Raw genomic sequence first — 57,671 nt, forward strand, 5'->3', positions numbered from 1 at the left:
AGCGGAAGATATAAGACACACCCAATGGGGTAAAGAACTATACAAAATGCGCGGCCAGACCATCGAGCGGGTATTTGCCGATGCGAAGGAAAAGCATGGCATGCGCTATACAAATCTACGAGGCTTGAGGAAAGTCGGACATTACCTCACGCTTCTTTTCGCATGCATGAATTTAAAAAAGCTGGCTTTATGGAAGAAAAGACGGGGAACGTTTCCGCCAACAGTCCCCGCTTTACATTCGTTTTTCTTAAAAATTTTCTTCGCCTTCAACAAAAAGCCGCTTTTAGGATGCATAACCTAAAAGCGGCTTTGTCTACAAGCTGGAAGGAGCCGGAAGGCTCCTTTGTTTTTTGATATATGAGTTAAAAAAAATATGGACAACGAAGGAAAAGTCAGATAAATATAGTATTATATAAATACAAAATGTTTTTTGAAATATCCCACTGGACCACTAAGTGGGCCAAAAAGACCGGGAAGGAGGAAGTTCGTATGAAAATGGTCAAGGCTAAACCGGAGCTGTGTACCGGGTGCGGGGCCTGTATGATCGCGTGTTCCAAAGCGCTCTACAAAGTAGAGGATCCGGCAAAGTCAGCGATTAGGGTAAAGGAAAAACCCGGCACCGGAGTCAAGTACGAGATCGCCGTATGCAATCACTGCGGGGAATGCATCCCAATCTGCAGCGTTGAGGCCGTTTACAGGGCAAAAAACGGCGCGGTGAGAATTGACCATGGGAAATGCGTGGGGTGCTATATGTGCGTGGGATTCTGTCCGCATAATGCAATTTTCGTTCACAGGGACATAAACGAAACCATCAAATGCATTGCTTGCGGTTCCTGCGTAAAAGCTTGCCCGACGGGCGCTATCTACATGGAGGAAATAAATTAAAAGGGGGTAAGGTGATGACAACCGGAAAAATCCTGGCAAAATATGAATACCAGCCCGCAAAAATCGAAAAAGGTTACGCCAACCAGACCCTGTATATCAATCTGTCCGATAGGACAATTAAGGCAAAACCGGTTACGGAACAGATGAAGCAAATTTTTACCGGAGGAAGGGGTTTCGGCCTGTGGTATCTCTGGAATGCGGTTTCGGGAGACACCAAGTGGAATGACCCTGAAAACGAGATAATAATCGCCGGCGGTCCCATATGCGGTATTACCCAGTATCCAGGGTCCGGTAAAGCAGCGGTGGTGACCCTTTCTCCTTTAACGGGATGCCCGATCGACAACAATGTAGGCGGCTACTTTGCGCCTTTGTTGAAATTTTCCGGGTGGGATGCACTGGAAATACAGGGTAAGGCGGATAAAGACGTGATAATTTTCATCGACGGCAATAAAGGGCTGGTCACGATAGAAGAGGCTGACGAAGGGCATGACGACACCCATCTGATAGCGGAAGAGCTTACTGAAAAGTACGCCGATTCCGAAGAGGACAAGAGGAACATCTCCGTTGTCTCCTCCGGTAGGGGTGCGGAAAACACCCTGATAGGGATACTCAACGTATCCTTCTACGATGTCAAGAGAAAAGCTGTAAGGGTGAAACAGGCTGGAAGAGGCGGTTCCGGCACCGTTTTCAGGGATAAGAAAATAAAAGCGATCATAGTCAAATACAAGGGGGTAACCGGCGACTCCAATAACCCCGCCGATAAGGAAAAAATAATCAATGCAGCGATCAGGCTGCACAGGGAGATATTCGAGCTGGATAAACTGCAGAATAGGATGAGGGAAGTCGGAACCGCTCACCTGGTAGGAATTATGAACGATTATGACCTGCTGCCCGTAATGAACTTCCAGTATGGTTCGCACCCGGATGCGGTAAAAATCACTTCCGAAGTATTTCGGGAGAAGTATTTTACGCAGAATGTGCCCGATAACTGCTGGCACGGCTGTTCGCTTTCGTGCGCAAAAGCGGTCGACAATTACGAGGTGAAAACTGGGCCGTACAAAGGACAGAAGGTATGCGTGGACGCGGCTGAATACGAGACTATAGCCGCTGTTGCTTCCAACTGCGGCATTTTCGATCCCGAATACGTTATTGAAGCCAACTTCTACTGCGATACCTACGGTCTTGACACTATATCCTTTGGAAACATCGTTGGGTTTGCTATGGAATGTTACGAGAGGGGAATAATAAATAAAGAGATTACCGGCGGGCTCGAACTCAAATTTGGCAATGCCGAAGCAGCGCTGGAGCTTCTGCACCAGATGGGCCGAGGGGAGGGTTTCGGAGAAATAGCCGGTCAGGGCGTAAAGCGCCTCAGGGAATACATCATTGAGAAAACCGGCGCCGATCCTGCGTTCCTGAGGGATATCAGTATGGAAGTAAAAGGCCTCGAAGTATCCATGTACGTGAGCAAGGAATCCCTCGCCCAGCAGGGAGGTTATGCCTTCGCCAATAAAGGGCCCCAGCACGACGAAGCCTGGCTGATATTCATGGACATGGTGAACAAACAGATACCAACCTTTGAGGATAAAGCGGAAGCTCTTCACTACTTCCCGGTTTTCCGCACCTGGTTCAGCCTGCAGGGTCTGTGTAAACTGCCGTGGAACGATATAATACCTGCAGATAACGCCATAACTAACGAGCCGCACAAGATTCCGGCCCACGTCCAGAATTACGTAGATATCTTTACCGGTGTAACAGGTAAAAACATAACGAGGGAAGAGCTTTTACTCCAGTCGGAAAGGGTATTTAATTTCCAGAGGATCTTCAACCTCAAGATGGGACGCGGCACCAGAGAATATGATAGGCCTCCGTTCCGGCTTATGGGCCCGGCAACAAAGGAAGAATACGAATCCAGGGCTGAGAGATACGACAAGCAGTTAAAGGAACTTGGATACGATATCGAGGGTAAGACCACGGAAGAAAAAATGACCATGTTAAGACAATACAGGGAGAGCCAGTTTGAAAAGCTCGTCGATGCCGTTTACAAGCGCCGCGGTTGGGATAAAAACGGTGTTCCAACCCTGGAGACCGTAAAAAAACTTGGTATCGATTTTCCCGATGTGGTAGAATTAATTAGCAGATATCGGGAGTAGAGAATAGTATTGATCCCAGGGGGGCAGAAACCGGTGATCAAGGTCAACAAGGAAGATATGGATTATGTGGACGGCATGACCATCCAGGATATCCTGAAAATAAGAAAATATTCTCATACTATGATTACGGTAATAGTAAACGGCCAGGTTGTGCCAAAGGACAGCTATCCCACATACAGGGTAAAAGATGGAGACGTAATAAACGTAATTCACATGATGAGCGGTGGATGCTGAAACAGACTGTCTCCTCTTATAATGATCCTATAGGGGGTAACGGCAGTGAAGGCCGATATATCCGGTTGGGCAAAGGATTATGTGAAAAAGCACGGAGGAGTAATGTTCATCGAAAAACGCCTCAATATTCACGGGTGATGAAACGCCTTTTACGCCCCATCAGGTTTGATGGGCAAGCCCGAGAATGAAGAAGATTTCGTGCTATATACCGTTGACGACGACATAAAGGTGTATATTGATAAAAAAATACTCGAAGCACTGGACTCCGGTGAAAGAGTATTAAAATTCGTGATTCCAGAGTACGGCTGGCATTATCTCACCCTTATAGAAGTGCCGTGATTAACTTCAGCCGACGGACGTCCGTCGGCTGAAGTTATTAAAATAGCAGTTTGCATCGAGGAGGTAACACCTTGAGGGAAGATATTATCAAACTGCGGCGGAAGATCTACCGGCTGGTCGCCGAACACGCCAGAACTCTTGACAACCTTCAGGATGTATATACTGCGGTCATTGAATCTATAGGCAATGAGATAAGTCGAAAAGAAGCGGAAGCGCGCGTGCGCGCGGCACTCGGCACTTTCGATAAGGGAGATATACCCGAAGTCGTGGATTTTCCCTTCATATCAATAGTAGAAAAGGCCTGCGCCGGTCACGGGGAAAACTGCGGATGCAGGATTTCCTGTGAGCCGAAGGCTATAAAGGTGAACGAAGAGGGAAGGCCGTCTATAGACCTCGACGAGTGCATATCGTGCGGGCTCTGTATCGTGGCCTGCCCTGAAGGCGCCATTACCGATAAAACCGAAATTGCCCAGACGATAAATATGATAAAAAAGAACCGGAGGGTGTATGCGGTTGTGGCACCGGCCTTTGCGGGCCAGTTCGGCCCAAGGGTCAGTGAGGAGCAGGTTAAGACCGCCCTGCTGATGCTGGGTTTTTACGACGTGATCGAGGTTGCTCTGGGCGCCGATATGATCACCGTGAAAGAGGCGGAGGAATTTATTAGGCGTATGGACAGAGGCGATCAATTTATGATAACTTCATGCTGCTGTCCTCCATTTGTTCGGCTGGCCAAGGGCTACAGGGGGAAAATTGAAGGCATGGTGTCCGATTCGGTTTCGCCTATGGTGGCTATAGCCAGGTTCATCAAAGCCGAAGACGAAGATGCAAAGGTGGTTTTTATCGGTCCCTGTATAGCCAAAAAGACCGAGGCCAAACTGCCCGAACTCAGGGATGCGGTTGACTGCGTTCTTACCTTTGAGGAACTGGCTGCCATGTTTGAAGGTTATAGAATCAACCTAGATGAGCTAGAGGTCAAGATGCCTGTGGCGGATGCGTCTCACGACGGCAGGATTTACGCTCATACGGGCGGTGTCACCACCGCCATCGTATCGAGCATAAAAAGAATCAGACCGGATATTGACGTAAAAGCCCGACAGGGCGACGGCATCAAAGAGTGCAAGCAGATCCTCGATGATATAGAAAGCGGCACCATTGGCGCCAACTTCGTCGAAGGTATGGCCTGTGTGGGAGGTTGCGTGGGCGGGCCTGGGGCATTAATCCCCCGCGAAGAGGGGGCGAAGGCTGTCGATGCGTTTGCGGCAAGGAGCGGTGTTAAGGAGGCCGTGGCGAACGACGCCGCCAGGATACTGTACAGCAAACATAAAGACAAAGTAAAATTGGAATCCCACCGCATGTAAAAAAATCACTGCGATGATTGACAGCCGGACGGGTAGAATGTATAATATATATTGTCAGTCGATGAATTTGAAAAACTGCAGGGATGGTGGAACTGGCAGACACGCTACTTTGAGGGGGTAGTGGAGATTTGCTCCGTGCGGGTTCAAATCCCGCTCCCTGCACCAGAAAGAATGCGGATTCCGCGCGAGGGATTCGCTTTATTTTTTTGGTGATTTTTATGAGCGTTAAAGAAAAAATTATCAATTATGCGAAGAGCGTAGGCGTTGATAAAGTGGGGTTTACAACCGCCGAGCCCTTTCTGGCTGAGAGGGAAATCCTGCTGGAAAGAAAAGAGCTGGGGCTTTTTTCACCCTTTGAAGAAAACGACGTCGAGCTCAGGTGTCACCCGAATAAACTTTTACCCGGTGCAAGGACCATCATATGTTTTGCCATGGGTTACCTGATAGAACAGTCCGCCTGTACGGTGAAAGTGAATGCGGAAGAACCGTCGGGTATAATATCGAGATATGCTTCGATAAAGGATTATCACCGGGTGATGGGAGAAAAATTGAGGTTGGTGGCGGATTATATTTTTTCGAATTGGGGGGGCAATTTCAGGATATTCGTTGATACGGGAAGCCTTATGGACAGGGCTGCCGCCGGAAGGGCCGGATTGGGCTGGATCGGCCAAAATACCTGCCTTTTTACCGAGGAATTCGGTTCATGGGTCTTCCTGGGAGAGATCATCACCGACCTGGAGGTAGAGCCGGATGAACCCTCCGTAAACCGGTGCAATAACTGTGGAAAGTGTGTAAAAGCCTGCCCGACGGGAGCACTGGAAGCCCCGTACCGCCTTAACCCGTTCCGCTGTCTTTCATACGTGACGCAGATGAGGGGTTCCATCCCTGAAGAATTTAGGCCCCTGCTTGGCGTCAGGGTATTCGGCTGCGATACCTGCCAGGAGGCGTGCCCGAAAAACAAAAGTGTGCGCATTCCCTTCCATGAAGAGTTTGTCCCCGATGTTCCCCTGGAAAGGCGCCTTATCAGGTTGATAAATATCGGCAGCCGTGAATTCGAGAAGATGTTCAAGCCTACCCCCATTGGTTGGCGGGGGAAGAATGTATTGAGAAGGAATGCCGTAGTGGCTCTATCCAATGCCGGTTCCGGGCATAAGAAATGCTTTGAAAAACTCCTGGAAGATCCTTCGCCTGTTATAAGGGAACATGCCCTATGGGCGTTGAAAAGATAAAAGGCAGTCTTTTGACTGCCTTTTATGCGCTATTGGGGTTTGTACCAGCCTTTCTGAACCATGAAATCGAAAATCATTTTGGCATTCTGCTGCTCCTCGTCCTGGATCTGGCGAAGGGCGTTTCTTACCGCCTCATTGGTGCACTCCATTATCGCGGTTTCGTATACTCCGGAAAGGTATTTTGTCGTCATGAGTATGTCGTTCATTATATCCTTGTCGGCGATAGTCGCGTTAACGGTCTGCTGCATATCACCAATACCTCCTCTCACTTTTAATGGGATGGGGGCTGTACTCCGGCCTGCTGCAGCAGGTTTGTTATTGTATCTATATGCTGTTGTTCTCTGTTGGCCAGGTTCCTCAGCATATTTGCTATTTGAGGATCCTGAACCTGACTGGCATAATAATTACACTTGGTGACGCTGACCCTCTCATGGCTTAGAGTATCCTCCAGGTATAGTTTTTCTTTTTGCGTTAACTGCAAGGAAATCACCTCCAACTTTATTTTTTCCTTCAGCTTTTTTTGTATTCCTGGTTACACAAATAACTTTGAAAAAAAGAGGAATATTAAATGTGATGTCTTCAAAAAAGTCCGGGTAAGTGTTATTAAGATGAGTGTTGTTAATTGAAGTTCAATGTATTAAAATTGACTTAGGGTGAGAATAGATGGAAATTAAATATAAATTATGGATAGAACACGAGGGCAAACAGGTTTTCGGCGACGGGATCTACAGGCTTTTACAGCTTGTTGAAAAACAAGGTTCCATCAATCAGGCTGCAGCGGCTCAGAAGATGTCCTATCGACAGGCATGGGGGAAGATCAAGGAGATAGAAAAAAGGCTGGGAGTTAAGCTGCTGGAAAGACATAAGGGCGGAGAAAACGGCGGAGGAGCCGTGCTGACCGAGACGGGCAGGACGATGATGAATCGATATGGAGAACTGGTGGAAAAAATAGAGAGCCTCCTGGCGTCACAGGATTCGTGGAAAAAAATTTAACCGAGGTGGTTTTTATATGGGAGAAATAAAGGAGGTATATCTAGATAACAGCGCTACTACAAAGGTTGCGAAAGAAGCAGTTGATGCAATGGTGCAGGCATTGACTATAGATTTCGGGAACCCATCGTCTCTTCACAGAAAAGGGATCGAAGCCGAGAGAATCGTTAGTAAAAGCCGCGAAGCCCTGGCCTCCTTTCTGGGGGTAAAGGCGCGGGAGATTTATTTTACATCCGGCGGTACCGAATCCAATAATCTGGCGGTAAAGGGCACTGCGTACGCCAGGAAGCGCTACGGAAAGCATCTGATAACTACGGCCATAGAGCACCCTTCCGTACTCGACGTTTTCAAGCGTCTGGAAGAAGAGGGTTTTTCCGTTACTTACCTGGGTGTGGACTATTCCGGGCATATAAACCTGGAGGAGCTGGAGCGGGCGCTTAAGCCCGATACTATTCTCGTAAGCATCATGTACGTCAACAATGAGGTGGGTTCCATTCAGCCTATTGAAGCTGCGGCGGAGATTATCGCAAAAAATAAAAATACGCTTTTCCATGTGGACGCCGTACAGGCTTTCGGCAAAATTCCGCTTATTCCCCACCTCAAGGGCATACATCTTATGTCCCTGAGCGCCCACAAGATATATGGCCCTAAGGGGGTCGGAGCGCTGTACGTCAGGGACAGAATCAAAATCATGCCGCTTTTTAACGGCGGCGGCCAGGAGGCAGGATTGCGTTCAGGTACGGAAAACGTACCCGGCATAGCGGGCTTTAGCGCAGCTTCGGAACTCGCCTTTAAAAATATGGCCGCCTGGCAGGCGAGGATGCGGGAACTAAAGGAAAGACTAAAAGACAGAATCCTGGCTGAAATACCGGACACAGTTGTGAACGGTCCTGACAACGGTGCACCTCACATCCTCAATATATCTTTTCTGGGCACCAGAGCGGAAGTACTGCTCCATGCCCTGGAGTCCCACGGCATATATGTGTCTACGGGTTCTGCATGCTCTTCTCATAAAAAGGGCAGGAGTCACGTACTGGCCGCTATGGGAAAGACGGCTGAAGAGATAGACAGTGCCCTTCGCTTCAGCTTTTCGCCCCTCCTTTCTCAGGAAGATATAGACTATACTGTTGAGGTACTAACGAAAGAAGTGACCGAATTAAGAAAATTTATTCGGAGGTAGACGATGGAAAATATTTACCTTTTGAGCTTCGGCGAAATCGGATTAAAGGGGGAAAACCGCCCTTTTTTCGAGCGTATCTTAATAAAAAGGATAAAACAGGCCCTGGCCGGTTTTGAAGGTGTGGACGTCAGGAAAACCCACGGGAGAATATACGTTAAAGCCGTAGGGTCTCAGGATGCAGTAGTAGAAAGGCTGAAAAAGGTTTTTGGCATCGTTGCCATAAGTCCTGCAAAAAGCTGTGACCTCGACATCGATTCTATAAAAGAAGCGGCCCTTTCGGCGATACGTGAAGTCGATTACAGGGGTAAGACCTTCAAGGTAGAAAGCCGGAGGGCCAACAAGTCTTTTCCGATAAAGTCCCCAGATATAAGCCGCCTTGTAGGAGCGCATATACTCAAGAACCTGCAAGGGTTGAGCGTAGATGTTCATAATCCTGACATAGAAGTAAATGTGGAGGTAAGGGAAAAAGGATTTGTATACTGCAGGAGAATTCCGGGACCCGGCGGCCTGCCGCTTGGTTGCAACGGAAAGGCTGTACTTTTGCTCTCCGGCGGGATCGACAGCCCGGTAGCGGGCTATATGGTAATGAAGCGGGGGGTCGAAATAGAGCCGGTTTATTTTCACAGCTTCCCGTTTACCAGCGACAGGGCCAAAGAAAAAGTGGTGGAACTCTGCCGGGTGCTTTCCGGGTATTCCGGCAAAATGCGCCTTCACGTGGTGAACTTTACCGGTGTACTTAAAGAACTGGGAGAAAAGGGCCCCAATGAACTCCTGACCGTCCTCATGAGGCGCATGATGGTCAGAATTTCCCAGCAAATAGCACAAAAGATCGGCGCTAAAGCCCTGGTAACAGGGGAAAGCATAGGGCAGGTGGCCAGTCAGACCATGGAAGCGCTGATGGCCACCAACGAAGTCGCGGAGCTCCCGGTATTCAGGCCGCTTATAGGATTTGACAAGGTGGAGATCATCGAGCTGGCAAAGAAGATAGGCACCTACGATATTTCAATAGAACCTTATGCCGATTGTTGCTCGATATTTGTGCCGGAACATCCGAAGACCAGGCCGAAACTTAGCGATGTCCACAGGGCGGAAGAGAAGTTTGACATAAACGAGTTCATCCGGTGTAGCCTGGAGAACATCGAAATCATAGAGATCACTCCTAGATCCGATTGAAGGCGGCGGGTGAGCTTTTCATTTACGAAAGGGGAGTTTCATGGAAATCAGAGGTGATACGAAGGTACTGGGCATCATAGGGTACCCTGTCGAGCATTCGCTCTCACCGGTAATCCACAATGCTGCTTTAAAGGAACTGAAGCTGAACTGCGTTTACGTAGCCTTTCCAGTAAATCCGGAAAAGTTAAAAGAGGCTATCGAGGGGATAAAGGCGTTGAATGTGGCCGGAGTGAACGTTACCATTCCTCATAAGGTAAAAGTCATGGATTACCTGGATGAAATATCGCAAGAAGCTGCTGCAATCGGGGCGGTAAATACCATCGTGAACGAAGGTGGCCGGCTGATTGGCTTTAATACCGACGCTTCCGGATTTAAAGATGCGCTTTACAGAATAGCCGGAGTGGATTTGAGCGGCAAGAGGGTTCTGGTGCTGGGAGCCGGAGGTGCCGCCAGGGCGGTGGTAGGGCAGTGCCTTTTATCCGGAGCTTCATCAATTATAGTCTCCAATAGGACGAAGGCCAGAGCCCAAGAGCTCGTGCTGCACTTTAAAAATGCCGGCATGGGCTCGAACATTTCCATCATAGAATGGGGAAAACAGTACTGGCGCCAGGTTGCAGCCCGGGTCGATATAATAGCAAATACGGCGGGTGCGGGACAAAAGGATGACCTTGGCCTGGAGCTGGAAATACCCTGGGATGACCTGGATAAGAATACCGTTTTCTTTGATGCTGTATACGGCCCCGGGTCGACGCGCCTTTTAAAGGAAGCCGAATCGAGGGGGTACCTCACTGTACCCGGAAAATTCATGCTGCTTTATCAGGGAGTCGAAGCGTTTAAGCTTTGGACGGGCCTGGAGGCGCCCCTTGAAGTAATGGAGGCCGCCCTGGATCGTTTTCTAAAGGGAGGATGATATGGGTAACAGCAAGCTCTATCAGGCGTTCGCAAAAATATTTATTTTTGCGTCCATTGGATATTTCCTGTCACGCAAGAAGATATTCGAAGAGAGGGATACCGAAGCTATAGCCAAACTCCTGCTTTATATTACATCCCCCGCACTGATCGTTTTCAATATGACCCAGTATTTTACCCGGGATGTACTGCTTCAGACTTTTGTAGTTCCCTTCTTTTCCATACTGATGGTAGTAGTTTCGATTGCCGGGGCACGGGTAGCCGGAAAATTCCTGAGGATCGATAATCCGGCGAAGCTGGATGTATTTTATCTGACAATCGCCTTTTGCAATACCGTCTACCTGGGCTATCCCGTTATAGATTCCCTTTACGGTGAGACTGCGGCCGGGTACGTATTTTTTTACGAGTTCGGTTCAGCAGTAATCCTGTGGTCTTTTGGGGTCTGGCTTGCATCCAGAGAAAATGATCTTTCCACCGGTACCGTTTCGCTTAAAGAAAACCTTAAAAATCTTTTAAATCCACCTCTCACGGCTCTGGCTTTTTCCATTTTGCTGATTGTGTTGGGTGTGAAGTTATCGGGGTTTTCCGGCGGTGTTATAAAAACCTTGGGTGACATCACTGTGCCTCTGTCGATGCTTTTCATAGGCATGTCGGTGGGCCGTGCAGGCATTTCGCAGGAAGTATTAAAACCCGAGTACATAGCCGCCTCTCTCATCCGGCTTATTATTTCTCCTCTAATAATAGGCGGTGTGGCGCATTTCGTCGACATCCCAGTTGCGATTAAGAAAGTAATCACGGTCGAGGCGGCAATGCCGTCCATGATGTTCACGGCCATTCTTGCCGCTCGATACGGAAAGCATCCCGATTTTGCCGCTAAGATAGTAGTGATCACTACCATTTTTTCGATGGTTACCCTTCCGGTGGTGGCGTACATACTTCAGCTGGTATATTGATTCTGGGAGGGCAAAAATGAAGGTATTGCTGGTAGGACTAAATTCCAAGTATATTCACACAAATCTAGCTGTCAGGAATCTGGCGGCGTACTGCCGGTCGGACGACATAAGAATTTTCGAGGCCACCATAAATGATAGCATGGATGATGTGCTGGAGGAAATAATCCTGCGCGCTCCTCAGATGGTGGCTTTTTCGTGTTATATATGGAATATCGACCATGTACATTTCCTGGCCGAAAATCTAAAGAAGGTAAGTCCGGAGATCACTGTGGTACTCGGAGGTCCGGAGGTTTCGCACGATGCCGGCGAAATTCTGAAAAGATGCAACTATGTGGATTACATAATTATCGGGGAAGGGGAGTACGCCTTTAAGGCGTTTCTTGATGCCTTTCGGGGCTACGGCCGTTTGTCGGAAATCCCAGGGATTGCGTACCGCCAGGACGGCAGGCCTTGCGTAAATCCGCCGGCGGCCTATGTGGACTTGAATGAGATACCATTCTCTTATGATGAACGGGAGGACCTGAGCCACAGGTTGGTGTATTACGAGACGTCAAGGGGTTGTCCCTTTAGGTGTGCCTTCTGTCTCTCATCTCTGGACACGACTGTAAGGACGGCGAGCCTTGAAAAGGTGGAGAGGGACCTTTCTTTTTTCGTGAGGAAGCGAGTTGACACAGTCAAACTGGTAGACCGTTCCTTCAACTGCGATACCGAAAGAGCCGTAGCAATTCTGGATATAATCAGGCGTTTGGGGGGGAATACCGTTTTCCACTGTGAAATAAATCCGGAGCTTGTAAACGACAGATTTTTAAAAGGCCTCGAAGGTATTGAAAACAAGCTCAGGTTTGAAGTGGGTATCCAGACCACCAACCCCGAAAGCCTTAAAGAGATATCCAGAAATCCAGATGTTAAAAGGGCGCTGAGGGGCATCGAACTTTTAAAGGCAGCCGGAGTGAAACTCCACGTTGACCTAATCGCCGGTCTTCCCTATGATGACTTCGAAAGTTTTAGCCGGTCCTTCGACGATGTTTACCAGCTTGAACCGGATGAAATCCAGTTGGGATTCTTAAAACTTTTAAAAGGCACCCGTTTAAGGGATAAGTCGGGGCAATACGGTATCGTATACCGCTCCAGGGCTCCATACGAAATACTATACAGCGACTGGATGAGTTACGAAGAGTTCGTTGTGTTGAAGGGTATAGCAAAACTGGTGGATAAATATTACAACACAGGCCGGTTTAAGCACTGCTTAGCTTACCTGAGAGGTACCTTCGAAAGGCCCTTAGAGTTATACCTTTCTTTGTACAGCTATTGGAGGCAAAACGAACTTTCGAGGAAGGAACTTTCACTGAAATCTCTGTACGATCACCTCTACCGTTATGCCGCTACTTTGAATCTTGATCCGGAACTTGTTAAAGATCTCATCAAGTTCGATTTTATGTACTCTGGCTGCAAGGGATCTCCTCCCGATTGCATAAATCGGGAAGAGGACAGGCGGCTCAAAGACAGGGTCAGGTCCCTGATGGGCAGCCAAGAATGGCTGAGGCAAAATTTATCCAGGGCCAAAGTATTAGCGGGCGGGGAACTATGGAAGAAGATTTCTTACGGGTATTTCAGCCACGACGTAACATCTGGTTTTCGCAAAAGGGAAACAGGTGTAATTTTCCTGTATGACGGCGACGGAACGCATTTTGCTAAATTCAACCTGTAAGGTTTCCTCACATGAGCCTGCTAAGCAGAAATGCGGCCAGGAATCCGGCAAGGAGACCGATGTTTTCGATCTTATCGCCTATTTTGTGAGCTTTCGGTATCATGTCGGTGCCGGTCAAGAAAAGTATTGAGCCGCCGGAAAAGGCCATTATCATTCCGAGCCAGGCTTCGCCTATATTGCGCAGCAGGTAGTACCCGGTTAAAGCAGCGAAGGGGTCCAGGAGGGCGATGAGGAATGCCAGAGTCATCGCAGACCTGGGTGAAAACTTGCCTTCTTTTATCAATTCGGTGGTGGAAGAAATCCCCTCAGGGATGTTGTGCAGGAAGATAGAAAGCGCGAGCACTATTCCGAGCCTTCCGGTATTGCTGGCAAAGCCGATGCCCATACTCAGGGCCTCGGGCAAATCATCCAGGGCGGTACCCAGTATCATCCCGATACCGGGAGCAACTTTCCTGATAAGCAGTTCTTCTATAGCGTAAAATACAAGGCCTCCCGCCAGGAAAGCAACTGATGTGAAGACTGGGCCCGAGTGCCGGTATGCTTCGTGCATCAGAGAATAGGACAGGACCGAAATAAGCACTCCAGAACCGAAGGTCAGTACGAAAGCAAAAATTTTATCCGGGATTTTTTTCGTGCCTAGGTAGCCGCCTATAATTACCGCCAAGCCTGAAAAGGAGCTGTATAAAAAAATCTTCAAAAAAATACCCATAAAAATCCACCCTATCCAGAAGGATTTAAAGGAAAAATGGTGAAATTAAATTATTAAAGCGAAGCGAAGCGTTTTTAAGTTACAAGTGTTATCTGGAAAGTTTGGGGGGTTTATATTGCCGTACTCTATATGTCCTTACTGTTCTAAGAGATCTTACTCCGCCGCAGATTTAAAAGTATGGATATGCCCCTATTGCGGTAAAGAGATAATAGAAGGGGAAAGGGCAGAGGAAAAAGAAAATGTAAAAGAAGAGCAAGGCGCGTAACCTTGCTCTTCTTATTATAACCTAAAGGTAGCGATCTAAACCGCTACCCTTTACCATACGGTAGGTCTTTTATAGTTCTTGTCCACTTTTAGTATATAAGACGCTAGGTTGAAAGCATGATCCCCAATGCGTTCCAGGTTGCTTATTATATCGAGGTATATTACTCCGGAACTAGGATTGCATTTTCCCTCGTTGAGTCTCTTTATATGGTTGTTTCTGAGTTTGCGGTCCATTTGGTCTATCCTGTCCTCGTTCTGAATTACCTTGGCTGCCAGACTCATATCGGATTCCACAAAGGCCTTCACTGCACTTGAAAAACTTTCTCTCACCTGCGACGCCATTTCCGACAGCTCTCTTAGTGCTTCGTTGCTGAAGGGGAGGCGGTGGTCTTCTTTGTATTCTGCTAGCTCCAGCAGGTTAATGTCGTGGTCTCCCACTCTTTCCATGTCGTTGATGGCGTTGATCATATCAGCTACCGCGCGGGATTCGTCGGACGCTAGAGGCTTCTGGGACAGCAGTGATAAGTATCTGGTGGTTTCTCGCGCGAGCTCGTTTATAACCACTTCTCTTTCTCGTAAGGTTTGTGCTTCTTTTTCATTATAGTTCATAAACAGTTTGATGGAATCCTTCAGGTTTTCCAAGGCCAGCTCGCCCATGCGCCCGATTTCCTTTTTAGCCTGGGACAGGGCTATCGCCGGTGTCTCCAGGAGTCTATCATCTATATACTTTGTGCCCCGCTCGACTACGTCGGGTTTACCGGGTATAAGGAAGGTCACCAACTTAACCAGCAGTAATGCAAAAGGTAATTGAATTATCGTATTTATTACATTGAAAAAAGTATGGGCATTGGCGATCTGCCTTACGGGATCGGATGATGTGTTGGCTATAAACACCTGGAAAAGCGGCAGCATTAACAAGAATATTATCGTGCCTATTACATTAAAGGTCAAATGCAGAAGAGCTGCTCTACGGGCGGTGATGTTGGTGCCTATGCTGGACAGCAGGGCGGTTACACATGTGCCGATGTTGTCCCCAAAAAGTATAGGCAGGGCAATTGAGATATCGACTATGCCCTGGCTGGCCAGGGCCTGGAGGATGCCTATCGTGGCGCTGCTGCTCTGGACTATGCCCGTTGTTAAAAATCCCGCTATAACGCCAAGTACAGGGGTTTTACCGAAGTTTGCCATAAAATTGATGAATTCGGGCATCTTAGCAAGAGGTTTCAACGCAACCTCCATAGTCTGCATACCGAAAAACAAAAGGCCGAATCCTAGAACCACCTGGCCGAGGAATTTCTGTTTTTTGCTCTTGGAGAAAAGGTGTAATGCCGTACCTACGCCTATTGCCGGGAGGGCGGCTTTAGTAAGCTTGAAAGCTATGAGCTGGGCGGTGACGGTGGTACCTATGTTGGCGCCCATTATGACACCAGTAGCCTGCATAAGGTCCATGAGTCCCGCGTTGACGAGGCCGACCACCATAACTGTAGTGGCGCTGCTGCTCTGGACGATAGTTGTAACCAGCGTCCCCGTGAGGACTCCTATTATCCTGTTTCTGGTAAATAGTTCCAGGATAACCCTAAGCCTATCCCCGGCGGCTCTCTCCAGCCCTTCTCCCATGAGTTTCATGCCGTAGATGAAAAGACCTAGGCCCCCGATTAAAGTTAATGAACTTTCTAAAGTCAAAAACATCCTCTCCCATTTTAATGTAATTCTCAAGGAATATTATAACACAACCTAGGCCATTTTTAAAACTTGTGGGCTAAAAGCAATATTCCGATAATTATAAAGCTGATTCCTGCGGCGGAGTGAATGAGGCTTTCGGGAAGGAACCTGGAGATATATCCACCCAGGCATACGCCTATGAAACTGCTCGCCATGAGAGCAAGCGATGCACCCATAAAGACGCTGGTTAAGGATTCATTGTGAGCTGCCATCAGAAGAGTCGTGAGCTGGGTCTTATCCCCCAGCTCGGCCAGAAATACCAATAAAAAAGTTGTAAAAAAGGTTTTTAAGTGGGGCAATATTACAACCCCCTCCCGTAAAGCTTTTTCTTTTTCTGAGGGAAAAGGCCTACAATTTTTATTCCGTTCCTGGCAAAATCCACAATGCTGCCTATTACAAATCCCATGCCCGCCCCCAGAAGAATGCTGTAAACGAAGGAATCACCCCCGTTCAAAGCCAGTTCCAGATTTAGTCCCAGAGCAGCCGGAATACCTATAATTCCCCGGACAGACCCCAAATAGTCGGTATAATAAGGAATCCAGGCTAAGAGGCTCCAGATAATTCCTATTACAACCCCTTTTCTCTGCCTCTTTGATATCATTTGCATCTCTCCCGCCAAATATTTTTTTAATAAATTTTATTCCTAAAAGACCTTGCATATTCGGCGAAAATATCATAAGCAACGGGATGCGGGAATAAAGATAAGATGAGATTGAATTTAGGTGGTGGTGCCATGTGAAGAGCTTAGATAAAAAATATTTTACAAGGCTTGTATGTTTGCTTACCGTCGTTGCGGTTATTCTGGCGTCTCAGGCGGCGGTATTTAAGAGGGCGATCAATGTTTTTGCCGGGCGGGATAGATTGGTGCCCATCTACAGGGTTCAAACCGATGAGAAGCGGATTGCCATATCCTTTGACGCTGCGTGGGGATCAGACAAGACTCCGAAATTACTGGAAATTTTAAAAAAATACGATATAAAGACGACTTTTTTTCTCGTCAAGATGTGGATGGACAAATACCCTGATATGACGAAACTGATAGCCCAGGAAGGCCATGAAATAGGTAATCATTCGGCCACCCACCCGCGAATGGGGAGCCTCTCCAGACAGGAGATAATCGAGGAGATTAAAACTACTCATGAAAAGATAAAAGAGCTTACCGGCCAGGAATGCAGGGTGTTTCGACCGCCCTTCGGAGATTACAGCAACACCCTGATTACAACCGCTAACGAACTGGGGTATTATGTTATTCAGTGGGATGTCGATTCCCTCGACTGGAAAGATCTGAGTGCAGGGGCCATTTACAGCAGGGTGGTCAACCAGGTAAAACCGGGGTCTATTATCTTATTCCATAACAATGGAAAGAATACCGCCGAAGCGCTGGAACCGATATTGAAGGAATTGAAAGGCAGAGGGTATGAAATAGTTCCCGTGTCCCAGCTCCTTATAAAAGGGGATTATTACGTGGACAGAAATACGGGAGAAATGCGGAAAAAGCAGTAAAAAGAGCTGTTGACGCAAAAATCGTAAAAATTTATAATAATGGTATGGATTGAGGGTCAAGTTTGCTTGGCCCTTTTTGCAGATAAGGAGGACGCGCATTGTCGAAAATAAAGATTCTCATAGTTGACGACGAAAAGAAAATTGTGGAGCTGGTAAGGCTCTATCTGGAAAAAGAAGGGTTTAAAGTAGACGAAGCCCATGATGGCCGGCAGGCCCTTGACATGATAACAAAGGGAGAATACAACCTGATTATTCTGGATCTTATGCTGCCCGTCATTGACGGGTGGACTGTATGCAAGGAAATCAGGAAAAAATCCGATATACCTATTATAATGCTGACGGCCAGAGGAGAAGAATTTGATAAAGTCCTGGGATTTGAGCTGGGTGCCGACGATTACGTCGTGAAACCCTTCAGCCCGAGGGAGCTAGTGGCCAGGGTAAGGGCTCTGATGAGGCGCTTCGGCCCCAAAGACCCGGAGCAGACGCTGGAATTTCCGGGGCTTGTTATAGGACCTGAGTCCCGGACGGTGAGAGTGGACGGCAAAGAGGTGGCTCTCACCCCGAAAGAATTTGATCTTTTATACTTTCTCGCGAAAAACAAGGAGAAGGTATTCACAAGGGAAAAGCTGCTGGAAGAGGTATGGGGATACGACTTTTTTGGAAGCTTGAGGACTGTGGACACGCACATTAAGCAGATCAGGGAAAAACTGGGGAGGAGCAGGGCTGCCTCGTATATCACTACGGTCTGGGGAGTAGGGTATAAATTCGAGGTGGTAAAGTGAATTATCGAAATAGTATAACGGGGAAACTGTGGTTTTATATGACGCTTTTGTCCATTATAACCCTTGTTTCCTCCGGGCTCATCCTATCCAGCTTTTTTGAAGATTTTTACATCGAACTAAAACAGAATGAGATGATAAACGAGGGCCAGCAGCTTGTGGCCCTTATTATTCGCGGCATTGAGCCGGCGGAGCTCATAGATATAAGCAAGTTCATAAACGCCCACGCGGTTGTGGTAGACCGTAGAGGACTCGTTATGGCGTGCTCCAAAATGTTCGATTACGGCTACAGGGTGCCGATGGACGGCGGAAGGTTGTCGAACGTGCTGAAAGGCGAGGTTGTGGTTCATAAAGGCTATTTGCCCCAGTTAGGCACTTCAATGCTCATGGTTGCCCTTCCGATTACCCGCGATGGAAGCGTTGTCGGAGGACTTATTCTCTTCTCCCCGATGGCATCCATCCAGGAGTCCATATGGCAGATAAGGCGGGGAATACTTTTTGTGGCCGCGGGAGCTGTGATGATATCCACCGCTTTGAGTTTCGGGCTCTCGGAAAATATCACCAGACCTCTGGTAAAAATGAAAAAAGTTGCGGAAGGTATGGCGAGAGGGGAATTCGGAGACAAAGTGGAACCTGAAACCGATGACGAAATCGGGACTCTCGCCAGGACCCTGAACTTTCTTTCTGATGCTTTAAAGAAAAATATAACCGCGCTTTCGCAGGAGAAAAATCAGCTGAGGAACGTTCTCCTGAGCATGACCGACGGAGTCATAACCTTTGATTCTTCGGGTCGGGTGCTCATGGCCAATCCGCAGGCGGAGGAATTGCTGGGGAATGGGCCTCAAGGCAGCGTTAATTTGGAGCTGACGGCGGCGCGGGTGCTCGGGGAACTGGTCCTTAGGGTGAAACAGAATAAAAAATCTTTGCAGGAGGAAGTAAGGGTTGAGGGAAGAATTTTGAACGTAAGGTTTGCACCGCTTCTAAACGATGGATCAGAAGTATGGGGTGTTGTTGCGGTGCTGCAGGATGTGACGCGGGAAAAAAAGTTGGAGTCCCTAAGAAGGGAATTCGTGGCCAATGTGTCCCACGAACTGAGGACCCCGCTGACTTATCTTCAGGGGTACACCGAAGCCCTTATCGACGGTATGGTGGAACAGCCGGAAGAAGAGAAAAAATACCTGAACATTATATTGGAAGAAACATTGAGACTTCGCCGCCTGGTGAATGAACTCCTGGACCTTTCCCTTATGGAAACCGGGCATTTGACCCTTAAAAAGGACAGCATTTCTCTAAACCAACTGATTGAGAGAGTGATAAAAAAAGTTAACCCCGTTGCCGAAAAAAAGCGAGTCTCCCTTGTTGCCGAATTAAAAGAACTGCCTTTAGTCTACGCCGACGAGGATAGGATAGAGCAGGTTTTAATAAATCTCATAGACAATGCTTTGAGGTACACGGAAGACGGCGGAGAGATAATAATCGAAGCTTCGGCAGGTACCGGAAGCGTGACGGTATGCGTAAAAGACCGGGGGCCTGGCATACCCGAAGACGAACTGCCGTTTATATGGGAGCGCTTCTATAAAGTGGACAAGGCCAGAACCAGGGATAACGGCGGTACCGGTATCGGTCTTGCCATAGTAAAGAGCATCATTGAGGCCCACGGCGGGAAGGTTTGGGCAAAAAATTTGGGAGACAGGGGGGCCGTATTCTGCTTTAACATACCATACGGGCAATAGATATTTGACGTCAAAAGCCCTTCCGGAATGACCGGAAGGGCTTTTGGTTACATTTCAGGGAGAACTTCTTCCAGCGGATGATAGGGCAGGTTGTGGGCTTCGGCCACAGCCTTGTAAGTGATCTTCCCGTTTACCACGTTTACGCCAAGGGCTAGGGCCTTGTTTTCCATAACCGCCTTTTTCCAGCCCTTGTTGGCGAGCTCAATGGTATAGGGTAGCGTTGCGTTGGTGAGGGCGAAGGTGGAAGTGCGCGGTACCGCACCGGGCATGTTTGAAACGGCATAGTGGATTACACCGTGCTTCACGAATACGGGATCGGCGTGGGTTGTGGGGTGATCGATGGTTTCAACGCAACCGCCCTGGTCTATGGCTACGTCAACTATGACACTGCCGGGTTCCATGGCTTTGACCATATCCTCGGTGACCAGACGGGGCGTCTTGGCACCGGGGATTAATACTGCGCCTATGACAAGGTCCGCCTTGCTAACGGCCTTCATCATGTTGAAGCGGTTGGAGTAGAGGGTCTCGATCCGGCCTTGGTAAATGTCGTCCAGGTAGCGCAGCCTGTTTACGTTTACGTCAAGGATGGTAACCCTTGCCCCCATGCCAACGGCTCTTTTAAGGGCGTTCATGCCGACGGTTCCGGCACCCACGATAACGATTGAGGCTGGAGGAACGCCGGGTACGCCGGAGAGGAGAACGCCTTTTCCGCCTCGAAATTTCTCAAGGAAAGCGGCGCCTTCCTGAATTGCGAGCCTTCCCGCAACTTCACTCATCGGTGTGAGCAGGGGCAGGCTGCCGTCTTCCTTCTGTACGGTTTCATAGGCTATTGCGACGACCTTGCTGTTTATGAGGGCTTTTGTAAGTTCGGGTTCGGGAGCCAGGTGGAGGTATGTAAAGATCACCTGTCCCTCTCTAAAGTACTTGTATTCACTGGGCAGGGGCTCCTTTACTTTCACTATCATTTCGCTGTTTTCCCAGACGCTTTCCGCCGAAGGCATTATTTCGGCCCCGGCGAGCTTGTAATCCTCGTCGTGGATTCCGCTGCCCTCTCCGGCACCTTTCTCGATTAACACCCGGTGGCCGGCCGCTACGAGGGCGTCGACGCCCGCAGGCGTCATGGCAACCCGGTTTTCCTGAGGCTTTATCTCCTTTGGCACGCCAATGATCATTTTTGACCCTCCCTGTCTTTTTTTGAATGTAGAATTATATCAATTAGAATACAATGCAAGATTCATACCATATCTTTCCGGGAGAACGGGCGGACCTCAGCAATCAAAGGGGTGGAAACATAAAGTTCCACTATGGAATTAGTCAGGGGTCAGACCATATTTTTTTATTTTTTTGATTACGGTAGTATGGGACACCCCCAGAATCTTTGCCGCTTTTCTCGCACTGCCTCCCTGGGATAGAGCTCTCAGCAGAGCCTCTTTTTCCGTTTCCCGGACCATTTCTTCTAAATGAAAATATTTTTCCCCGGGTGAAACCAAGATCGAGGGCGTATTTATGATGATATCTTTGGCTTTTATAATGTGGCCTTTGCAAAGGTTCATGGCCCTCTCCATAACGTTTTCCAGTTCCCTGATATTGCCCGGCCAGTGGTAGTTGAGAAGAAGTTCAAGGGCATCAGGAGAAATGCCCTGCACCGATTTGTTGAACTTCTGGTTGAATTTTTTTATAAAGTAATCTACAAGAACGGGTATATCTTCCTTATGCTCTCTCAAAGGAGGCAGGTAAATGGGTATGACATTAAGGCGGTAAAAAAGGTCCGCTCTAAAATCACCCCTGACTATCATCTCTTCGAGAGAACGATTGGTGGCCGCTATTATCCTAACGTCTACTCTAATCTCCTCCATTTCGCCGAGCCGGCGGACGCTTCCTTCCTGTAATACCCGCAGTAGCTTTGCCTGGATATGGGGTGGGAGTTCCGCTATTTCGTCGAGGAATATGGTGCCGTGATGGGCAAATTCAAAAAGGCCGGGTCGTCCTCCGCGCCTGGCTCCAGTAAATGTGCCGTCAGCGTAGCCGAACAGTTCACTTTCCAGCAGCGTATCAGGGATTGCGGCGCAGTTCACGGCGACAAAGGGGTAGTCCCTCCGGGGGCTCTCCATGTGAATCGCCCTCGCAAAAAGTTCCTTACCGGTGCCGCTTTCCCCCCTCAAAAGCACCGTGGAGTCTCCGGCTGCTACAGTCTTCGCCAGGTCAACTATTTCTTTTATTTTTTTACTTTGATATATAATGTCCTCAAAGGTAACCATGACGGGCCTCGTCAGGGAATGGGCGAGCCGCCTGATTTCCGACATCTTCATTATAGTTATTACGGCTCCTGCCGTCTTTCCCCTGTCGTCGAAAATCGGTTTTGAGTTGATCATAAAGCGAGAAGGCCCCTTGGACGTCCTGATGATGACTTCTTTCTGCTCGACGGGTTTGCCTTTTTCCATTAGTTCTAAAATATCCTCCGGCAAATCCAGTACATTGTAAAGAATCGCTCCTACCGGAGGTTTATCGAACCCGAGGATCTGCATAGCACGGACATTGCACGTGGAGATGATAAAGCTCCTGTTTATAGAAAGTATGCCTTCGCGGACGGAATTTATCACCGTTCTCAGCTGTTGCTCGGCAAGTTCATGGGGCATCCATTCCACGGGAGTTAACTCGTAGACATCTGGGATGCGCGAAATATCCCGGAGTATCGAATGGAGCTTATCATCAGGCATGGGTTCTACCTGAAGATAAATTTCGCCCCGTTTTACCGCCAGAGAAGATATGTTCGCCCCTTCTTTTGCCACGATTTCCGAAATATCCCTCACCATCCCCACCCGGTCGTTGAATCGTATCCTGTATCTTAATTTTTTCACAGCAAACCCTCCGGAGTAAGCATTTTATCATGTATTAATATTCTCTATTAAATTAAAAAAACCCTTTTAAAAATGGAAACTATGGAATAAAAAGTTTCCACTACTGTATAACGATTATATTAAATAGTTTATAATTTAGCCCTTTGCAGTATTTGGCAAGTAAATTGCTTTTGTTATATAATAGTGATAGAAAAATCGAAAAATATAAATACATTTCGAAAGGGGGGATATGGGGTTAAATTTTGACTATAATAAGAAATTTATAAAAATGACTGTTTAGGAGGAGTCATATGTCAGAAAAATTACCACAAATTATGGACAAATTATTAGAAATCAATGGTATCGTCAATGGTATAGTATGGGGTCCACCTATGCTTATTCTGATCGTTGGAACGGGCCTTATCCTTACCATAGGCCTGGGATTCATACAGCTTAGAAAATTCTCTTATGTAATGAAAAATACGTTGTTTAAAATGTTTGAAAAACAGCAGAGGGGAGAAGGAGAAGTAACCCCCTTTCAGGCTCTGGCAACGGCTCTAGCGGCGACGGTTGGAACCGGCAATATAGCGGGTGTTGCTACGGCCATTGCAACTGGCGGACCGGGAGCTGTTTTCTGGATGCTCGTCTCCGCTTTTGTGGGCATGGCAACCAAATTCGGTGAAGTCGTGCTGGCGGTTCATTTCAGGGAGAGAAAACCTGACGGAAGTTTTGCCGGTGGGCCTATGTATTATCTGGAGAAGGGGCTTAAAATCAAGGTGCTAGCGGTGCTTTTTGCACTGTTCGGTGCAATAGCTGCCTTCGGTATAGGCAATATGGTTCAGGCCAATTCGGTAGCTGCTTCCCTTGATGCGACTTTCGGGATCCCGAAGTTATATACCGGTATAGCTCTTGCAATAATGACCGCCCTTGTAATCCTCGGAGGTTTAAAGAGGCTGGCTATAGTTACTGAAAAACTGGTGCCCTTTATGGCCGCATTTTATATAGTTGGATCTGTCATAATACTTCTATTGAATATATCGCGACTGCCTTCCGCCATCGCAATGATTATAAGTCAAGCCTTCACAGGATCGGCTGCCATCGGCGGATTCGCCGGATCTACAGTTATGATGGCGATGAAATACGGTGTGGCCAGAGGTGTTTTTTCCAACGAAGCCGGTTTGGGCAGCGCACCCATAGCCCATGCTGCGGCCACCACCGACCATCCGGTCCGCCAGGGTTTGTGGGGGATTTTCGAGGTTTTTATGGATACTATCGTTATATGCTCGCTAACCTCCCTTACAATACTCACCACCGGCGTATGGACCCAGGTGGATGCGGCTGGCGAGCAGCTTACCGGTGCTGCGTTGACCACCGCTGCGTTTAACCAGGGGCTACCGGGACCGGGCGGCATTATAGTAGCCATAGGTATACTGCTTTTCGCGTTCTCAACCCTGCTCAGCTGGTCCTATTACGGGGAAAAGTCTGCCGAGTACCTCTTCGGCGTAGGCGTAAAGATTATTTACAGAATCATATTTATACCTTTTGTGGTAATAGGTGCAGTCGGTGGACTCGAGACACTGTGGGACCTGGCGGATACTTTAAACGGCCTTATGGCAGTACCGAACCTCATCGGCCTTATAGGTTTGAGAGGAATAATCTTTAAATTAACCAGGGAGTTTTTCGAGAAAGAGGGCGCGTAACTCGATCTTAACGTAGCATGAAGGATATTATTTTCCCGCCCAGAGATCTCTCTCAATAAGAGAGGGGACCAGGGCGGGTATTGTTTTTTTTGAATTATTTGAGTATAATGCTTCTATACATTATTTCATTATTTACATCGCGGGTGGTGCTGTTGAAAGTCACAGGATTTGTAGGTTTTTCCGACAGCGGCAAAACCACACTGATAACCTGGGTTGTGCGGGAATTAAAAAAGAGAGGAATAAAGGTTGGAGTTGTAAAACACACCCCTCATGGTTTTGATGTGGGGCAAAAGGATACAGGCAGATTTTTTGACGCCGGAGCCGATGCTGTGATCGCATCGTCGGGCAAAGAATTGCTGAAGATAGAGCGCTGCGATGGAGAGAAATCTCTTTTTGAGATTTTAGACGAACTCAAAGATATGGACGTAGTGCTGGTTGAAGGTTACAAGGGAGCTGGTATACCCCGGGTGGTCGTTTTTGGAAAGCGAATATCACGGGATGATATAGAATTGCTCAACCATAATAAAGTTCTGGCGCTGGTAATAGAGGATACCAGCATGCTGGTTTTTATAAAAAAACATTTTTACGGAGGCGTTGTAGAGGAAGACGAAAGGGGGAATATAAGAATCCGGTTGAAAGGCTGCGGGGAAATACCCGTTATCGGTTTTTATGATGACAGATTGCTGGAGATCCTGATGCGGGGAGGTTCGGGAGATAAGTGGGATTTGAGCTGTGATCCGCGTGACAAAATGCCGAAAATAAGTTATAATTAGCAAAAAGGAATTATTAACAGGTGAAAGCCGATGGAAGAAAGGAAAAATTCGAGCCCGGATTTATGCGATGTATTTTGTATCGATGAAGAGAAAGTAAAAAACTTGATGGGGACCGTACCCCATATGGGGGATCTGGCGGAACTGTTTAAAGTACTGGCGGATGAAACCAGGGTCAAAATCGTGTACCTGCTTTCAAAGGAAGAGCTTTGCGTGTGCGATATTGCGGCCATACTGGGGATGACCATATCCAACGTATCCCATCACCTTCGAGTTCTCCGGGTGGCGCACCTGGTCAAATTCCGGAGGGAAGGGAAACAGGTGTATTATTCACTGGACGACGATCACGTAATTCAAATCATTAAAGAAGGTTTCGAACACGTAAACCACACGAGTCAGCGGCGGTGATACCCTTTCGCTCATGGTATAATAAAAGCGGGAGGGATTTTTTATGTTCAATCCCGAAAGAATAGAATCATTTCCGGAAAAACCCGGGGTCTATATAATGAAGGATAAAAACGGGAAAGTCATATACGTGGGAAAAGCCGTTTCATTGAAAAACCGGGTTAGATCTTATTTTAAGGCAGGGGATAGCCTCCCTTCCAAAGTGAGTTCAATGGTTTCTCACATTGACGACATAGAGTATATCGTGACCGATTCCGAAGTGGAAGCGCTTATCCTGGAGTGCAACCTCATAAAATTTTACAAACCTAAGTACAACATCCTTCTAAAGGACGACAAGCAGTATCCTTACATCAAAATCACCTTGAACGAGCCTTTCCCCAGAATTGAGGTGGTGCGGAAAATCAAAAAAGACGGCGCGCGGTATTTCGGGCCTTACGTCGACGCGGGAGCTATGAGGGAAGCAATAGACGTTTTGAGAAAAATTTTTCCGGTTAGGAGCTGTAAAAAGGATTTAAGCCGGGTTCCCTTAAAAGAGCGGTCCTGCCTCAATTACCACATAAACCGGTGTCTTGCCCCCTGCCAGGGAAATCTGCAAAAAGGAGAATACGATGAATTAATTAAAAACGTCGTGATGTTTCTCGAAGGCAGACAGGAAGCGCTTCTTAACTACCTGAGGCAAAAAATGGAACAAGCCGCCCAGGCCCTTGATTTCGAAACAGCGGCAGTTTATCGGAACCAGATTCAAGCCCTGGAAAAATTGCTGGAAAAACAAAAGATTGTGTCCACAGACATGGTTGACCAGGATGTCATAGCAATGACGCGCGGCTTTGATACGGCCTGCGTGATGGTGTTTTTTGTGCGGGAAGGAAAGCTTATAGAGCGGGAGCCCTTTATGTTAAAAAATACCGACGGTGCAGAAAGAAAGGAAATCCTGGCGTCTTTTGTTAAACAGTTTTACGACAACGCTTCTTTTATCCCAAAGGAGATCATCGTAGAAGAAGAAATAGATGACAGGGACACGATTGAAAGCTGGCTCTCCGGGAAAAAAGGCTCAAAAGTGAAGATAACTATACCCAGGAGAGGAGAGAAAAAGCAGCTGGCTGAATTGGTGGCGGAAAATGCTAGGGCCTATCTGGAGCAGAGGGAAAGTGCTGAAGAGAGGGAGAGGATTAGAAACATAAAGGCGATGGAAGAGTTGAAAATATGCTTTGGCCTAAGAGATATTCCCAGGCGTATAGAGGCCTTCGACATTTCAAATATACAAGGGTACGAGTCGGTGGCTTCTATGGTGGTCTTCGAGGACGGCATGCCGAAAAAGGAGGACTACAGGAAGTTCAGGATTAAGACGGTTGAGGGCCCCAATGATTTTGAGAGTATAAAAGAAGCCGTTTCCAGGAGGTTCAAAAGGGGGCTTGAAGGCCACGAAAAGTTCAGGGATTTCCCCGACCTGCTCGTTATAGACGGGGGAAAGGGGCAATTAAGATACGCCCGGGAGGCCTTGAGAGAATTGAACCTGGATTATATTCCGACTATAGGCCTTGCGAAAGAATTTGAGCATATTTTTATCGAAGGCAAGGACGAGCCTATAATCCTGCCCTGCGATTCCCATGCTTTACAACTGCTTCAAAGGGTAAGGGACGAAGCTCACCGCTTTGCTTTAGCCTATCACAGAAAACTGCGCACCAGGAGGAACTTGAAATCGGTTCTCGAAGATATACCCGGCATAGGAGAGGCGCGAAGAAAAGCTCTGCTTAAAGCCTTGGGGAGTCTGGAGGCTATAAAAAAAGCCACTCCGGAAGAATTGTCAAAGGTGCCTGGAATGAATAAAAAAGCCGCCCTGGCCGTATACGAGTATTTTCATAAATAACAAGGAGCATATCGGAGCCTAAAGAGCCTGACGCTACTGTCAGGCTCTTTTTACAACAATGTTGAATAACCGGCATGTTTTGTGGAAAGATGATACCTGAATTCCCTATAAAAACGAAAATGGTACAGTTATTGCATAAAATGTGAATTTAACGAGAGGTGGACGGGTATGAAAGAACGTCTGATGGAGCTTATCAAAAACGAAGATAAGAAAAACCCTTATACCGACGAACAGCTGGCTGCCATGCTGGGGGCAAGGCGCGACGAGGTGACTATCTTGAGGGGAGAGCTCAAAATCCCCGATTCTCGCGAAAGGCGCAAACCTCACCTGCTGAAAGCTATGGAAGAGGAGATGTTGAAAAACCCCGGCGTATCAGACAGGGAGCTGACAAGGCTCATTCAGAAACGCGGCTTTAACGTGTCCAGGTTTATAATTTCCCAGCTCCGCAGGGAATTGCCCGCAACAATTCAAAAACAAGTGCAGGAAACGCCTGAAAAAAAATTTAAGGCTGGCTCCGAAAGTTCAACCGCTTTCGAGAGGATCATCGGTCACGACGGGAGTTTGAAGCCCCAGATCCAGCAGGCAAAAGCTGCCGTTCTTTATCCTCCCCACGGCCTTCATACCCTCATCCTGGGACCGACGGGCGTTGGCAAGAGCATTCTGGCGGAGGCCATGTACCACTATGCCATCGAAATCGGAAAACTTCCTCCGAACGCCCCCTTTGTGGTATTCAATTGTGCCGACTACGCCGAAAATCCGCAGCTTCTTTTATCCCAGCTGTTCGGCCATATCAAAGGCGCATATACGGGGGCGGATTCATCAAAGGAGGGTCTGGTGGAAAAAGCCAACGGCGGCATACTGTTCCTGGACGAAGTACACCGCCTTCCTCCCGAGGGCCAGGAGATTCTGTACTACCTTATAGATAAGGGGAAGTTCAGACGCCTCGGCGAGACGGAGGCCTACCGCTCGGTAAATGTAATGATTATAGCCGCTACCACGGAAGATATCGAGTCCTCTTTGCTTTTGACTTTCAGGCGCAGGATCCCGATGATAATCGAGCTACCTTCTCTTTCGGCCAGACCCATATCCGAAAGATACGAGATAATAAAAGATTTTTTCAGGAAAGAGTCGGACCGGATAGGGGTAAAAATAAAAATCAGACAGGAGGCTCTGAGGGCTCTGCTGATGTACGATTGCCCGGGCAACATAGGACAGCTCAGGAGCGATATACAGGTGGCGTGTGCCAGAGGATTTTTGTCGTATATAGGAAACCAGCAGGATTTTATCGAGGTGGATCTGATCGACCTGCCGGTACACGCCAGGAGGGGAATGCTGAAGGTTCAGTATCGAATACCGGAAATCGAAACGATTCTGAAAGGGGATCTTGTGGTAAACCCCGGCGAATCCAGCATTACGTTTTTGCCGAAGGAAGACCTGTATATTTTACCGGAGGAAATATACAGGTACATCGAAGAGAAATACCAGGAACTTCAGAACCAGGGCTTGAGCCAGGACGTCATCAACAGGGTTATAGGAGGGGAACTCGAGCTAAAATTCCAGCAACTGGTCAGACAGTTCGAGACAAAACATAAAATGCTGGATAAAAAAGACCTGGAGGGCATCGTCGGTTCCCATATCGTCAATCTGGCGGAACAGATGGTCAGGATAGCCGAAAGAAAGCTGGGCAAGATGGACAACCACCTATTTTACTGCCTGGCCATACACCTGAGCGCCACCCTTGATCGCATCCGGCAGGGCAAGCCCATCATCAACCCTCAGCTTGAAAAGGTCAAAAATGAATACAGGCTGGAATACAGGGTTGCGAAGGAAATGGTGGAGATCGTCGAGTCGGCGACGGGATGTAAGATGCCGGAGGATGAAGTAGCTTTTGTAGCTATGTATCTCCGGACTACAACTCATCCCATTGATTTAAAAACGGGAAGAGTAGGGGTGGTAGTACTAACTCACGGACATGTGGCTAAAGGTATGGTTGAAGTTGCCAACCGTCTCCTGGGGGTTAATCACGCCGTTGGCATAGAGATGGGTTTGGATGAAAAACCCGAGTCAGCTCTTCACAAAACTATGGAAGTGGTTAAAGAAATCGATGAAGGTAAGGGTGTGTTACTTTTAGTCGATATGGGTTCTCTTGTAACTTTTGGGGAAATAATCACCCAAAAGACCGGAATACCAACGCGGACCATGGGACGAGTTGATACCGTAATGGTTCTTGAGGCAGTTAGGAGAGCCATTCTACCCGATACTAATTTGGATGATATAGTAAAGAATATAGAAAAACACGAAATTGAAATAGGCAGGTATATGCCTGATCTAACAGTTCAAGAAGGGGATAAACGTGTTCTTCTAACCGTTTGTATAACTGGGGAGGGGACAGCGGTTAAATTAAAAGAGCTTATTAAAAAGATGGTGCCAGATGTTTCTGAGAGAGCCGATATAATTCCTGTTGGCGCGATAGCGAATGAAGACATTAGACAAAAAATTACTAGAATAAAATCAGTAAGAAAAGTGGCAGCAATAGTGGGGACTATAAACCCCGATGATAAAGATATTCCTTTCATTCCTTTAGAAGAATTAATCAGCGGTAGGGCAATTGATAAAATAAGAAGAATATTAGGATTAAGAGGCTTCTCCGATGCGTTAAGAAACGAGTCATTCGGGGTTCTACCTTTTGCGGATATTTTTCATGAGGATTTAATCATTATTACCGATGGTTTCAATGTAAAAAATGACGTTTTAGATGGTCTTGGAAATCTTTTGGTAACATGTGGTTATGTCAATGAGAAATTTTTGTTGGACGTATATAGAAGAGAGGTTATGGGACCAACCTTTATGAAAAATAAAGTTGCTATACCTCACGGCACCCCTGAAAATGTTATAAAACCTGCTGTAGCCATAGCGATTTTAAAACACCCCATAGAATGGTCACCTGAAAAAGAGGCAGAAATTGTGTTGATGATAGCATTAAAGGAAAACTCAGTAGAAATTTTACGAGGTTTATATAAAATCATTGAAGATGCCGAGTTTATTGCCAAAGTCAAGACTTTAAAAGATCCTACCATAGTTAAAGAAGTATTTTTAGAATATATGCTGGGTATAAACTAAATTGATACGTTTTGTTGGAATGAAATTTGCTTTAATTTATTTGGAGGAATTTGTGAGAAATAAAATTGAATTTCAAACTTATTTCGAGGAGGCAAAATAAATGCCGGAATTCAACTTATTAAATGTAGATTTAATCGAAACAGATTTAGAAGCTAAAAATAAGGAAGAAGTCATCGAAAGCCTGGCGAAACTGTTAATTGCTAAGGGATACGTTAAAGATAGCTATCTGGGGGCTATTTTAGAGAGGGAAAAGATTTTTCCGACCGGTCTTCCAACCGAAGGTGTTGGAGTAGCTATACCTCATGCTGATTTGAACCATGTTTTAATGCCCGGAATCGCGCTAGCAATATTGAAGAATCCTGTAAAATTCAATGTCATGGGGAACACTGCAGAAGAAGTCGATGTAAAATTAGTGTTTATGCTGGCTATAAACGAGCCTAAAATGCAGGTAAATTTGCTGAAAAATCTTGTCTCAATGTTTCAAGATAAAAAATTACTTTTGATGTTGTCAAATATGACGAGCAAAGATAGAATAATATCACTTTTGGCACCATTAATAAGCTTAAACCCACCAAAATCATGATTCAAACGTTTATAATTTCCCAAGTTAAAAAATTGGGAAAACGGAGGTGTTATATTTTATAAAAAATTAAATTTTAACGCGAAAGATTAAACAGGGAGGAGATACGTTGATGAAGACCAAAAGAATAATCGTGGCATGTGGCACGGGAATCGCAACTTCGACAGTTGTGGCAGACAAGATATCTGAAGCATGTAAGAAGGAGGGGATCAATGCCAGTATTATTCAATGTAAAATAACTGAACTTAGAAGCTATGCTGATGGGGCCGATTTAATTGTAACAACCACTATTCTAAAGGATAAATACAATATTCCGGTAATAAATGGACTTTCTTTTATTACAGGTATAGGTGAAGAGAAAGCAATTCAGGAAATAATCAATGAATTGAAAAAGTAATTTAAAAGGGGGTTATCAAATGTCGATTATCAAGTTTATCCTTGATCTAGGCGCTGTGGTGATGCTTCCTGTAATAATTTTTATATTGGGCTTAATCCTTGGGGAAAAGCCGGGGAAGTCCTTTAGAGCAGGCATAACAATTGGTATAGGGTTTATTGGTATCAATCTGGTTATTGGTCTCTTGGTTAACAACCTTGGGCCTGCTGCAAAAGCTATGGTGGAGAATATGGGAGTCAAACTCGACGTTGTAGATGTTGGTTGGCCAGCGGCTGCTGCCATTGCTTTTGCTTCAAAGGTTGGCGCCTTTGTAATACCAATTGGCCTTCTTGTAAATATAATAATGCTTGCTACCAAAACCACTAAAACCGTTAATGTAGATTTATGGAATTACTGGCATTTTGCCTTTACAGGTGCTCTTGTAACCGCCGCTACGGGAAGTCTGCCGTTAGGTATGCTGGCTGCCGCTATTAATGCTGCTATTGTTTTAAAACTAGGTGATTGGACCGCACCTATGGTGCAGGATTTTTATGGCCTACCAGGTATATCATTACCTCACGGATTTTCCGCAGCATATGTTCCCATTGCTATACCATTAAATAAACTGATCGATAAAATACCTGTTATAAATAAAATTGAGGCTGACCCTGAACATATAAGTAAAAAATTCGGAGTTTTTGGAGAACCTGTGGTAATGGGCCTGGTTTTGGGTATAATCCTCGGGTTGCTGGCAAAGTACGATGCAAAAGCTACGTTGAACCTCGGTATGTCAATGGCAGGTGTCATGTTCTTAATGCCTAGAATGGTAAGAATCCTTATGGAGGGACTTATACCTGTTTCCGAAGCAGCTAAAACTTTCATGCAAAAGAGATTTGCGGGTAAAGAGTTTTATATAGGTTTGGATTCCGCGGTTGCTATCGGGCATCCCGCTGCTATAGCAACTGCGTTGATCCTCGTTCCTATTACGATATTTTTAGCTTTGATTATTCCGGGGAATAGAGTTTTACCTTTTGGTGACCTGGCTACAATACCTTTTATGGTAGCAATGGTAGCGCCTATTGCCCGGGGAAATGTATTCAGATCAGTCATCATTGGCGCTATAGTAATAGCTGTTGGATTATTAATCGCTACCAATGTGTCTCCCCTGCACACCCAAGCGGCTATCGACGCAGCCTTTAAATTCCCTGAAGGTGCTTCAAATATCTCAAGTATTTGCGATGGTGCTAACCCTCTGACCTGGGTTTTGCTGAAAATTATACAGCTATTTGGTCGATAAAAATGAAAAACAATCTTTTATACAGGCTTGCCTTTAATGGCAAGCTTTTTTTTGGGGGAGGTGTCGTGGTCTATGCTGCTGGCGATAGTATAATTTGCCGAAATCCGAAAAGAAATTGACCAGCAGTTACAGCAGGGAAAAACGCTTTAGAGGTAATGCGCAGGTGATACTATTTGAAAAATATAAGAAAAGTTACACTGTTAATGACATCAACCGGTCGATATACTTTTTTATAACTTCCGCTGAATTCTGTAAAGCCTCTTTTTCTGCGGGTGAAAGAGGCGGCACAAGCACTTTGTCAACTCCGTTTCTGTTGACCACACACGGGAGGCTTAAGAAGACATCCTCGATTTCATCCAGGCACCGGACGTACGTCGATACCGTAAGTATCGAATTTTCATCCCTCAGAATGCTTTTTACTATTTTTGCAATCGCCAGGGCAACGGCAAAGCTCGTTGCTCCTTTTTTTTCGATAACTTTGTAAGCCGAATATTTTACCTCCCGCTCTATCTCCTGCTTAATGGCTGGATCGAAGTTTTTTATATAAGTCGCGCAGAATTCGTCAAATTTTATTCCCATGATGTTGGTAAGGCTCCAGGCGGCCACCTGGGAATCCCCATGTTCCCCTATTATATAAGCGTGGATGTTGCGGGCATCGACGTTAAGCTTTTTGCTCAACGCGGCTCTGAATCTCGAACTGTCCAGGACTGTTCCCGAACCTATGACCCTGTTTTCCGGAAAGCCGGAGAGTTTTAAAGTGATGTAGGAGAGGACGTCCACAGGGTTCGTAACCACCAGCAGGATGCAGTTTTCGCTGTTTTCTACAATCTTGGGCACTATGTCCCTGAATACTTTAAAATTCTTACTGGCGAGGTCGAGCCTGGTTTTACCCCTGGAGATGCTCGGTCCTGCTGAGATTATGACTATACTGGCATCTTTCAGATCACGGTAATCGCCGGTGTAAATCTCGATAGGGCTCACAAAGGACATGGAGTGAATAAGGTCGAGGGCTTCGCCTTCAGCCTTATCCCTATTTATATCTATCAGTACCATTTCCGATACAATTCCCTGCAGCATGAGAGCAAAAGCGGCGGTTGAACCCACATATCCCGTTCCAATAATACCGATCTTCAAAATTATCTCCCCCTCTTCATATTCTAAACTTTATTTTTCCGAAATCACGGTAAATTATTAATCTGAAAGGATTTTACGTTTTTTGGCAGAAATATTATATAAGAGTTCAGAAAAGGAGTTATCCCATGAGAGACAAAAACAACGGTCTTTACGTTAAGTTTATGCTTGTGTCCTTCGCACTGATTTTTGCCCTGATGGTCTATGGTTTTTACATGACCGCGAGGCCTATATTTGAGGACCAGATTTTGGATAAAAGGCCCAAATATCATTTTTACATGGTGGCGCCAAATTCCGTGGATCCTTTCTGGATGGAGGTTCGCCGGGGAGCGCAAGATGCTGCAAAGCAATACAGAGTTGCTCTAGAATTTAATGCACCGCGATTCAACGATACTCGTGAAGAGATAAAGTACCTGGATATTGCCGTTACTTCAAAAGTCAACGGTATAGTCACCCATGTGTCGAACAACGAGGATTTTACCGCTCTTATAGAAAAGGCTTATGAAAAAGGTATTCCCGTTGTTACAGTTGACAATGATGCGAAACAGAGCCGGAGGAAGTCCTTTGTGGGCACCAATAGTTTCGTCCTTGGAGAAGAAGCCGGGAAACTGATGGTGGAGGCAACCGGGGGCAGAGCCAACATCGCGGTAATAATGAGCAGCGACGTACAGAAGGACACCAGTGCCCAGGACTTAAAGTTAAATGGATTTTTAAACGCTATCAAGGATTACCCGGGGATGAAAGTTGTGAAGATTTTTGCCTCAAAGCTGGGGATACTGAGCGCCGAGGAAATAACCCAGTCAATAATTAATAGCTCCGAGAAAATTGACGCTATATACTGTATGGATTCAGTAGACACTGTAGGCGCTGCTCAAACTGTGGTGGATTTTAACCGAGTGGGCTATATAAAAATCGTGGGTTACGGCGATACGCCGGATATCATGAGGTATATAGATAAAGGCATCATCTACGGTACTGTTATGAGCGATCCTTATAAAATGGGCTACGAAAGCATAAAAACCCTTTTTGAGATAAGGGAAAAGGGTAACGCTTCTACCTTCATCGATACGGGGGTTAAGGTCATTACCAAATCGAACGGGTGATGCAGGTGCTCAGAGGTTTGAGAAAGAGACTGCTTTTCTATTACTTGGTCATAACGCTCTTGATGGGGATTACCAGCCTGTACTCATATTACAGCGCAAGGACGATAATATCCGGTTTCAGCGCAATTTTCGCCGATTACCTTTATTTGAACGATCTTTATTCAGACGTCAGTTCGCTGGAAACCAATGTAGAGAAGTACCTTGCTACCAGGTCTTCAGAGGCGATCCTTGAATATTACAATTTATCCAGCAGGTTGCAGGAAAAATCGGCGAAGCTAGCGGGGGAAAGGGGCTATGATAAGAACAGCTTGATGCTGAAGGATATTGGCAATATGATCCAGAGCCTGCTCGATGAGGCCGATGCAGCTGTCAACGCCAAAAGGGGCCGGATAAGCAGCCAATACCTGGCACATTTTACCGAATCCCATAAAGTAGCCGGGTATATAAAGCAGTATATAAACGAACTACTTTATAATAAATTGCAGGAAGGTTCACAAAAATATGACGTAATTAGGGGAAACATGAATGTAATAAGTTTCATAAATATTTTTATCATATTGGGTTCAATGGGCCTCAACGTGTTTTTAGCGGTCTACTTTACATACAAGATGACCGGTCCGATTATCGAGCTATCTTCTTCAGCCGAAAGAATTTCCAGCGGGGATTTTGATGTAGACCCCGTGTTGATAGAGACTGATGACGAAGTTAGGGTGTTGGCAGAAGCGTTTAATAAAATGGCTGTCAGCATAAAAAACTATATAGATAAAATAAAAGGTCAGGCGGAAATGGAAAAAAGACTTCAGGAGCAGGAAATGCAAAACTTAATGATGAAAAACCTGCTTAAAGACGCCAGACTCAAGTTTCTACAGTCGCAGATTAACCCCCACTTCTTATTCAACACCTTGAACGCGGCTTCCCAGCTTGCCCTGATGGAAGGAGCGGAAAAAACGGCAGTTTTTATCGAAAAGGTGGCAAATCTTTTCAGGTATAATTTAAAAAGGCTTGACAGGCCCGTCACCCTGAGGGATGAGATAGAGCACGTCAGAACATATTTGTATATCTTGAAAACAAGATTCGGGGATAAAGTGCAATTTACTCTTGATATCGACGAGAGCCTTCTTGAGCTGGAGGTGCCCAGTACCATAGTGCAGCCGCTGGTTGAAAATGCCTTCATTCACGGGATAGAAGGGCTGGAGAGGAACGGCAGAATCGATATAAAAGTAAAAAAGCAGAGTGATTATATTGCTGTGGTAATCGAAGATGACGGCCAGGGAATGGAGGAGTCCGCAATAAGATCTATTCTTAATTCGGAAGTGACGGAAGATCGAATTGAACGTCATGTGAGCGGCATAGGATTACATAATGTGATCAACAGGATGATGTTGTTTTATAATGTGAACCGAGTTTCGGATGTTATCGAAATTTACAGCAGGAAAAACAGCGGTACTAGGGTCATATTAAAAATTCCGTTAGCTAAGGGGGGAAAGAATGCTTAGGATATTTATAGCCGACGATGAACAGATAGTTATAGACTCGTTGAAATTCATCGTCGAAAAGTTTGTGGACGGTGCCGAAGTTGTAGGGTATGCAAAATCGGGGCGTGAGACCATTGAGAAGGTAGAAACATTAAAGCCCGATGTGTTGCTGGTTGATATAAAAATGCCCGGAATCGACGGCCTTGAGGCCATTCGGCGAATAAAAGACCGGCACGGCGATATGGTCTTCATAATTATTACTGCATACGAGAACTTCGGTTTTGCTCAAGAAGCGCTGAAACTAGGGGTTTTGGAATATCTGCTCAAGCCGGTAAACAAAGACAGAGTTGTGGAAGTGATAAAAAAAGCCGGAGAGGTCGTCGAACAGAATCGCCGGACCTTTCTCGCGGAGATAGAGCTGAAAGAAAAACTTGCGAAGGTTATGCCTCATCTTGAAGGAGAATTTCTTTACTCTCTTTTATTCGATGGCAATTGTTTGAAAAAACTCCCCTTTTACGAGGAAGTATTTGAAATGCCGCTGCGATACGGATACGTCATGATATTCGCGGTTCGAGATGAAAGTGATGACGAAAATAGCATCAGGTGCAATCTAGACAGGTATGAGCTCGGCATCCTTTTCAGAGACTCGGCGAAAGACGCGGTGAAGTGCCTAGTAAGCCCGATGATGCTTGATCGGGTCATAGTATATGTGCCCGTACATAAGGATGCAGACGAGTACTCGGTGAGGAACGAGTCCATAAAGACGGCCAACCGGATAATCGGTAGCCTTTCCGGCAGTATGGATCTGCCCTATAAGATAGGAATCGGGAGTCCGCGCGATATTAAACATTTCCTTAAATCTTACGAAGAAGCTGACAGGGCTGTTAAGTTGTCCGGCGAAGAAAAGGTGTTTCACTACGGGGACCTAAGTCTTCCGGCCAATGCTCCCGATTTTTACCCGTTCGATCGGGAAAAGCAGCTTCTGGATAAAATACTGCTGGGAGACATACTGGGAGCTTTGGAGATATTTGAGGAGATTTTTGCGTGGCTCACTCTGAATTACGCATTTGATGTTGCAAGAATAAAAGCCAGACTGACCGAACTTCTAATTGTACTTTTAAGATTTGTTTCATACCATAAAGAAACAGCTGTTATGGGAGAAAAGGGAAATCTGGAGGAATTTTCAAAGCTGAACGATATCAGAGAGATAAAGCTATGGTTCTTAAAAAAAATTGAAGATATAATCAGCGAGGTTCGGGTTATAAGATCCCATGAAATGGGGGAAGTAATAGAAACGGCCATAGATTTCATAAACGAGAATTATGCAAAGGATATCTGCATGGACGATGTGGCAAGGAGGGTAAATATCAGCTACCACTATTTCAGCAAACTCTTTAAGGACAGAACAGGACAGACTTTTTCCGATTATCTGACCGATATACGGATCCGGCATGCCAAAGAGCTCTTGCAAAATGAAGCTTACAGTGTGAAAGATGTGGCCTACAGGGTGGGGTATCAAGATCCAAACCATTTTACAAAAGTTTTTAAAAAATTAGTTGGTTTAACGCCTACCGAGTACAGGGAAAAATCAATTATACCGTAAGAGGGTGAGGAAAATTTGAAAGGGATGTCAAGAACTCACCTGGTGATTTTTTTAATGCTGTTCATAGCTGTCATGATATTGGCGGCCTGTTCTTACAGTTCGATCGGGAATGAAATATCCGTCATGGAGGAGGAAGGTGACAGAATTAGAGTCGGAATATCGCTGGGCACCCTTAAAGAGGAAAGGTGGCTCAAGGACAGGGATATACTGATGGCAAAATTGAAAGATTTGGGAGCCGAGGTATTCGTCAAGAACGCTAACAACGATGACGAGGATCAGTTGAAACAGGTGAGATACCTGCTGGATCAGAAAATCGATGTACTCATACTTGTACCTAATGATCTCCAAAAGGCTTCAGCTGCCGTCCAGTTGGCAAAAAAATACGGTGTTAAAGTTATATCTTATGACCGGCTGGTTACCAGATCAAACGTAGATCTTTATATATCCTTTGACAACATTAAAGTAGGGAGGCTAATGGCTGAGTGGCTGATAAAAAAAGCGCCGAAGGGTAATTACCTAATAATAAACGGTGCGACTTCAGACCACAATACGAAGATGATAAAAGAAGGCTACGATAGTATTCTCAGGGAAAAGGTTGAAAGGGGCGACATCAAGATAGTTGCCGAAGAATGGGCTCCCGACTGGATGACAGAATACGCTTTTAAGGTTACCGATGAAATCCTTCAGAGCGGCAGGAGAATAGATGCCGCCATAGCCGGGAACGACAGCCTGGCAGGGGGTATCATAGAAGCCCTGGCAGAACACAGGCTGGCTGGTAGGGTGCCCGTAGTCGGCCAGGATGCAGATCTCGCTGCATGTCAGAGAATAGTGGAAGGCACTCAGCTGATGACGGTTTACAAACCTATAGACAAACTGGCGGAGAAAGCGGCTGAAATGGCAATTAGACTGGCCAGGGGTGAACCACTGGATATTCGAAAGACGATTTTCGACGGCAGATACTACGTGCCTTATTACGTGTTGGAGCCTGTGGGCGTTGACAAAAGCAACATAGAAGATACGGTTATAAGGGACGGCTTTCATTCCTCACAGGATGTATACAGAAACCTTCCGAAAGCCCACTGATTTTTGGGTCTCTGCCTGCTTTTTTTGTGCCAAAATTACACGGCTTTTTTGCTTTACAGGTACAAATTCTTAATATGAGACTGTAACATCAAAAAAACGAACAGAGGTAAAAGAGCGGTTTCTATTGAAGTACAGATAAAAAAAGGGAGGATTAGGTTAATGGCGAAAAGATTTAATCGCGTGCTGGCATTGTTGCTTGTGGTATTTTTAACGGTATCGATTCTCACAGGGTGCTCAAAAACAGTTCAGGATCAGGCTGCAAGTTCCGATCAGCAACAGAGCCAGAATGAGGAGAAGAAGATAAAAATAGGTTTCTCGCTGCCAACCCTTCGGGAAGAGAGGTACATCAAAGACAGGGATTATTTTGTTCAGAGGGCCCAGGAACTGGGGGCTGAAGTGCTGGTCCAGGCGGCTAATAACGATGAAAATCAGCAGAACAACCAGGTGGAAAACCTTATAACTCAAGGAATCGATGTGCTGGTGTTGGACCCGCAGAACGCCGATTCGGCCGCAGCGTTGGTGGAGGCGGCTCATAAGGCAGGAATTAAGGTAATATCCTATGACCGGTTGATCAGAAATGCTGACGTGGACCTTTACATTTCTTTCGACAACGTGAAGGTAGGAGAGCTTCAGGGTAAATTCCTCACCGAGAAAGTTCCAAAGGGCAACTATTTCCTCTTTTCCGGGGCCCCTACGGACAACAACGCCAGGCTCTTTAAACAGGGGGCTATGAAATACATACAGCCGCTGGCAGATAAAGGGGATATAAAGATACTTTTTGACCAGCCTATTAAAGACTGGCAGCCGGAAGAAGCTTTGAAGCTGTGTGAAAACGCGCTTACCGCCAACAAAAACCAGGTTGACGCCATACTGGCTCCCAATGACGGTACGGCGGGCGGTATCATCCAGGCCCTTCAGGCTCAGGGGCTTGCAGGAAAAGTAGTGGTGACCGGCCAGGATGCTGAACTGGCGGCTGCAAAGAGAATAGTAGAGGGAACCCAGTCGATGACCGTTTTCAAGGATGTTCGCGAACTCGCAAAGAAGGCTGCGGAAGTGGCTGTTATGCTGGCCCAGGGCAAAGAGGTAAAAGACCTGCCCGAGGCTAATCAGACCGTGAATAACGGCAAGATAGACGTTCCTTCAATACTGCTGACGCCGGTGGTCGTTACAAAAGACAATCTTGAAAGTGTTTTAATAGAGAGCGGTTGGTTTAAGAGGGAAGACGTTTATTCGAAATAGATGGCAATCAAGGGATAGGCTGGACGGCCTACCCCTTGAATTTTGTGTTCGAGAAGGTGACGTCATGAGCGAATATATATTGGAAATGCGAAATATAACAAAAATTTTCCCGGGAGTCAAGGCTCTTGACAACGTGAACTTTAGGGTAAAAAGAGGTGAAATCCATGCCCTGTGCGGAGAAAACGGTGCCGGTAAATCCACTTTAATGAAGATATTGAGCGGCGTATACCCGTACGGTACTTATGAAGGGGATATAGTAATAGACGGAAAGATAATGCCGTTTCGAAACATAAAGGATAGTGAAAGAGCGGGTATTTCAATAATATACCAGGAACTGGCTCTGGTGAAAAACATGACCGTAGGAGAAAATATTTTTCTAGGCGAGGAGCCCGTCAAAAACGGCATTATAGACTGGATGAAGGTTTATTCTGATACCAGGGCAGTTTTAAAAGAATTGGGCATTGATGTCGACCCTTATGCAAAAGTCATGAATCTGGGTATAGGACATCAGCAGATGGTGGAGATAGCCAAAGCTATATCAAAAAAAGCTAAGATACTCATACTTGACGAACCTACCTCGGCTCTCACGGAGAGTGAAGTAGATCAACTTTTCAATATACTGCAGGATCTGAAGAAAAAAGGTGTAACCTGCATCTTCATTTCACACAAGCTCAACGAGGTATTCAGAATTGCTGACAGCATAACGGTACTGAGGGATGGCAAAACCATACACACTGGTTATGTAAAAAATCTGACTAAAGACAAAGTTATTTCTCTGATGGTGGGGAGGGAGTTAACAGACAGGTTCCCGCGAGTCGAACGTTGTCCAGGAGAGGTAGTGCTGGAGGTAAGGAACCTCACCGTTTACGACGCCGAGATGCCGTGGAAAAAAATAGTAGACAATGTAAGTTTCTCTGCAAGAAAAGGTGAATTACTGGGCTTTGCGGGTTTAATGGGTGCCGGCAGGACCGAGATGGCTCTTGCCATTTTCGGTGCCTATCCGGGAAGAGTCACAGGCGAAATTTACTTGAGCGGTAGGAAGTTAAACATAAAAAGCCCCGAAGACGCCATAAAGAACGGTATCGCTTATGTTTCCGAAGATAGGAAAAGATACGGGCTCATCCCGGTGCTCGATGTTCAGGAAAACATAGTTCTGCCGAATCTGGGCAGGATTTCAAGATGGTCGGTGATCAACAACAATGAAAAAATCAAGTACGCTCAAGAGTACGTAAAAGAACTGCGCATCAAGACTCCGGGGCTCACTCAAAAGGTCCTTAATTTGAGCGGGGGAAACCAGCAGAAGGTCGTCCTGGCTAAATGGCTTATGTCCGATCCGAAGGTGCTTATTCTTGACGAGCCCACCCGGGGAATAGACGTAGGGGCCAAGTATGAGATTTATAATATTATGAATGAGCTCGTGCAAAAAGGAGTATGCGTAATAATGATATCTTCGGAACTCCCGGAAATACTGGGGATGAGTGATAGGATTATGGTACTTCATGAAGGTAAGATAAGCGGTGAATTTTACTACCAGGATGCCGACCAGGAAAAAATAATGTATTGCGCAACCGGAGGTAGATATTCATGATAGTCAGGGAAAAAAATCCGGTGGTTTTACGGCAGGGCATTAATATAGACATCAGGTCCTACACGATGGTTATAGCCCTCCTTGCCATTTGGATCGTTTTTGCCGTTTTAACAAAGGGTAATTTCCTTACTCCCAGAAACCTCTCAATGCTTATGAGGCAGGTTTCCATTACATCTATCCTCGCTGTAGGTATGGTGCTGGTGATAGTGGCCGGCCACATAGACCTATCGGTGGGTTCCGTTTCGGGATTTACGGGGGCCGTGCTCGCAGTTCTGCAACTCTGGTATCACTGGAGCACAATTCCCTCCATACTGGCGGCCCTTTTTGTAGGTCTCGTGATAGGCGCCTGGCAGGGTTTCTGGGTGGCTTACAGGGGGGTTCCGGCTTTTATCGTCACCCTGAGTTCCATGCTGGTGTTTAGAGGAGGAATACTTTTGGTGACAAAGGGGGTAACAATTTCCCCTCTGAGGCCTGAATTCAAGATAATCGGACAGGGATACATTCCATCGTTCTGGAGCATTATTATGGCTCTTGCGGCGGTTCTCATTTACATCTATATGACGCTGAACAACAGGAAGTCCAGGTTGAAATACGGTTTACCGGTGACTTCGTGGAATATCGAGATTATGAAGATGATAGGGACCTTATCGCTGATAGCTGTATTTATTGGTGTCATGATTGCCTACCAGGGGATTCCAATACCTGTGATAATAGTGCTTTTCCTCGTGGTGCTGTTCACATTCATAGCCAATAATACCACCTTCGGCAGGTATGTTTACGCCATAGGAGGTAACAGAGAAGCTGCCGTTTTGTCGGGCATAAATATCAAAAAGACGAACATGACCATATTCCTCATTATGGGGTTGCTTTCGGCACTGGCGGGCATAGTTTTGACATCAAGGCTTGATGCCGCTACTACCAGCGCCGGAAACCTTTTCGAGCTCGATGCCATAGCTTCGGCTATAATAGGTGGTACCAGCACTCTTGGTGGAGAGGGCACAATCCCCGGTGCGGTTATCGGCGCCCTGGTGATGGCCAGCATAGACAACGGCATGAGCCTTTTGAACATTGACTATTCTATTCAAATCATCGTCAAGGGACTGGTGCTAGTATTGGCTGTGTGGATTGACATTGCGACCAGGAAGAGAACCGCGTATTGACTGCTCCCTGTGAGTGAAATATAATAATGCCGAATAAAACGCTCACGGAGGTATGAAGTATGAAGTTGTTCCTGGATACGGCTAATGTGGCGGAAATACGGGAAGCCGCAGCTCTCGGGGTTATTTCCGGTGTTACCACAAACCCAACTCTGGTCGCAAAAGAGGGAAGGGATTTCAAAGAAACCATCCTGGAAATAACAGGAAATGTGGACGGTCCCATCAGCGCCGAAGTGGTTAGCCTCGATGCCCGGGGGATGATTGAAGAAGCCATGGAGATAGCCTCCTGGCATCCAAATATCGTAATTAAAATTCCGATGATCTGGGAAGGGCTGAAAGCCGTTAAGGAGCTCAGCAAGAAAGGGATAAAGACCAACGTAACCCTGGTGTTTTCCCCCAGCCAGGCTCTTTTGGCGGCCAGGGCCGGAGCAACGTACGTAAGTCCCTTTGTCGGCAGGTTCACCGATATAAGCCAGGACGGGATTGGCCTTATATCGGACATAGCTGACATCTTCACCCTTCACGACATAAAAACGGAAATTATCGCCGCCAGCATCAGAACGCCGATGGATGTCGTTAATGCCGCTAAAGCGGGAGCGGATATCGCCACGGTGCCTTATAAAGTGCTGGAACAGATGGTGAAGCACCCCCTGACCGACATCGGCGTGCAGAGATTCCTCGAGGATTGGAAGAAAGTGCCGAAAAAACAGTAGGATATAAGAAAAAAGCCCGTATTCCGATCAAGAATGCGGGCATTTTTTGTTTTCCGGACCTCGCTCGGGGTCCACCACCTTTCTCATTCCACGGATCCTGTTGAGTTCCTCTTTTCGAACCGCAGATTCCAGGGTTGTTTCCTCTTTTAATCTACCTTTTTCTTTTTTACCCTCATCTTTATTTTGACTGACCATTGGAAAGCGACCTCCTTTAAGGTGAATTAATATTATTATTAGATTCTTGCTAAAAATTTATTGAATCATCTTCTGCCGATTATTGACATATAAAAATAGAAACGGTTATAATAAATTGCACATATTCTTAAAATATGAACGACCGGTTAAACAAAGAAGGTGACTTTATTGAACGTCACAAAAGATAGAAGGCTTCTGATAAAAATAGCTCATATGTACTACGATGAAAACAGAACCCAGCAAGAGATAGCCGACAAGCTCGGTATATCAAGACCCTCGGTTTCAAGGCTCCTGCAGAAGGCTCGGGAAGAAGGAATAGTAGAGATAAAGATAAATTACGAAGGGAGTTTTGCCAGGCTTGAGGATACCCTCGAGAAATGTTTTAATCTAAAGGAGGTAATCATAACCCCTTACGATGAAGGAGAGGGACTTAAAAGATACCTGGCCGAAGCGGCGGCCGGCTTTCTGGTTAGGACTTTAAAGGATAAAAGTCTTGTAGGTGTTTCATGGGGGACTACACTGGCTTATGTGCCCGAATATATAAAAAACGCCCCCGAGCTGGATGTCACCTTTATTCCCCTGGTCGGAGGGGTTGGGCAGACCAGAATCGATCTGCATTCAAACCAAATAGTGATGAATTTAGCAAGATGTTTTAACGGCCAATGGCAGCTCCTTCACGCCCCGGCATTAGTAGACAGCGTGGAAGTTAAAAATACCCTTTTATCTGACAGGAATATAAGACAGGTTCTGGAAATGGCTGAACGGGTCGATATAGCCCTGATCGGTATAGGGTCTCCTTTTGCCGCCGAGTCCACCATGCTGGAAACGGGTTACTTTTCGGAAAGGGAGCTCGAAGATCTGAAAAGGTACGGCGCCTGCTGTGATCTATGCTCGCGATTTATAGACGAATACGGTAATCCGTGCTGTCCGGAATTAAACGAGAGGGTTATAGCCATAACTCTGGAGAAATTAAAAGAGATTCCATTGGTGATCGGCGTTGGGGGAGGTTATGAAAAACATAAAGCAATCCTCGCAGCTTTAAAGGGGCACTACTTGGATGTGTTAATCACCGATGAAAAAACCGGGCAGTTTTTAATGATTAATTCAAAAAAGACTCTAATTTAGAGTCTTTTGTCTTTTTTATATGCTGCTTTAATATGCCTTTAATATATGTGACAATTTTCTCAATTATTGACATTAAAATTTATTTATGCTATTTTCTTTAATAAGAACATATGATACGTAAATGAACAAATGATTAACAGGGGTTGGCTTATGTGGGTTAAGATATTGGCAATAATAGGCTTAATGTGGATTCTGCAGGGAGTTTTAACTTATTTTCAGATCAAAAACCTGCAGGGGAAAATAAAAGAACTAAAAAAAGTGGGTAGGGTGGGAATTGGCAGCGCTAAAGGCAGAATAACACCCGGAAACATCGTGCTGATTGCAGCCGACGAAACGGGAAAGATCCTTGAGGCCCATAGGATGAGCGGGATGACGGTTTTCGCAAGGTTTAAGGAACTCGAGGAAATGAAGGGCCTTTATTTATGGGAAGTGCCTTACTTCCTGAATGATAGTGATAAAGGTTTGAAAAAAGCAGTAGAAAATGCAGTAAAAACGCTGAAAGAAAAAAATCTATGAAAAAGTTATTGGGGGTGAGAGTTTTTTAATCCACTTAAAATATCTTATGGAGGTGAATTTTTCGTGAATGTTTTGGCCAATTTGGCCCAGAGCTTCATAGGTCTTTTCCAGGAAGGCGGTAAGGTGTTTTTAAGCCTTGCCGGAGGTATTCTGCCAACGCTGATTACTCTTATGACCGCCGTAAATGCTTTTATTAAATTTGTCGGTCAGGAGAGGATAAACCGAATGGCCCAAAATGCGGGGAAATATACCCTGCTCAGGTACACTGTAATGCCGGTAATGGCCGTGTTCTTCCTCACCAATCCCATGGCTTATACCTTCGGGAGATTTCTCCCGGAAAAATACAAACCTGCCTTTTACGATGCGGCGGTTTCCTTTGTGCACCCTATAACTGGTCTTTTTCCCCACGCCAATCCGGCGGAGCTGTTCGTATACATGGGTATAGCCCAGGGGATTCAGCAACTCGGATTGCCACTGGGGGAGCTGGCCGTCAGGTACTTTATAGTTGGCGTTATAGTGATCTTTATACGCGGATTAGTGACGGAGAGGCTTACCGTCAGGATGATGCGACAGAGAGAGCTTGCATAGGAGGGCTGTGGAATGAGTTATAGGGCTGTAAAAGTTGAAAAAGGCCCCGGGGGATGGGGCGGGCCTTTAATAATAAAGCCCGAAGGGGGTCGGGACAAGATTGTATCTATAACCGGCGGTGGAATCGACCCGGTAACGCGGAAAATTGCCGAACTTACCGGCGGCGTGCCGGTGGACGGTTTCAAATCTTCGGTACCCGAACAGGAGATCTGCTGCGTGGTCATCGACTGCGGCGGCACCGCCAGATGCGGCGTTTACCCCAAAAAGCGAATTCCCACCATAAACCTCACTCCGGTGGGACAGGCAGGCCCGCTAGCGAAGTATATTTCAGCAGATATATACGTTTCCGGGGTTAAGGTGGAAAATATAACTCCAGTATCCGATGAAGAGTCGGGTCATGTAACCCGCCGCGAAACCATACCCGGATCTTCCGGAGTCGGTGCAGAAAAACCCCAGAAAACCGGTGGTAACGGCAGGCAGATGGGACTTGTTGAAAGAATAGGGCGTGGAATGGGCGGAGTTGTGGGCGTCATGTACCAAGCAGGTCGTGAGACCATAGAGCAGATAATCAAGAACATTCTCCCCTTTATGGCGTTTGTGGCTACCCTGATCGGCATAATCCTGAAATCGGGGGTAGGGAACTGGATAGCTAACGTAATCTCTCCGATGGCGGGTACACTGCCGGGACTGCTCATCATTTCAGTTATATGTGCTCTGCCGGTGCTTTCACCCCTGCTGGGTCCAGGAGCCGTAATAGCCCAGGTCGTCGGCGTGCTGGTGGGCGTGGAAATTGGTAAGGGTAATATACCTCCCCAGTACGCGCTTCCGGCGCTCTTTGCGATCAATCCCCAGGTAGGGTGCGACTTCATACCCGTAGGCCTCAGCCTTGGCGAAGCGGAACCGGAGACAGTAGAGATAGGTGTAGGCGCCATCTTGATTTCCCGGCTGATTACAGGTCCCATAGCGGTCTTAATAGCATACCTGTTCAGTTTCGGACTTTACGTATAATTAATAACATATGCAAAATGGCGCCTTCAGGCGCCATAGCCTTTGTTAGGAAGGGAAGGATATTGATGAAAAAATTTGAAGCGGTGATTACTGCAATAGGGGATATGGTAGAAGAATTCATAGAGCAGAAGATGATCATCTTGTTTGACGAAAGCGCGCCGCAGGAATTAAGAGAAATCTCGGTGGTTCACAAGGGGGGGAAGCTGGCGGAAGACCTGGTGCCCGGCGACGTGCTTTATCTGGGGCGGGCAAGTTACAAAGTGACAGCCGTCGGTGATGTGGCCAATAAAAATTTGGGAAAAATCGGGCACGTCTGCCTGAAATTCGATGGGAAGACAACTCCGGAATTGCCGGGGAATATCCACCTGGAAGAAAAAGAGATACCTTTGCCAAAAGTAGGAGAGGAAATACTGATACAGGGTAATTGATGGTAATCCTGATAAATGTTAACATGATAAGGAAAGGTTTGTAATAAAAAGAAAGGGGATGGCTATGCTTAATTTGAATTCGAAGCTGCGGGAACTGGAAGCTAGCGGGAAAAAAATCAACGTAGGCTTAATCGGTGCCGGACAGATGGGCCGCGGAATGGTAAGCCAGATATTTTGTATGAAGGGCATTAGGGTGGCGGCAATCTGCGACACAAAACTGAAGGAAGCCAAGAGAGCCTATACTATGGCCGGAGTAGCTCCCGACGACGTCCTTACGGCAAAAACCCCCTCAGAGGTGGAAGAAGCCCTAGGGCGGGGTAAATACGCAATAACCGAAGATTTGAGCGCTATAACGAGAGCTATACCCATCGATGTAGTGGTCGATGCTACGGGAGTTCCGGAGGTGGGGGCTCAAATTGCCCTTGATTCGATATACAACGGCAAGCATATTGTCATGTTAAACGTGGAGACCGACGTAACGGTTGGACCGATATTAAAGAAGATGGCGGATAGTGCGGGAGTGGTATATACTGTTTCTGCCGGCGATGAACCCGGAGCAATAAAGGAATTATACGATTTTGCCGATGCTATGGGGTTTGAGATATTAGTCGCCGGCAAGGGGAAAAACAATCCTCTAGATCTGGAAGCCAATCCCGACTCTGTCATGGAAGAAGCCATGAAAAAGAATATGAACCCGAAGATGCTGGCGTCTTTCAAAGACGGCACCAAGACTATGGTGGAGCTCACCGCCGTCTCCAATGCCACCGGTTTCCTTCCCACCAGGAGGGGATTAATCGGCCCGAAAGCCACCGTTAAAGAATTGCCGGAGATCTTCAGGTTAAAAGAAGAGGGAGGAATTCTGGACAGGTACCAGGTGGTGGAATACGTAAACGGTGTTGCGCCCGGCGTTTTCGTGATCGTTACCACCAAACTGGAAGCCGTCCGGGAAGAAATGGCCTATCTTTCAATGGGTAAAGGTCCCAACTACGTATTTTACCGTCCCTATCACCTGACGAGCATAGAGACGCCCCTTTCAGCAGCTCGAGCGTACATTTACAAGGAACCCACTATCGCACCTAAAGGCCTTCCGGTATCCGAGACCATAGCGGTAGCAAAAAAAGATTTGAAAGCCGGGGAACATCTTGATGGTATAGGCGGTTTTACGGTTTACGGGGTAATTGATACCTATGAAAACGCTAAAAAAGAGAACGCCCTGCCCATAGGGCTTGTAAATAAAAATGTAGTTATGACGAAAGATGTGAAAAAGGGCCAGGTAATAACCTATGACGCGGTGAAGCTGGATGAAAATTCAATCATTTTACAACTGCGGAGAATGCAGGAAAAGTTGATAGGCTGACATAAAATGTAGACAGGAATTGAAGGGGCTGAAGCCCCTTCATATTATTCCGAGAATAACCGGCATAAAAATTGCATAATATAAACAAATGGTACATTTAATTAACAATTGTTAATTACGATTTTACTGCAGAACCGGGTTACCAGCTAAACGGAATTTTGCAGTGAAATCAATATTAAAATAAATCAGAGGTGGTAATGCGATGGATTTGACAACGGACAAGAAGCTATGGATGTACAGGAAAATGTATGAAATAAGGTGTTTTGAGCTGGAAGTTGACAGGCTCTTCAAGGCCAACATGATCTGGGGCACATGCCATCTTTCTGTAGGGGAAGAAGCTACCGCAGTAGGAGCGATTGCAGCGCTGGAAGCTGACGATATGATTACCAGTACCCATAGGGGTCACGGGCACTGCATCGCGAAAGGAGGCAAGCTCCCCCAAATGTTTGCCGAGCTTCTGGGCAGAGAAACCGGTTACTGCAGGGGCAGAGGTGGTTCCATGCATATCGCCGATATCGATACCGGCAATCTTGGGGCCAACGGTATAGTTGGAGGCGGGATACCTATAGCGACAGGCGCGGCGCTGGCATCCAAGATGAAAAAAGACGGCAGAGTTACACTATGCTTTTTTGGCGATGGGGCCAACAACGAGGGAGTTTTCCATGAGTCCTTAAATATAGCCTCCCTGTGGAAGCTGCCGGTAGTGTATATATGCGAGAACAATCTTTACGGTATGTCTGTAGCTTTCAGCAGGTCTACCGCAGTAAAAAACGTTGCCGACCGGGCGGCCGCGTACGACATGCCCGGGGAAATAGTCGACGGCAACGATGTGGAAGCGGTTTACCACGTGGTAAAAAAAGCGGTGGAGAGGGCCAGGAGGGGTGAAGGGCCTTCGCTGATTGAAGCCAAGACTTACCGGTGGTTAGGGCATTCAAAGAGCGATGCCAATGTGTACAGGACAAAAGAGGAAATAGAAGAGTGGAAGGAGAAATGCCCCATCAAACGTTACAGGCTAAAGCTGGTACAGGAAAAAATCGCCACTGACGAAGAGCTCGATAGAATAGAAAAAGAGGTAGAAAAGGAGATACGGGATGCGATAGAGTACGCCAAGAACAGCCCGGAACCCTCCGTGGATGACATCGCCAACGGAGTATACGCGTAATTATCCTGATGAATGGAGGAGAATTGAAATGGCTGAAAAACTTTATATAGACGCTCTGCGGGAAGGCTTGAGGGAAGAGATGCAAAGGGATCAAAGCGTATTCTTGCTCGGAGAAGACATCGGTATTTACGGTGGGGCCTTTGGTGTCACCAGGGGACTGATAGATGAGTTCGGTGAAGAAAGAGTTGTGGATACCCCCATATCAGAGCAGGCGATCACCGGTATCGCAGTGGGAGCAGCCGTGGCCGGCATGAGACCCGTAGTTGAAATTATGTTTTTCGACTTTTTAACCCTTTCCATGGATCAGCTGATAAACCAGGGTGCTAAAATTCGGTATATGTTCGGCGGCAAGGCAAAAGTTCCGATGGTGATACGTGCCCCGATGGGCTGCGGTACCGGTGCGGCTGCCCAGCACTCCCAGAGTTTTCCAGGTGTGTTCGCTCATTTCCCGGGCTTGAAGGTGGTTATACCTTCCACACCTCACGACGTAAAGGGGCTCATAAAGGCCGCAATAAGGGATGACAATCCCGTGGTATTTGCTGAGCACAAATTACTCTACAGGGTAAAGGGCGAGGTGCCCGAGGAAGATTATGTACTGCCCCTCGGTAAAGCTGATATAAAGCGAAAGGGGCGGGATATCACCATAGTTGCCGGTTCCATAATGGTTATCAGAGCCCTCGAGGCGGCTAAGGAACTGGAAAAAGAAGGAATAGATGTAGAAGTTATAGATCCCAGAACTTTAAAACCCCTGGATATGCGCACTATTATCGATTCGGTCAAAAAGACCGGCAGGGTTTTGATAGTAGAGGATGATCCCCTGAGCTTCGGCTGGGGTGCAGAAGTGGCGGCGGGAATAGCGGGAAGCGAGGCTTTCGATTATCTGGACGCGCCGGTCAAGAGACTGGGGGGACTTGATATTCCGATACCCTATAATCCCAATTTGGAGAGACACGCTGTTCCTCAAGTGGAAAACATCGTCGAAGCTGTCAGAGAATTGTTAAGATAATTCAATCAGGGGAGTGATAAAATGGCCGAGATAGTAAGAATGCCCAAACTAGGTCTTACAATGACGGAAGGTACTATAATAAAATGGCTGAAAAAAGAGGGGGAAGAGGTAAAGCAGGGTGAACCTCTGCTGGAAATACAGACCGACAAGGTGAACCTGGAAGAAGAGGCGCCGGCTTCGGGGATTTTAAGGAAGATCTTGACCCCGGAAGGGTCGGTAGTGGCTGTGGGTCAAGAAATAGCAATAATCGGCGGCGAAAGCGAGCCCCTTCCGGAAATAGGGAAGCAAACAGGGGCGGAGGTAGAAGAGGTTGAGGTGGAACCCGAGCTCCCGGCGCCGGCACCGCAACCCGGCGAAAAAGTAAAGGCATCGCCGGCGGCTAAAAGGGTTGCCAGAGAATACGGCGTAGATTTGAGATTGGTAACCCCCACCGGGCCTGATGGACGCGTGGTTGAAAAAGACGTGCTTGAATACGTAGAATCCAGGAAGGTGAAGGCAACACCGGTAGCCCGGAAAATCGCAGAGGAAAAGGGCGTGGACCTGTCCCAAATCGGCAAGCCGGAAGGTGAGAGAATCACAAAGCAGGACGTTTTAGAAGCCCTGAAGTCGGCTTCGCTTGAACCGCAGGAAGAATACAGGGTAATTCCCTGGGCTGGAATGAGAAAGATAATTTCCGACAAAATGGCAAAGGTCAAGGCAGAAGTTCCTCACTTTTACCTTACACTGGAAGTTGACATGGGTAAGGTTCTGGAACTTCGAGAAAAACTTGCGCCGAAGATTCAGGAACTAAACGGTGTAAAATTATCGATAAACGACATTCTCATAAAGGCGGCCGCCAGGGCTTTAGCGGAGTATCCCATGGTAAACAGCAGCGCTGGGGAAGAGGGTATTGTTGTAAAAAACCGCATAAATATCGGATTGGCGGTGGCCCTGGAAAACGGGCTGATAGTTCCTGTGGTAAAGGATGCCGACAAAAAGGGCCTTGCTCAGATATCCAAAGAGACAGCGGAGTTAATAAAGAAAGCCAGAGAAGGCAGGTTGCTGCCCGATGATTACTGCGGTGGAACTTTTACCATATCAAATCTCGGGATGTACGATATAGAAGAGTTTTCGGCTATAATAAATGCGCCGGAAAGTGCAATTCTGGCAGTAGGCAAGATCGCCAAAAAGCCTGTGGTAGTTGAAGACGAAATAGTCGTAAGACCTATGATGAAGCTAACCTTGTCCTGCGATCACAGGGTGATAGACGGTGCCCTGGGGGCTAAATTCCTGCGCAGGATAAAACAACTGCTGGAGGATCCAATAGAAATGTTACTTTGATATCAAGTTTTACAAGAGGAGCTGGTTGTCGTGCACTACGATATAGTCGTTATTGGGGGAGGCCCCGGGGGCTATGTATCTGCAATATACGCGGCTAAAAAAGGGGTAAGAGTGGGGCTTGTAGAGAAAAGAGACCTGGGTGGGACCTGCCTAAACCGTGGTTGCATACCCACTAAAGCTTTAAGCCACAGCGCTCATATTTATCAAAATCTGGAAAATGCGAGAAATTTCGGCATTCTGGCCGAAAATGTCAAGATTGACTGGCAACGTGCCCAGAGCCAAAAAGACGCTATAGTCAGAACTCTCGGCAAGGGCGTTGAAAACCTGTTAAAAGCCAACGGCGTATCGGTTTTCAGGGGCGAGGCGAAACTAGAAGATGAGAGGAGTATAAGAATACGTTACTCCGGGGGTCAACAGGTTATAACGGCGGACAACATAATCCTGGCTACCGGTTCAAAATCGGCTGTGATTCCCTTCCCCGGTCACGACCTTCCTGGTGTTATCACCAGTGAAGAAGCCCTTGCCTTAAGCAAAATACCCGATTCAATGCTCGTGATCGGCGGGGGAGTAATAGGCGTCGAAATGGCTTGCATATACGGTTCACTTGGTTCCAGAGTAACGATCGTGGAACTCCTCCCGCGGATACTCCCCCGGGCGGACGAAGAAATATCCTCCGAAATGAAAAAGATTCTAGAAACCCGGGGAATAAAGGTCTTTACCGAAACCCGCTTGGAGTCCGTCGAAAAGGAAAAAGACCTTTTAAAGGTGAACATAACAACGTCTGACGGGCCCCGTTCTATCGCAGTGGAAAAGGTACTGGTTGCCGTCGGAAGAAAACCGGATCTGGAAGCTTTTGCGGATTTGAAAATAAACCTGAACAATAGCGGGGTTATTGTAGATGATTTTATGAGGACCAGCCTGAAAAATGTGTATGCCGTTGGCGATATAACGGGAAAATTTCAGCTGGCTCATGTGGCGGCCCATCAGGGTATCGTGGCGGCTGCCAACGCCCTCGGTGAAAATATAAAAATGGACTACAGGGCCGTGCCCAGCTGTATTTTTACAAATCCCGAAATAGCCCATGTGGGGCTGACGGAGCGGGAGGCCAGGGAAATTTACGGGGATGACATCAGGGTAGGCAGGTTTCCGTTTGTTGCCAGCGGCAGGGCTTTGACAATGGGCGAAAGCCGCGGTTTCGTTAAAGTTATCGCCGATTCCAGGTGGAACGAGATATTGGGGGTCCACATAATAGGGCCGGGAGCCACCGAGCTAATCGCTGAAGCTACGCTGGCTATAAGGCTTGAATGCACTGCAAAAGAGCTGGTGGATACCATTCATGCCCATCCGACCTTGTCTGAAACTCTTATGGAAGCTGCTATGGACCTTTTGGGAACACCGATTCACAAGATGTAATTGAAATCGATATTGATATTTTTTAATTTTCGAGGTATAGTTAAAAAAAAGATTTCATTTCTTTAAAAAGAGGAAGGGAGTTGCCCCATGACCTCTAAGATGGAGGCCGAACTCTTTTGCCTTCATTGCAATAAGGACACGCCCCACGTGGTCACTTACGCGGGGAAAATCTTAAAAAGTATTAAATGCGAGGAGTGCGGGAACGAAATCGAAATTAAGCGGGAAAAGCTCCTGGAAAATTATGCAGCTGAGTTTATCGAGAGAATTCTCACAAAACCCTACCGCATGACTAGAGAAGTGGAAAAGGATATAACCAAGTTCATACTTTCGCTGCCGATAAGGATTATAACCAAGCCTTACAGGATTGTTAAAGAAGTAGAAGATATATTAAAAAAAGATTGAGAAAAGATGAAAATAAACGGAGGGGTAAAATGTATCAGGGGATCGCGGCTTCGCCAGGTATCGAAATAGGAAAGGCTTTTGTGCTCAAAGAGAACGAAATTGTTATAGAGACCGCTAATATCACCGAAGATAAGATACCCGTAGAAATAGAGCGGTTCGAGGGGGCCATGACAAAATCAAGAGAGCAGCTGGTGAAGGTTAAGGAAAAGGCCGAAAAGGAGCTCGGCCCGGATAAAGCGCAGATTTTCGATGCACACATTATGGTTCTGGACGACCCGATCTTTGTTGAGGAAATAAGAGAGAAAATAAGGAGCGAGAGGATAACCGCGGCAAACGCGGTACACCAGGTAGTTGAAAAGTACGTGGGCATGTTTGAAAACATGGAGGACGAATACCTTAAGGAACGGGCTGCTGATATAAAAGATGTGGGGGACAGGATTTTAAAGAACATACTAGGCGTTCCGATCCAATCCCTGGCGGATTTAAGCGAAGACGTAATTGTGATTGCAAAGGATTTGACCCCCTCTAATACGGCCCAGATGGATAAAGAAAAGGTGAAAGCCTTTGCGACAGATATGGGGGGCAGAACGTCTCATACGGCGATCATGGCCAGGTCATTAGAGATACCGGCTGTCGTCGGCCTGGGATTCCTTTCAAAAGAGGTCAATGACGGTGATACTGTAATAGTCGACGGCAACAAGGGCGTCGTCTACGTGAACCCCGATGAGGAGACCCTGCGGCGGTATCACACCCTGAGATTCGATTATATAAGGTACAGGGAAGAATTGAAAAAACTCAGAGATCTTCCCGCCGAGACCAGGGACGGGGCAAAAAAGGTTGAACTTTCGGCTAATATCGGTACTCCGAAGGATGTCAAAGGTGCCCTGGAAAACGGAGCTGAGGGTATAGGTCTTTACCGGACCGAATTTCTGTATATGGACCGGGAAAACCTCCCCGATGAGGAAGAGCAGTTCCAGGCCTACAAGCAGGTGGTGGAGGCAATGAACCCCAGGCCTGTTATAATAAGAACCCTGGACATCGGCGGAGACAAAAGGCTGCCCTGCCTTGACATGCCGGAAGAATTGAACCCATTCCTGGGGTGGCGAGCAATCCGCATGTGTCTGGATACGCCGCAGATACTCAAAGTCCAGTTAAAAGCCATCCTGAGGGCCAGCCATTACGGTAATGTAAAAATAATGTACCCGATGATATCGAGCCTTGCTGAAATAAGAAAGGCAAACGCGATTTTGGAAGAGGCTAAAAACGAGCTCAGGCAGCAGGGCATACCGTTTGATGAAAACCTGGAAGTCGGCATCATGGTGGAGATTCCTTCGGTTGCCGTTACCGCTGACATACTTGCCAGGGAAGTGGATTTCTTCAGTATAGGCACCAATGATCTAATTCAGTACACCCTAGCGGTGGATAGAATGAACGAGAAAATAGCCCACCTGTACGAACCTTTCCACCCTGCCGTACTCAGGTTGATAAAAAACGTCATCGACGCATCCCATAGAGCGGGAAAATGGACGGGCATGTGCGGAGAAATGGCGGGAGACCCCCTCGCTGCTCCCATACTGCTGGGCATGGGCCTTGACGAATTTTCCATGAGCGCCACTTCGATATCCCAGGTTAAGAAAGTGATAAGGTCCCTGACGTACGAACAGGCGAAGCAAATTGCAGCGAAAGCCCTTGAAATGGAAAGCCCCGAAGAAATAAAGAAAATGCTTCATGAAGTCCTGGAAGAAATTAAATAACTTGTCTGGTCTCAGGTTTTGAAGTATAATATAAGAAAGCGAAAAGTGAATAACCGCCGACAGGTACCCTTGGGGTTTAAAAGGGAATCAGGTGCAAATCCTGAGCGGTCCCGCCACTGTAACCGGGGATAAACTGCTGGCCACTGGGAGAAATCCTGGGAAGGCGCAGGGAAGATGAGCCGGAAGCCAGGAGACCTGCCTGCCGGTCGCTGTACGAAGCCTTCGGAGGAAAGGGGGAGTACTCTTATTCAACGGATCTTACCCGGCTTTGCGAGATGAAGGCCGGGTTTATTTTTTTAGGCAAAGGAGGCACGGGAATGAAAGTTAAATTTTATAATATGATCACTATTATCTTGCTCGTGACCCTCGCTACCGCACTAACGTCCTGCGGCTCAAAAACCGGAACAGACACCAAAGCTGATTATAAAAATACATATCCCATTAATGTGAAAGACCAAATGGGAAGAGAGATAGTCATTGAAAAGGAACCGGATCGTATCGTATCCCTTGCTCCTAGCAATACTGAAATCCTTTTTGCTCTGGGTTTAGGCGATAAAGTCGTAGGCGTTACCAATTACTGCGATTATCCTGAAGAAGCAAAGAAAAAAGAAAAAATAGGCGGTTTCGCCGACCCTAATATGGAAAAGCTGATTTCTTTAAAACCTGACCTGGTTCTCGCTACTATTATGCATGAAAAACCGGTCAGAAAACTGGAAGAACTAAAAATCCCGGTAATTGTTCTAAACCCTCAAAGTATCGACGATGTCTTTAGCACTATAGAGCTTATCGGGAGAGCGACCAACAAGAACCAGCAGGCCGAGGAACTGATATCCACTCTTAAAAATAGAATAAAGGCCGTTGAGGATAGGGTCTCTACGATACCCGCCGATAAAAGACCCCAGGTCTTTTACGAACTGTGGCCATCGCCCCTCACTACCGCAGGACCAGGAACCTTCGTGCACGACCTTATAGAAAAAGCTGGGGGGCGGAATATTGCCGCCGATGCGGGGAAAGCATATCCGGAATACAGCCAGGAGATGGTAATTGACAAAAATCCGGATATAATAATATTTTCCCATCACTACAGCAGCAATCAATCAAAAGAAGATATAATTAACCGCCCCGGCTGGAAAAACATAAAAGCCATCAAAGAGGGCAGGGTTTTTTACGTGGATGAAAACATAGTTCAGCGTCCCACCCCAAGGCTTGTCGACGGTCTGGAACAGTTTGCAAAGATAATTCACCCCGAAATTTTTAAAGATTGACGGGGGTTGTAGGATGGACCTAAAAAACAAGGGCACGAAAATATACGCCCTGTTGCTGGTATTGATACTTCTTGGAAGTTTCGCATCGCTGGGAACAGGGGCGGTAAACGTACCGCTGTCAAAAACCTTAAAAATAATGGCGAGTCAAATTCCCGGTATTGGTGCCGGAGTCGTTTCCGACTGGTCGCCTTCTCAGGAAGTAATAATACTGAATCTGAGACTTCCAAGGATAATACTGGCTTTTCTCATAGGAGCGGAACTATCTGCAGC

General features: G+C 46.6%; 57 protein-coding genes, 1 tRNA gene and 1 riboswitch (1 of these 59 running past the window's edge). Of the genes, 48 read left to right on the forward strand and 10 right to left on the reverse strand.

From position 1 onward, the window contains the following. The 8 genes from LZ11_RS03855 to queG form a co-directional block, all read left to right on the forward strand. Positions 1–301 (forward strand): transposase (locus tag LZ11_RS03855; protein ID WP_222927179.1); only part of this gene is annotated, 301 nt, incomplete at its 5' end. Positions 302–489: 188 nt separating this feature from the next. After that, on the forward strand, positions 490–885 hold the full coding sequence (locus LZ11_RS03860) for a 4Fe-4S binding protein (RefSeq protein ID WP_148866597.1): 396 nt from the start codon (positions 490–492) through the stop codon (positions 883–885). 14 nt (positions 886–899) lie between these two features. Next, entirely contained in the window at positions 900–3,038 is a 2,139-nt protein-coding gene (locus LZ11_RS03865) for an aldehyde ferredoxin oxidoreductase family protein (RefSeq protein WP_148866598.1), read from the forward strand. Between the two features lie 33 nt (positions 3,039–3,071). After that, a complete protein-coding gene (gene thiS, locus LZ11_RS03870; RefSeq protein ID WP_148866599.1) occupies positions 3,072–3,272 on the forward strand; it encodes a sulfur carrier protein ThiS in 201 nt (66 codons plus the stop codon). A gap of 168 nt (positions 3,273–3,440) precedes the next feature. Continuing rightward, a complete protein-coding gene (locus LZ11_RS12335; protein WP_170240281.1) occupies positions 3,441–3,611 on the forward strand; it encodes a hypothetical protein in 171 nt (56 codons plus the stop codon). Positions 3,612–3,682: 71 nt separating this feature from the next. After that, on the forward strand, positions 3,683–4,969 hold the full coding sequence (locus LZ11_RS03875) for a [Fe-Fe] hydrogenase large subunit C-terminal domain-containing protein (protein WP_170240282.1): 1,287 nt from the start codon (positions 3,683–3,685) through the stop codon (positions 4,967–4,969). A gap of 77 nt (positions 4,970–5,046) precedes the next feature. Then, positions 5,047–5,134 (forward strand) — tRNA-Leu (locus LZ11_RS03880). Positions 5,135–5,187: 53 nt separating this feature from the next. Beyond that, complete coding sequence (gene queG, locus LZ11_RS03885) at positions 5,188–6,198, forward strand: tRNA epoxyqueuosine(34) reductase QueG (protein WP_148866601.1); 1,011 nt, start codon at positions 5,188–5,190, stop codon at positions 6,196–6,198. Between the two features lie 29 nt (positions 6,199–6,227). Here queG and LZ11_RS03890 read toward each other — a convergent pair whose 3' ends face one another. Continuing rightward, the gene (locus LZ11_RS03890; RefSeq protein ID WP_148866602.1) at positions 6,228–6,446 is read right to left on the reverse strand and encodes a spore coat protein; all 219 of its coding nucleotides are present in this window, start codon (positions 6,444–6,446) and stop codon (positions 6,228–6,230) included. A 23-nt stretch (positions 6,447–6,469) separates the two neighbouring features. Next, positions 6,470–6,679, reverse strand: a complete 210-nt coding sequence (locus LZ11_RS03895; RefSeq protein WP_148866603.1) for a ferritin-like domain-containing protein — start codon at positions 6,677–6,679, stop codon at positions 6,470–6,472. A gap of 182 nt (positions 6,680–6,861) precedes the next feature. Between LZ11_RS03895 and LZ11_RS03900 the strand changes: the two genes are divergently transcribed. From LZ11_RS03900 to LZ11_RS03925, 6 genes are read left to right on the forward strand one after another with little or no spacing between them, the layout of a single operon-like run. Continuing rightward, the gene (locus LZ11_RS03900; RefSeq protein WP_148866604.1) at positions 6,862–7,191 is read left to right on the forward strand and encodes a winged helix-turn-helix domain-containing protein; all 330 of its coding nucleotides are present in this window, start codon (positions 6,862–6,864) and stop codon (positions 7,189–7,191) included. 16 nt (positions 7,192–7,207) lie between these two features. Beyond that, positions 7,208–8,368, forward strand: coding sequence for a cysteine desulfurase family protein (locus LZ11_RS03905; protein WP_148866605.1), 1,161 nt, complete (start codon positions 7,208–7,210; stop codon positions 8,366–8,368). 3 nt (positions 8,369–8,371) lie between these two features. After that, positions 8,372–9,541 (forward strand): tRNA uracil 4-sulfurtransferase ThiI, encoded by a 1,170-nt coding sequence (gene thiI, locus LZ11_RS03910; RefSeq protein ID WP_148866606.1) that lies wholly within the window; start codon positions 8,372–8,374, stop codon positions 9,539–9,541. Between the two features lie 40 nt (positions 9,542–9,581). After that, positions 9,582–10,451: a shikimate dehydrogenase gene (locus LZ11_RS03915; RefSeq protein WP_148866607.1), complete on the forward strand. Its 870-nt coding sequence runs from the start codon at positions 9,582–9,584 to the stop codon at positions 10,449–10,451. Between the two features lies 1 nt (position 10,452). Beyond that, complete coding sequence (locus tag LZ11_RS03920) at positions 10,453–11,403, forward strand: AEC family transporter (protein WP_148866608.1); 951 nt, start codon at positions 10,453–10,455, stop codon at positions 11,401–11,403. 16 nt (positions 11,404–11,419) lie between these two features. Then, positions 11,420–13,111 carry a B12-binding domain-containing radical SAM protein gene (locus LZ11_RS03925; RefSeq protein ID WP_148866609.1) on the forward strand — a complete coding sequence of 564 codons (1,692 nt, stop codon included), beginning with the start codon at positions 11,420–11,422 and terminating at the stop codon, positions 13,109–13,111. 7 nt (positions 13,112–13,118) lie between these two features. Here LZ11_RS03925 and LZ11_RS03930 read toward each other — a convergent pair whose 3' ends face one another. Further along, entirely contained in the window at positions 13,119–13,820 is a 702-nt protein-coding gene (locus tag LZ11_RS03930; RefSeq protein ID WP_148866610.1) for a ZIP family metal transporter, read from the reverse strand. Positions 13,821–13,935: 115 nt separating this feature from the next. Between LZ11_RS03930 and LZ11_RS12340 the strand changes: the two genes are divergently transcribed. Then, positions 13,936–14,085 carry a hypothetical protein gene (locus tag LZ11_RS12340; RefSeq protein WP_170240283.1) on the forward strand — a complete coding sequence of 50 codons (150 nt, stop codon included), beginning with the start codon at positions 13,936–13,938 and terminating at the stop codon, positions 14,083–14,085. A gap of 50 nt (positions 14,086–14,135) precedes the next feature. On the opposite strand, the gene LZ11_RS03935 is transcribed toward LZ11_RS12340, so the two are convergent. The 3 genes from LZ11_RS03935 to LZ11_RS03945 all read right to left on the reverse strand — a co-directional run bounded on the left by LZ11_RS03935 (position 14,136) and on the right by LZ11_RS03945 (position 16,407). Beyond that, positions 14,136–15,767: a Na/Pi cotransporter family protein gene (locus LZ11_RS03935; RefSeq protein WP_148866611.1), complete on the reverse strand. Its 1,632-nt coding sequence runs from the start codon at positions 15,765–15,767 to the stop codon at positions 14,136–14,138. A gap of 62 nt (positions 15,768–15,829) precedes the next feature. Beyond that, positions 15,830–16,105: a TMEM165/GDT1 family protein gene (locus tag LZ11_RS03940; RefSeq protein ID WP_148866612.1), complete on the reverse strand. Its 276-nt coding sequence runs from the start codon at positions 16,103–16,105 to the stop codon at positions 15,830–15,832. Between the two features lie 2 nt (positions 16,106–16,107). After that, positions 16,108–16,407: a hypothetical protein gene (locus LZ11_RS03945; RefSeq protein WP_148866613.1), complete on the reverse strand. Its 300-nt coding sequence runs from the start codon at positions 16,405–16,407 to the stop codon at positions 16,108–16,110. 134 nt (positions 16,408–16,541) lie between these two features. On the opposite strand from LZ11_RS03945, the gene LZ11_RS03950 reads away from it, so the two are divergent. The 3 genes from LZ11_RS03950 to LZ11_RS03960 all read left to right on the forward strand — a co-directional run bounded on the left by LZ11_RS03950 (position 16,542) and on the right by LZ11_RS03960 (position 19,821). Continuing rightward, complete coding sequence (locus LZ11_RS03950) at positions 16,542–17,309, forward strand: polysaccharide deacetylase family protein (RefSeq protein ID WP_148866614.1); 768 nt, start codon at positions 16,542–16,544, stop codon at positions 17,307–17,309. A gap of 98 nt (positions 17,310–17,407) precedes the next feature. Continuing rightward, positions 17,408–18,091: a response regulator transcription factor gene (locus tag LZ11_RS03955; protein ID WP_148866615.1), complete on the forward strand. Its 684-nt coding sequence runs from the start codon at positions 17,408–17,410 to the stop codon at positions 18,089–18,091. Continuing rightward, positions 18,088–19,821 carry an ATP-binding protein gene (locus LZ11_RS03960; protein WP_148866616.1) on the forward strand — a complete coding sequence of 578 codons (1,734 nt, stop codon included), beginning with the start codon at positions 18,088–18,090 and terminating at the stop codon, positions 19,819–19,821. The genes LZ11_RS03955 and LZ11_RS03960 overlap by 4 nt, the downstream gene beginning before the upstream one ends. A 47-nt stretch (positions 19,822–19,868) precedes the next feature. Here the strand turns inward: LZ11_RS03960 and ald are convergent, their stop codons facing one another. Both ald and LZ11_RS03970 read right to left on the reverse strand, forming a co-directional pair. Continuing rightward, a complete protein-coding gene (gene ald / locus LZ11_RS03965) occupies positions 19,869–20,993 on the reverse strand; it encodes an alanine dehydrogenase (protein WP_148866617.1) in 1,125 nt (374 codons plus the stop codon). A gap of 138 nt (positions 20,994–21,131) precedes the next feature. Beyond that, a complete protein-coding gene (locus LZ11_RS03970; RefSeq protein WP_148866618.1) occupies positions 21,132–22,679 on the reverse strand; it encodes a sigma 54-interacting transcriptional regulator in 1,548 nt (515 codons plus the stop codon). Positions 22,680–22,993: 314 nt separating this feature from the next. On the opposite strand from LZ11_RS03970, the gene LZ11_RS03975 reads away from it, so the two are divergent. The 8 genes from LZ11_RS03975 to LZ11_RS04010 all read left to right on the forward strand — a co-directional run bounded on the left by LZ11_RS03975 (position 22,994) and on the right by LZ11_RS04010 (position 32,770). Next, positions 22,994–24,358: an amino acid carrier protein gene (locus LZ11_RS03975; RefSeq protein WP_148866702.1), complete on the forward strand. Its 1,365-nt coding sequence runs from the start codon at positions 22,994–22,996 to the stop codon at positions 24,356–24,358. 152 nt (positions 24,359–24,510) lie between these two features. After that, positions 24,511–25,131 (forward strand): molybdopterin-guanine dinucleotide biosynthesis protein B, encoded by a 621-nt coding sequence (gene mobB, locus LZ11_RS03980; protein ID WP_170240285.1) that lies wholly within the window; start codon positions 24,511–24,513, stop codon positions 25,129–25,131. 30 nt (positions 25,132–25,161) lie between these two features. Next, positions 25,162–25,536, forward strand: coding sequence for an ArsR/SmtB family transcription factor (locus LZ11_RS03985; protein WP_148866620.1), 375 nt, complete (start codon positions 25,162–25,164; stop codon positions 25,534–25,536). A 43-nt stretch (positions 25,537–25,579) separates the two neighbouring features. Then, the gene (gene uvrC / locus LZ11_RS03990; protein WP_148866621.1) at positions 25,580–27,400 is read left to right on the forward strand and encodes an excinuclease ABC subunit UvrC; all 1,821 of its coding nucleotides are present in this window, start codon (positions 25,580–25,582) and stop codon (positions 27,398–27,400) included. 168 nt (positions 27,401–27,568) lie between these two features. Beyond that, positions 27,569–30,520 (forward strand): sigma 54-interacting transcriptional regulator, encoded by a 2,952-nt coding sequence (locus LZ11_RS03995; protein WP_148866622.1) that lies wholly within the window; start codon positions 27,569–27,571, stop codon positions 30,518–30,520. Between the two features lie 100 nt (positions 30,521–30,620). Beyond that, entirely contained in the window at positions 30,621–31,103 is a 483-nt protein-coding gene (locus tag LZ11_RS04000; protein WP_148866623.1) for a PTS sugar transporter subunit IIA, read from the forward strand. Positions 31,104–31,212: 109 nt separating this feature from the next. Then, positions 31,213–31,497: a PTS sugar transporter subunit IIB gene (locus tag LZ11_RS04005; protein WP_148866703.1), complete on the forward strand. Its 285-nt coding sequence runs from the start codon at positions 31,213–31,215 to the stop codon at positions 31,495–31,497. A gap of 19 nt (positions 31,498–31,516) precedes the next feature. Further along, complete coding sequence (locus LZ11_RS04010) at positions 31,517–32,770, forward strand: PTS galactitol transporter subunit IIC (RefSeq protein WP_148866624.1); 1,254 nt, start codon at positions 31,517–31,519, stop codon at positions 32,768–32,770. A gap of 192 nt (positions 32,771–32,962) precedes the next feature. Here LZ11_RS04010 and LZ11_RS04015 read toward each other — a convergent pair whose 3' ends face one another. Continuing rightward, positions 32,963–33,904 (reverse strand): L-lactate dehydrogenase, encoded by a 942-nt coding sequence (locus tag LZ11_RS04015; RefSeq protein ID WP_148866625.1) that lies wholly within the window; start codon positions 33,902–33,904, stop codon positions 32,963–32,965. 125 nt (positions 33,905–34,029) lie between these two features. Here LZ11_RS04015 and LZ11_RS04020 point away from each other — a divergent pair, with 125 nt between their 5' ends. From LZ11_RS04020 to fsa, 8 genes are all read left to right on the forward strand, one after another. Then, entirely contained in the window at positions 34,030–35,004 is a 975-nt protein-coding gene (locus LZ11_RS04020; RefSeq protein WP_148866626.1) for a substrate-binding domain-containing protein, read from the forward strand. Continuing rightward, on the forward strand, positions 34,992–36,500 hold the full coding sequence (locus LZ11_RS04025) for a sensor histidine kinase (protein ID WP_425473432.1): 1,509 nt from the start codon (positions 34,992–34,994) through the stop codon (positions 36,498–36,500). Before LZ11_RS04020 ends, LZ11_RS04025 begins: the two co-directional genes overlap by 13 nt. After that, positions 36,493–38,082, forward strand: coding sequence for a helix-turn-helix domain-containing protein (locus LZ11_RS04030; RefSeq protein WP_148866628.1), 1,590 nt, complete (start codon positions 36,493–36,495; stop codon positions 38,080–38,082). Before LZ11_RS04025 ends, LZ11_RS04030 begins: the two co-directional genes overlap by 8 nt. Positions 38,083–38,205: 123 nt before the next feature. Beyond that, the gene (locus LZ11_RS04035; protein WP_342782590.1) at positions 38,206–39,165 is read left to right on the forward strand and encodes a sugar ABC transporter substrate-binding protein; all 960 of its coding nucleotides are present in this window, start codon (positions 38,206–38,208) and stop codon (positions 39,163–39,165) included. A gap of 159 nt (positions 39,166–39,324) precedes the next feature. Continuing rightward, positions 39,325–40,404, forward strand: coding sequence for a D-xylose ABC transporter substrate-binding protein (gene xylF / locus LZ11_RS04040; protein WP_148866630.1), 1,080 nt, complete (start codon positions 39,325–39,327; stop codon positions 40,402–40,404). 64 nt (positions 40,405–40,468) lie between these two features. Then, entirely contained in the window at positions 40,469–41,992 is a 1,524-nt protein-coding gene (locus LZ11_RS04045; protein ID WP_148866631.1) for a xylose ABC transporter ATP-binding protein, read from the forward strand. After that, positions 41,989–43,152 carry a sugar ABC transporter permease gene (locus LZ11_RS04050; protein WP_148866632.1) on the forward strand — a complete coding sequence of 388 codons (1,164 nt, stop codon included), beginning with the start codon at positions 41,989–41,991 and terminating at the stop codon, positions 43,150–43,152. The genes LZ11_RS04045 and LZ11_RS04050 overlap by 4 nt, the downstream gene beginning before the upstream one ends. A gap of 59 nt (positions 43,153–43,211) precedes the next feature. Next, positions 43,212–43,862: a fructose-6-phosphate aldolase gene (fsa, locus tag LZ11_RS04055; protein WP_148866633.1), complete on the forward strand. Its 651-nt coding sequence runs from the start codon at positions 43,212–43,214 to the stop codon at positions 43,860–43,862. Positions 43,863–43,889: 27 nt separating this feature from the next. Here the strand turns inward: fsa and LZ11_RS12345 are convergent, their stop codons facing one another. Next, positions 43,890–44,057, reverse strand: a complete 168-nt coding sequence (locus tag LZ11_RS12345; RefSeq protein WP_170240280.1) for a hypothetical protein — start codon at positions 44,055–44,057, stop codon at positions 43,890–43,892. Positions 44,058–44,216: 159 nt separating this feature from the next. Here LZ11_RS12345 and LZ11_RS04060 point away from each other — a divergent pair, with 159 nt between their 5' ends. The 14 genes from LZ11_RS04060 to LZ11_RS04125 all read left to right on the forward strand — a co-directional run. Continuing rightward, on the forward strand, positions 44,217–45,182 hold the full coding sequence (locus LZ11_RS04060) for a sugar-binding transcriptional regulator (protein WP_246110702.1): 966 nt from the start codon (positions 44,217–44,219) through the stop codon (positions 45,180–45,182). Between the two features lie 150 nt (positions 45,183–45,332). After that, complete coding sequence (locus LZ11_RS04065; RefSeq protein ID WP_170240286.1) at positions 45,333–45,698, forward strand: transcriptional regulator GutM; 366 nt, start codon at positions 45,333–45,335, stop codon at positions 45,696–45,698. Positions 45,699–45,761: 63 nt separating this feature from the next. Continuing rightward, a complete protein-coding gene (gene srlA / locus LZ11_RS04070; protein ID WP_148866636.1) occupies positions 45,762–46,286 on the forward strand; it encodes a PTS glucitol/sorbitol transporter subunit IIC in 525 nt (174 codons plus the stop codon). 12 nt (positions 46,287–46,298) lie between these two features. Then, positions 46,299–47,294 carry a PTS glucitol/sorbitol transporter subunit IIB gene (gene srlE / locus LZ11_RS04075; protein ID WP_148866637.1) on the forward strand — a complete coding sequence of 332 codons (996 nt, stop codon included), beginning with the start codon at positions 46,299–46,301 and terminating at the stop codon, positions 47,292–47,294. A 65-nt stretch (positions 47,295–47,359) separates the two neighbouring features. Then, entirely contained in the window at positions 47,360–47,722 is a 363-nt protein-coding gene (locus LZ11_RS04080; protein ID WP_148866638.1) for a PTS glucitol/sorbitol transporter subunit IIA, read from the forward strand. A gap of 64 nt (positions 47,723–47,786) precedes the next feature. Continuing rightward, the gene (locus LZ11_RS04085; protein WP_148866639.1) at positions 47,787–49,079 is read left to right on the forward strand and encodes an NAD(P)H-dependent oxidoreductase; all 1,293 of its coding nucleotides are present in this window, start codon (positions 47,787–47,789) and stop codon (positions 49,077–49,079) included. 202 nt (positions 49,080–49,281) lie between these two features. After that, a complete protein-coding gene (locus LZ11_RS04090) occupies positions 49,282–50,241 on the forward strand; it encodes a thiamine pyrophosphate-dependent dehydrogenase E1 component subunit alpha (protein ID WP_148866640.1) in 960 nt (319 codons plus the stop codon). A 28-nt stretch (positions 50,242–50,269) separates the two neighbouring features. After that, positions 50,270–51,247, forward strand: a complete 978-nt coding sequence (locus tag LZ11_RS04095) for an alpha-ketoacid dehydrogenase subunit beta (protein WP_148866641.1) — start codon at positions 50,270–50,272, stop codon at positions 51,245–51,247. 21 nt (positions 51,248–51,268) lie between these two features. Then, the gene (locus tag LZ11_RS04100; protein ID WP_148866642.1) at positions 51,269–52,567 is read left to right on the forward strand and encodes a dihydrolipoamide acetyltransferase family protein; all 1,299 of its coding nucleotides are present in this window, start codon (positions 51,269–51,271) and stop codon (positions 52,565–52,567) included. 30 nt (positions 52,568–52,597) lie between these two features. Further along, a complete protein-coding gene (lpdA, locus tag LZ11_RS04105) occupies positions 52,598–53,980 on the forward strand; it encodes a dihydrolipoyl dehydrogenase (RefSeq protein ID WP_148866643.1) in 1,383 nt (460 codons plus the stop codon). Positions 53,981–54,067: 87 nt separating this feature from the next. Then, a complete protein-coding gene (locus LZ11_RS04110) occupies positions 54,068–54,382 on the forward strand; it encodes a bh protein (protein ID WP_148866644.1) in 315 nt (104 codons plus the stop codon). Positions 54,383–54,411: 29 nt separating this feature from the next. Then, positions 54,412–56,136: a phosphoenolpyruvate--protein phosphotransferase gene (gene ptsP / locus LZ11_RS04115; RefSeq protein WP_148866645.1), complete on the forward strand. Its 1,725-nt coding sequence runs from the start codon at positions 54,412–54,414 to the stop codon at positions 56,134–56,136. 44 nt (positions 56,137–56,180) lie between these two features. Next, positions 56,181–56,353, forward strand: a riboswitch (cobalamin riboswitch). 100 nt (positions 56,354–56,453) lie between these two features. Continuing rightward, positions 56,454–57,401, forward strand: coding sequence for an ABC transporter substrate-binding protein (locus LZ11_RS04120; protein WP_148866646.1), 948 nt, complete (start codon positions 56,454–56,456; stop codon positions 57,399–57,401). Between the two features lie 13 nt (positions 57,402–57,414). Continuing rightward, positions 57,415–57,671: the 5' end (the start) of a FecCD family ABC transporter permease gene (locus LZ11_RS04125; protein ID WP_148866647.1), read on the forward strand. Its footprint extends 790 nt past the window's final position; 257 of the gene's 1,047 nt are visible here — the first part of the coding sequence; its start codon is at positions 57,415–57,417; the stop codon falls past the right edge of the window.

Source organism: Thermosediminibacter litoriperuensis, assembly GCF_008124715.1.
Taxonomy (GTDB): domain Bacteria; phylum Bacillota; class Thermosediminibacteria; order Thermosediminibacterales; family Thermosediminibacteraceae; genus Thermosediminibacter; species Thermosediminibacter litoriperuensis.

What these genes read in the sequence shown, in the direction of transcription:
- LZ11_RS03925 (WP_148866609.1), top strand. Translation starts at nt 11,420, where the DNA reads ATGAAGGTATTGCTGGTAGGACTAAATTCCAAGTATATTCACACAAAT.
- LZ11_RS04035 (WP_342782590.1), top strand. Translation starts at nt 38,206, where the DNA reads ATGGAGGAGGAAGGTGACAGAATTAGAGTCGGAATATCGCTGGGCACC.
- xylF (WP_148866630.1), top strand. Translation starts at nt 39,325, where the DNA reads ATGGCGAAAAGATTTAATCGCGTGCTGGCATTGTTGCTTGTGGTATTT.
- srlE (WP_148866637.1), top strand. Translation starts at nt 46,299, where the DNA reads ATGAGTTATAGGGCTGTAAAAGTTGAAAAAGGCCCCGGGGGATGGGGC.
- LZ11_RS04090 (WP_148866640.1), top strand. Translation starts at nt 49,282, where the DNA reads ATGGATTTGACAACGGACAAGAAGCTATGGATGTACAGGAAAATGTAT.
- LZ11_RS03915 (WP_148866607.1), top strand. Translation starts at nt 9,582, where the DNA reads ATGGAAATCAGAGGTGATACGAAGGTACTGGGCATCATAGGGTACCCT.
- LZ11_RS03920 (WP_148866608.1), top strand. Translation starts at nt 10,453, where the DNA reads ATGGGTAACAGCAAGCTCTATCAGGCGTTCGCAAAAATATTTATTTTT.
- fsa (WP_148866633.1), top strand. Translation starts at nt 43,212, where the DNA reads ATGAAGTTGTTCCTGGATACGGCTAATGTGGCGGAAATACGGGAAGCC.
- LZ11_RS04100 (WP_148866642.1), top strand. Translation starts at nt 51,269, where the DNA reads ATGGCCGAGATAGTAAGAATGCCCAAACTAGGTCTTACAATGACGGAA.
- LZ11_RS03865 (WP_148866598.1), top strand. Translation starts at nt 900, where the DNA reads ATGACAACCGGAAAAATCCTGGCAAAATATGAATACCAGCCCGCAAAA.
- LZ11_RS04045 (WP_148866631.1), top strand. Translation starts at nt 40,469, where the DNA reads ATGAGCGAATATATATTGGAAATGCGAAATATAACAAAAATTTTCCCG.
- LZ11_RS03860 (WP_148866597.1), top strand. Translation starts at nt 490, where the DNA reads ATGAAAATGGTCAAGGCTAAACCGGAGCTGTGTACCGGGTGCGGGGCC.
- thiI (WP_148866606.1), top strand. Translation starts at nt 8,372, where the DNA reads ATGGAAAATATTTACCTTTTGAGCTTCGGCGAAATCGGATTAAAGGGG.
- LZ11_RS04120 (WP_148866646.1), top strand. Translation starts at nt 56,454, where the DNA reads ATGAAAGTTAAATTTTATAATATGATCACTATTATCTTGCTCGTGACC.
- LZ11_RS12335 (WP_170240281.1), top strand. Translation starts at nt 3,441, where the DNA reads ATGGGCAAGCCCGAGAATGAAGAAGATTTCGTGCTATATACCGTTGAC.
- LZ11_RS04010 (WP_148866624.1), top strand. Translation starts at nt 31,517, where the DNA reads ATGTCGATTATCAAGTTTATCCTTGATCTAGGCGCTGTGGTGATGCTT.
- LZ11_RS04050 (WP_148866632.1), top strand. Translation starts at nt 41,989, where the DNA reads ATGATAGTCAGGGAAAAAAATCCGGTGGTTTTACGGCAGGGCATTAAT.
- LZ11_RS04020 (WP_148866626.1), top strand. Translation starts at nt 34,030, where the DNA reads ATGAGAGACAAAAACAACGGTCTTTACGTTAAGTTTATGCTTGTGTCC.
- LZ11_RS04095 (WP_148866641.1), top strand. Translation starts at nt 50,270, where the DNA reads ATGGCTGAAAAACTTTATATAGACGCTCTGCGGGAAGGCTTGAGGGAA.
- ald (WP_148866617.1), bottom strand. Translation starts at nt 20,993, where the DNA reads ATGATCATTGGCGTGCCAAAGGAGATAAAGCCTCAGGAAAACCGGGTT.
- LZ11_RS03975 (WP_148866702.1), top strand. Translation starts at nt 22,994, where the DNA reads ATGGACAAATTATTAGAAATCAATGGTATCGTCAATGGTATAGTATGG.
- LZ11_RS04005 (WP_148866703.1), top strand. Translation starts at nt 31,213, where the DNA reads ATGAAGACCAAAAGAATAATCGTGGCATGTGGCACGGGAATCGCAACT.
- LZ11_RS03995 (WP_148866622.1), top strand. Translation starts at nt 27,569, where the DNA reads ATGAAAGAACGTCTGATGGAGCTTATCAAAAACGAAGATAAGAAAAAC.
- LZ11_RS12345 (WP_170240280.1), bottom strand. Translation starts at nt 44,057, where the DNA reads ATGGTCAGTCAAAATAAAGATGAGGGTAAAAAAGAAAAAGGTAGATTA.
- LZ11_RS03945 (WP_148866613.1), bottom strand. Translation starts at nt 16,407, where the DNA reads ATGATATCAAAGAGGCAGAGAAAAGGGGTTGTAATAGGAATTATCTGG.
- LZ11_RS04000 (WP_148866623.1), top strand. Translation starts at nt 30,621, where the DNA reads ATGCCGGAATTCAACTTATTAAATGTAGATTTAATCGAAACAGATTTA.
- LZ11_RS03890 (WP_148866602.1), bottom strand. Translation starts at nt 6,446, where the DNA reads ATGCAGCAGACCGTTAACGCGACTATCGCCGACAAGGATATAATGAAC.
- LZ11_RS03900 (WP_148866604.1), top strand. Translation starts at nt 6,862, where the DNA reads ATGGAAATTAAATATAAATTATGGATAGAACACGAGGGCAAACAGGTT.
- LZ11_RS03930 (WP_148866610.1), bottom strand. Translation starts at nt 13,820, where the DNA reads ATGGGTATTTTTTTGAAGATTTTTTTATACAGCTCCTTTTCAGGCTTG.
- LZ11_RS04065 (WP_170240286.1), top strand. Translation starts at nt 45,333, where the DNA reads ATGTGGGTTAAGATATTGGCAATAATAGGCTTAATGTGGATTCTGCAG.
- uvrC (WP_148866621.1), top strand. Translation starts at nt 25,580, where the DNA reads ATGTTCAATCCCGAAAGAATAGAATCATTTCCGGAAAAACCCGGGGTC.
- LZ11_RS04085 (WP_148866639.1), top strand. Translation starts at nt 47,787, where the DNA reads ATGCTTAATTTGAATTCGAAGCTGCGGGAACTGGAAGCTAGCGGGAAA.
- LZ11_RS04080 (WP_148866638.1), top strand. Translation starts at nt 47,360, where the DNA reads ATGAAAAAATTTGAAGCGGTGATTACTGCAATAGGGGATATGGTAGAA.
- LZ11_RS04110 (WP_148866644.1), top strand. Translation starts at nt 54,068, where the DNA reads ATGACCTCTAAGATGGAGGCCGAACTCTTTTGCCTTCATTGCAATAAG.
- LZ11_RS03905 (WP_148866605.1), top strand. Translation starts at nt 7,208, where the DNA reads ATGGGAGAAATAAAGGAGGTATATCTAGATAACAGCGCTACTACAAAG.
- LZ11_RS04030 (WP_148866628.1), top strand. Translation starts at nt 36,493, where the DNA reads ATGCTTAGGATATTTATAGCCGACGATGAACAGATAGTTATAGACTCG.
- queG (WP_148866601.1), top strand. Translation starts at nt 5,188, where the DNA reads ATGAGCGTTAAAGAAAAAATTATCAATTATGCGAAGAGCGTAGGCGTT.
- LZ11_RS03985 (WP_148866620.1), top strand. Translation starts at nt 25,162, where the DNA reads ATGGAAGAAAGGAAAAATTCGAGCCCGGATTTATGCGATGTATTTTGT.
- ptsP (WP_148866645.1), top strand. Translation starts at nt 54,412, where the DNA reads ATGTATCAGGGGATCGCGGCTTCGCCAGGTATCGAAATAGGAAAGGCT.